The organism is Amorphoplanes friuliensis DSM 7358, from assembly GCF_000494755.1.
Taxonomy (GTDB): Bacteria; Actinomycetota; Actinomycetes; order Mycobacteriales; family Micromonosporaceae; genus Actinoplanes; species Actinoplanes friuliensis.
Genome location: NC_022657.1, coordinates 3,475,756 through 3,532,111, shown reverse-complemented (window position 1 = coordinate 3,532,111; position 56,356 = coordinate 3,475,756). Strand labels below are relative to the sequence as shown.

Here is a 56,356-nt window from a genome sequence, read left to right as displayed (position 1 = left end):
CCTGGTCCAACGTCGCCGACCGGCCGGACTTCGGCTCCGGCCCGGCACCCGCCCGTTTTTCGCGCAACCTGCGCCGGATGGCGGCCGGCTACCGCTTCTACTTCATGATCGCGCTGCCGGTGCTGCCACTGGCGGTGATCGGTCTCTTCTGGACCGGGTACATCGGCGAGCGGGGCCAGGTCTGGCTCGATCCCTGGGCGTACCGGTGGGGAGCGGGGTGTGCGCCCGTGCCGCAGGCCGGGGCGGGCGGCGCGGCGCTGCTGCCCGAGAACGTCATCGCCTGTCAGCGGTCGCTGCTGGCCGACACCGAGAGTCAGCGGTCCCAGGTGGCCGCGGCGTTGTCGGCCGTGGCGGACGGCGGGCTCTGGGGGCACGGGCTGGCCGACACCGCGTCGGGTCGTGTGCCCGCCGGCGCGACCGACTTCGTCCTCGCCGTCATGTGGAACAAGCTCGGCGGCCTGGCCGTGCTCGCCTGCGCCGGGCTGACCATCCTGCTCGGCGTCGCGGTCGTCCGGGCCGTGCGCAGCGCCCGGCCCGGGGTCAACGCGGCCACGCTGTTCGCGGCCGGCATGGCCACGATGCTGGTCGGTCAGTTCCTGTTCGTGCTGTCCGCGACGGTCAACCTGGTGCCGCACTCCGGCGTGCCCGCGCCGCTGCTTTCCCGGGGCGGGCAGTCCACGCTGGCCTTCCTGATCGGCATCATCGTGGTGCTGGCGCTGGCGGCGAACGCGCCCCGGGCGGCGGGGGTGGCGCCGGTCGCGGTCCAGGGCCGGCTGTGGGGGCCCGCGGCGATGGCCTGGTGCGTCCTGCTGACGATCGCGGTGACCCTGGTCCCCTACCCCGCCCCCGCCATGATCGGGATGGGCCACGACCAGAAGCGGCCCCCGTGCCCGGCCCGCGAGGCGACCGTGGAGGGCCTGACCTCCCCGCCGCCCGATGCCGCCCGCTGTTCGACCGACGAGATCGCCGTGCTGCGGACGCGGGTGGACATCCGGCTCGGCGGGGAGCCCGCCTTCCGCCAGGAGCGCCCGGCCGGGACGTGGCACCGCCTCGACGGTGGCGCCGCCGGCGACCTCACCGAGGCGGACATGGCCGGCCTGCTGCGCGTCGGCACCGGCGAGTCCGGCGTGCTCGACCAGGCGTACGCCCGGGTCCTGAACGGTTCGGCCGGGACCGACCTGCGCCGCCGCCTGCTGCCGCCACCGCGTACCGGTGACGCGGACGGGTGGCTCGACCTGACCATCGATCCCCGGCTCCAGCACCTCGCCGCTGCGGCTCTGCGGGATCCTGGCACGGACGGCCCGCTCGCCGGTGGCCTCGTGGTGCTCGAAGCGCGGACCGGGCGGATCCTGGCGGCGGCCACCGCACCCGCCGAACCCGCCACGGTGATCACGAAGACACCCGTGCCGGAGGAGGCGCGGCGCAGTTTCTCGGCCGAGCACCGGCACTACAACCGGCCGTCCGAGGGCGGCCGACTCACGGACAAACAGCACGACCCGAGCTGCACGAGCCGGACCACCGAGGTGGAACGTCAGCGCGGCTGCTGGCTCTGGAGTTACGCCGTCCCACCACCGGCGGCACCGGAGCGGGAAGCGGAGTTGCGCCGCTACGTGGACGGTGACACGGCGGTACGCCTGCCGGACCCGCACATCAACCGGGCCGTCGGCAAGCAGTACGGGCTCGGTTCCACCTTCAAGGTGATCACGGCTGCGGCGTACCTGGAGGAGAACCCGGACGCGGACGTCGACGCGCCGGTGCTGCCGGCGCCGCAGCAGCTCGCGCTGTCCGGCACCGTCCGGATCCGCAACGCCGGCGGGGGTCCCTGCACCGGCGCCGAGGCGGACATGATCAGCCTGACCTGGGCCCTCGCGGGTTCCTGCAACACCGCCTTCGTCGGTCTGGCCCAGCGCCTGGGCTGGCCGGCGATCGCCGCCCAGGCAGCCCGCTTCGGCCTCCGGGTCGGTTCCTGCCCGGCCACGGATCCCGTACGCCCGGACGGCGGCGTCCCCGGCGCCGCACCCACGTGTGTCCCGGCGACCAGCGACGACATCGCCATCGGCAACCGGGCGCTCGGCGGCCAGGACGTGTCGGGCACCCCGCTGGGCATGGCGTCGGTGTTCGCCGGAGTGGCCAACGGCGGCACCCTGGTGCGTCCGCGGCTGGTCGGTGAGGTCGTCGACCCGTCGTCCGGTCTGAGGTCCGGTACCCCGTCCGGTGCCGGCGAACGCGCGCTGAGCACCGCCGCCGACACCAAACTGCGCCACGCCCTGCGGCTGACCGCGACCACCGGCACCGCCGCGGGGCTGGCCACCGCCGCCGGTACGAAATTGTGGGTGAAGACCGGCACCCACGAGCTCGTACCGCAGGACCAGCCGCTGCCGGCCGGTGAGTTCGTCCGGCAGAACTCGTGGGTGGCCGGCTGGCTCGAGACGCCCCGGGGACCGGTCGCCTTCGCCGTGGTCATGGAGACCCGCGACCAGCAGGCCGGCGGCCGACGCGCCCGGCACGTCACCAGCACCCTGGCCAAGGCGATCGTGGAGAGCCGATGACACCAGCCCTGTCCGCCGACGACCAGCGGGCCTTCGAGTCCGAGGTGCTGGCGTACTTCCGGAGCGCCTTCCACGAATACTGCGAGCGGGCGCACCGCACCCCCGGGCTCGACCTGCGGGGAACGGTGATCGAGGCGCAGCTCGTCACCGCGTCCGCGCTGCAGCTCGTCACCGTGGAGATCCGCCGCCAGGCCGACATCTTCGCCGGCCGCCTGGTCCGCGCGCGGGCCGTGGACGTGCGGTTCCCCGTCCAGCCACGGCTCGGCGCACCCGGGTACCGCCTCGAGGTCACCCCGCCGATCCCCGGCAGCGAGCAGACACGGCCGCCGCAGCAGCGCCGGCCCGACTCCGGCCGGACGTTGCGGCTCTCGTACGGCAGCTCGCTGCGCTGGGATTTCCCGCTGGTGTCCGGCCCGGACTGGGTCCCGCTGGGGCGCAGCATCCCGGCCCAGCGCGGCAGCGGGTACCTCATCCCGGAAACCGTGCAGGCCGTGCCCCGCGGGGTGCTGCTGGAGGTCCGGCACCAGCTCGGTGACACGGAGGTGTGCCGGTCCGAGCAACGCCCGGAGTACATCGTGGAAGTGGACGGCCTCCGGCTGGAACCCGGGTACCTCGTGACGGCCGGCGAGACCGGCAGCATCGTCTTCTCGCGGGCGGACAGCGCCGTCTCCACCCGGCTGACCTACCGCGTCGATCGGAGGGTCTGAGCCGTGCCGTCGCTGGACACCGAACTGCCCATCGTGCTCCGGGGAACCGGCTGGTCGGCCGAGGTGACGATCGCTCCACCGGTCCACGAGCCCGGCGACCAGCTGGGCGAGTCCCGGCAGGTCTACTTCTCCCTGCCCGGCGACAAGGTGCATACCCACGGGCGCAAGGTCCTGGCGACGGTCGCGTACACGCGGGGCCGGACCGTGAAGTTCTCCGGCGAGGCCTCGGCACGCTGGGACGACTGGTTCGTCAAGATCTACCAGTGTCAGCAGGCCGACGTGGACGCGATGCGCGACTACCTGCACCGGCAGGCCGTCGCCCTGCAGGAGGCCAACGCGGCGGTCCCCGGACGCACCCGCATCCCGATCGAGCCACCGTGGGCGGTGACCCCGGTGCAGATCGTGCGGGGCAGCGGGGAGGAGGACCGGGCCGGTGACGTCGCCACCCGGCTGGGCGCCCCGGTGGATGCGCTGGTCGTCGCCGAGCGGCCGATGCGGACACTGCCGCTGTGGTTCCAGGACCATCCCTCGAACTCCGGCCTCTACCTGCTCGCCGTGTCCCCGCTGCTGATCCGTCCCCCGTGGGACCCGTGGTGCCCCACCCCGGCGATCGAGCACCTGAACCACTTCGCGTCGATGGCGGCCGGACTCGACAAACTGCACGACCTGGGCTGGGCGCACTGCGACATCCGCCCCGACAACGTGTGCGTCTACCTCATCCCGGGCGCCCGGGAATTTGTCCTGGTCGACACCGACTCCGGTACGCCCACCGGCCAGCCGCCACCGGAACTGCCGACACCCGACTTCTACCTGCGCCGGCCCCGCCTCGCCGACGGACTGCGGTACGACCCCGGTGAGCTGCGCGCCCAGGACAGGTTCGGTTTTGCGCTGGTCCTGCTCACCGCGCTCGCCGGGCGCGACTGCATGGAACGGCTGCTGCGCACCGACAACGGCGAACGACCCGTCGACTCCGCGGAGGCCGTCGCCGGGATCCTGCGGCAGCACTGGCGCGAGAGCCACTGGCAGGAGCTCATCACCGTGCTGGCCGAGCCGTTCGGACGTACCGGGGAGGCCGGGAGGTCCGTCGAGGACACCGGGCCGTGGGCTGTCGGCTGGCTCGGCCGTCTCCGGCAGGCGGTGCCGTCCGGTGCGGAGACCCCGGCGCCCCGGCCGCCCGGCTGGGTCGATCCGGACCCGTACGCCGACGACATCGCCCTCTTCCGGACCGCCCTGCGGCAGCGTCCCCATTCCCAGTTCGAGCTGCAGAACGAGGCGAACCGCCTGCTGGAGCGGCAGAGCCAGCGAGTGGCGGCACGCACCGCGGCCCGGTACGCGGGACTGGTCCTCCTGGGTTTTGCAGCCGTGTTGATCGTCGTGCTCTTCGACGTGACGGGATGGGGGATGTGAATGGACGTCTCGGAGATGGCCTACCCCGGGCGTGAAGCGATGCGCGCCCAGGTACGCCGGCAGTACGGCAATGGCGAGGCACTCGACGCGCTCCAATACCAGTTCAGCTACTGGCTCACCAACGGGGAGAACACCCCGGAGGCGGTCCGCGAACCGGTCGAGGGTGCCGTGGCCGGCTACTTCGCCAAGGCCGCGGCGGTCGGCAAGTGGTGGGGCATCGGCCTGGGTGCCGGCGCCGGTCTGAGCCTGTGGGCGGTCGCCGCGGTCGTCGTCCTCCTGGTGAAGGCGATCGCCTGATGTTCGGCCGCAGGACACGCCCGGCCGTGCCGGACCAGTCGGTGAACCGCTTCGGCAACACCTGCCCGGTGTGCGGGGCCGCCCTCGGCGCGGTCGACCTGGAGCTCGACCGGGCGACCGGACGGTTCAAGCTGCCACCGTCGATGCGTCTCGAGGTCGGACCGGCCGACGCCGAGAACCGCAACTCCTGGCGGGTCACCGTGCTGTCGGTCAACGCGTCGGGTCTGCCCTACGAACCTCTGACGTCGACCACACCACGGTTCATCGCCGAGGAGGTCGAGTACACGTACCTGCTCTGCGGCGGCGGGCACATCTTTCCCGACGTGGTGTCGGTCTTCGACCAGGCCGGCGGCGGCCACCTCCGGAACGCCCAGCGCATCGACGGCTGGAACATGGTGGCGGCCATCGGCGCCCCGGCCAGCGGCAAGACCTACCTGTTGGTCCGCATGCTCCACCAGAACCTCGACACCCCGGACGGGTTCGACCTGAGTTCCGGCGCGAGCGGCCGGGTCCGGCTGCGGCAGCTGACCCCCCTGGAGCGCATGCCGCTGGCGGTCCGCGCCGAACGGTACAAACGCACCGTGTCCGAGGGCCACCCGATCCCTCCGACGAACACCGAGCAGGAGGGCAAACCGGTCGGGATCCTCGACCGCGCCCTGCCGTCGGCGCTGGAGGACGGCATCCGCCAGCTGGTCTTCAAGACGGTGGTGGACGGTCAGCGCCGCGCCGAGGAATGGGGCCGCAACTTCCGGCAGCCGTTGGTCCTGCGGACGGACAGCCAGGGCCGGCGGTTCTGGACCGGCGTCGCCGACCTGCCGGGCGAGCTGTTCAACCCCGACGACACCCAGCCGCAGGAGGCCGGCAAGCTGCGCGGCTTCGACTCGCTGCTGTGGGTGGTGGACCCGGTCGTGGCGGCCAACGCCCTGGACTGGCTGGTGGCGGACAGCCTGCCGGACGTCACCGACTATCCGATGATGCTCGACGGCAGCCTGCGCCCGGGCGCCTCGGAGTCCTCGGGGCACAAGGTGGTCCGCGGCAACCGTGACCATTTCCAGATCGAGATCGGCCGGCAGCTCACCCTCATCGACGGCATCCTGACCCGCGGCCCCGAACAGAACCTCAACCTGTTCGTCGCCCTCAGCAAGTGCGACCTGATCCACGCGGCGCTGCGGAACAAGAAGCTGACCGACCTGGGCGCGCCCGACGTCGTACGCCGGGGTGTCGCCCGGTATCTCTTCACGACCGCGCGGAAGCTCGCCGAGCAACGCCTGACGGCCGACGAGGCCGCCACCGGGCTGCTGGTCTACCTGCACGGCGGCGCCGCCGGGTCGGCGGTCGCCCGCCAGGAACGGATCGAGCACATCGCGGACGGCCTGCTGCGGGTCTACTCCGACCCGACCCGTTTCTGGAACCTCGTGCACAGCGGCCGCGCCGAGGAGGTCGTCATCACCGACGGGCCCACGATGAACCTCCAGGGCTGGCACCTGTCCGTGCCGTCGTTGTCCGATCATCTGACGGCGGCGCTGGTCCCCGAGACGGGTCACCGGCTGCTGCTGCGTGACCTGGTGATGTCCGCCCTGGGCTGCGGGCTCATGTTCGGCCTCGGCCACCAGGACGCGATCGCCAGCCTGCTGCACGACAACTGGCTCACCCTCAAGTTCTTCCTGTGCTCGCCGCTCGGCACGGTACCGATGAGCACCAGCAATCAGCTGATCACCCCTCTGGTCGGCGGGGACCGCTTCCCGCAGGCCCACGAACGATCCGCCGCCCTCACCCAGCTGATGCTGGCGGTACTCGGAAAGGCCAGGTCATGACGGAGATGATCGTGGTGCGCTGGGCCGACCTGGCCGGCACCGGCTTCAGCCGGCACGAGCCGAAGTCGGCACCCCCGGCGTACTGGGCGGTCGCCGAGCGGCTGCTGCGCTCCGACCTCAGCCAGCCACCGGAAGCGTTCCTGACCACCATCCCCCATCCGATCTGGACCCTGCGCCACCTCGACGTGGAGGGCCGGGGCCACTGGTGTTTCGCGGTGCAGGGCCGCAAGGGCCCGTTCGGCGTCGCCGGTGGCTGCCGCTTCGGTTTTGTCCCGGACGAGGTCCTCCCGGCGGAGGCCTGGGAGCTCGGCCGCGAACAGGTCGCGCCGGAGGACTCCGCCGTGGCCCCACAGGCACCGTCCGACCTGATCGAGGGCGTGCTGGGCGGAGTCTGCCGGCGGCAATCACGGCTCCCCGTCGGCAACGACCCGGCCACGGCGGCGGCGGTGATCGGGGCGGCGCTGCGTGTCGTCCCCACCCGGATCGCCCGCCAGTGGACCTGGTCGACCTGCCTCCTCTTCCGGCCCGAAGCGGCCGACCGGTGGGTCATCGCCGGTCTGTGGCCCCCGGAGTTCGAGCACAGCGACCGCGTGATGGCCGGGCGCATGGCCCAGCACTTCCGCACCCCCGCACCCCGCCCGTCGGACCTGCACCACGAGCAGGACGGCGAGTTGCTGGCCCGCTGCCTGCCCGACCTCGCCCGGTACGCCCAAGCGGGTATCGCGCTGGATCCGGCGCTGCTGCTCACGGCCGAGGACATGCGTCCGGTGCTCGACCACGTCGCCCGCAACGAGCTCCCGATCACCGTCCACGACCTGCCCGCCGCCTTCTTCTGGCCCAACGGCCTGAAAAGGCTGCGCGACGACCCCCGCGTGCTCCACGAGTGGGTCGAGCTGGACTGGCGCGCCGCCCGCCGCGGCCTGACGATCCAGAACGACCCCAAGGTACGCACCGAGCTGTTCGAGGCGCTCCTGGAGCTGCAGGACACCACCTCGGAGAACGTGCTCGGCTTCCCCACACCGTCGGAGCCGCCCGATCCGGTCCTCGCAGACCTGCTGGCCGCCATGCTGCTGAAGGGAGCCCGGCAGGCCAAGGACCGCGCCCGCTATCTGGAGGAGCTCACCGAACCGGGCGGTCCCTTGGCGGACGTCCGCGACCTGCGCGCCCTCCACACCTGGTTCCAGGAGAAGCTCTCGCTGTCCCCCCGAACTTTTGGCCGGCTCTACCCTCCACGGCCGGATGCCGTCGTCGCTATGATCAACGAAGCCGGCACCCTCACCGAGGACGCCAAGGCGGAGCTGAAACGCAGCGAGGACCGTCTCCAGATCGTGTCCGAGGCCGCCTCACGATTGACCGCCATGGACGCCGGCGAGGCCGCCCACCTCATCGACTTCCTGGTCCCGAAGAGACGTCCCGAACTCTCCGCGGCACGCCGCGACCAGGTCGCCCGGCTGACCACCATCCTGGTCTCCCGAGCAGCGTCCCCCGCGGACTGGCTGGCCGACCTCCTCACCAAACTGAGCCACCTCAACCGCGGCGACCTGCAGGTGCCGGTGACCCACGGAGGACTCGCCGCCCTGCAGGCCCGGGGTGTGACCACCCTGTGGAACCACCCGGAACTGCACGCCATCGTCGAAGGGATACCGGTCACCGACGACATGCCCGCCGAGGTCCGCGCGCTGATGGTTCAGGCGCAGCAGGAACAGGTGCCGGTCGGTGAGGTGCGGCAGCGGGTGACCCACAGCCGGGGCCCCGCACGCTTGCGGGAAGACCTCTCACCAAGTGCCGAATTTCCTGAGAGCCGCGCGGCGATCTACCGGAGCTCACCCGACACGGACGACGACGAGGTCCCGCTGACGAGCCGCCACGGTGATCCCGAGTCGCGACCGTTCTTGCGACGCAGGTCCTTCGCCGTGGCGGTCGGCGCGACGCTGATCCTCGTAGCGGCCGGGATTCTGCTGGCCCTGCGCGACGACAAACCCGTCGCGCACAACGCCGTGGCCGCCTCTCAGGCACCGTCCCGGGTCGAGCCGGTGACCGATGCCCGACCGACCGGCGTCACCCTGCGGACCCTGAAACCACCGCTGAACCCCCAGGACCCGAGCGAACGCCACCGCCAGTTCATCCTGGACAAGCTCGGCACCGACCTCGAGCAGCGAAGGCTGGTCATCGCTGTGGTCCTGACCGGGCAGACCGCACCTGGAGCGGCGCTGGGCGAGGGTGAGGAGCAGGCGAGCCTCATCGCTGCCAGTCTGCGGCCCGTCTTCCCGGAGAACCCGCCCATACGGGTTCGCGAGGCTCAGGCCGAACCCGGAACAGTGCCCGGCACGGTCATCGCCACCGTCATCCTGATGGACCCCTGACAGCACGCGCGGCCCGGCACGGTCACCACGACCTCACCCTGAAGGCCCCCTCACAAACCGCGCGGCCCGGCACGGTCATCGCAACCCTCGGTCCTGAAGGACCCTGACGAACCGCGCGGCGCCAGGCACGACCTCATCCCGATGGACCCGTCTCGAATCGCGCGGCCCGGCGGGGTCATCGCGACCCTCATCCCGATGGCCCCCTCACGAACCGCGGCGCCGGGCGCGGTCATCACGACCGTCATCCCGATGGACCTTTTACGAACCGCGGCCCGGCGGGGTCATCGCGGCCCTCACCCTGAAAGACCCCACAAACCGCGGCGCCAGGCGCGGTCATCACGACCCTCACCCCGATGGACCCCCTCACGAACCGCGCGGCCCGACGTGGTCATCGCGACCCTCACCCTGAAAGACCCCACAAACCGCGGCGCCAGGCGCGGCCATCGCGACCCTCACCCTGAAAGACCCCACGAACCGCGCGGCCAGGCGCGGCCATCGCGACCCTCACCCTGAAAGACCCCACGAACCGCGCGGCCCGGCGCGGCCATCGCGACCCTCACCCTGAAGGAGCCTGCGGCGCGGGCCGCGCGCTCCGCGACTCAGCGCGGGGCTTCGGTGGTTTCCTCGGGCTCCGGGAACGGGCTGAAGTCGTCGGCCCGGCCGGGGTCGCGCGCCGCGCGGGGGCGGGTCTGACGCGGTAGCCCGGTCAGTCGCGCCAGCCGGTCGCGGACCGATGGCGCCCGCTCCTCGCCGGCCATGCGGCCGACCTGGTCGGCGTGCCAGCGGTCGATCGTGCGGCGGTACACGTCGGCCTCCAGCGTCACCATCCGGTCGCGGGTGTCGTCGATGACCTCCCGGTCCCGTTCGGCGCGGCTGTTGATGTAGTGCACGGCGGCCGTGTGTTCGTAATCGATCGCCGCCCGTGCGGTCTGCTCGTCCTTGGCGTCGGCCTGACCGACGATCTTGTCGTACAGACTCGGCGCGGCCAGGTTCATCAGCAGCTTCGCGAAGACCGGCAGGATCTCCAGCGCCGTGATGAAGAGGAAGAGCGCAACGTACGCCGACCGCAGCGTGCTGTTGTCCTTGGTGAAGTGGCTCAGCGCCTCCAGCCGCGCCAGCAGCCCGCGATTCTCGGCGCTGTCCGCGTCGTGCCTGGCCTTCAGCCTGTCCCGCTCAGCCACCAGGCCCGCCAGCTGCGCCTTGTCCGCGGCGAGATTGTCGGCTGCGGACCGCCGGGCACTCTGCGACGCGGTGGCGTCGGCCGCGGACGCCCGCTCGACGGCGGTGTCGAGCCGCTTCCCCACCTCGTCCCGGCGGTCCTTCAGCTCGTCGGCCACGTCCTGTTTGGTGCGGAAGGCCGTGCCGCTGCCGGGCTTGTCCGTCCCGCAGGTGCCGTCGAGCTCGCAGGTGGCGGCCTTCTGGGCGGCCTGGAACTCCTTGTCGAGCTTGTCGAACTGCTCCTGCAGCCGCCCCACCTCGGTGCCGGCGGCGGCGCTGGTCGCGGGGGCCGTGCCGTCGACAACACGCTGGTTCTCGGCGACGCTCTTCTCCAGACCGGGAATGATCTGGAATCGCGGATCCTGCGTCAGGGACACCTGGTAAGCGGCGTCCCGCTCCCGCTGCACGATGTTGAGCTCCGACTCGATCTCCTGGTTGAAGATCCAGAGCACCATCGGCGTGGAAACCACCGTCCCGATGATCAGCGCGAGCAGCAGCCGGGGCGTCGTCAGCATGAGGTTCAGGTACCAGCGCCGCTGCCGCTGAGCGGCTGAGATCAGCCAGCGGTCCATGTTCATGATGGCCAGACCCCACCCGAGGCCGACCAGCAACGCCACGACCACCGGCGCCCGCAGTCCGACGTACAACGCGAAGGTCGCGGACACCATGGCCAGGACGGCCGTGGTCAGCACGAGCCCGCCGAGCCCGACGTACTTCCGGGCCTCCCGCGGCACCTTGGCCAGCGTGTCGAGGTCGGCCCCGGACAGCCACAGCAACAACCGGTTGTGCCGCCGCGAACTCGGTACAGCAGGCTCCGCGGCCGGCGCGGAACGCGTAGCGGACGTGTCCACGAACAAGCCCTCCGATATGCAGTCGGCGTGCGACAGACGCTACCGGTGGCGCAGCTCAGGACCCGAATCATGACGCCCGAACGGGTGACACCCACCCGCACCGAAAGACACCGCCCCCGCCCCGGACTCACACCTTCGTCACCCGGGCATCTCCCTCACCCCAGCGCCTCCCTCACCCGGCACTTCCGCCAGTCGGTCACCTCCCTCATCGAAGTGAATCGCTCCCCCACCCCAGGAGGCCCGTTGACTCAGCGCACCCGGCCACATTGCTCGCCCCGGCGCATCCCCTTGTCCGGGCACCTCCCTAACCCCGGGCGCCTCCGCCGCTTGGGGCAGCGAGCAGTGCGGCGATCGCTGACGGTGATTCGGCGTGGGCGGCGAGGAGCTCGGCGACGGCGGTGCCCGGGTCCGGCCCGGTGGCGGCGACCGACCAGTCCCCTTCGCAGCCGAGGAGGGCCGCCACCGCATCCGTCGTCGCGGGGTGGCTCGCGAGCAGCACCGCGTTTGCCGGCGGTGGTGACGAGGCGCGAGCAGCCGGCTGCGGCGCCAGCCACGGGGGTGTCCAGGCATCGAGGGCGGTCAGGGTGCCCGGGAAGGTGCGGGCGGCTTCCCGGGTGAGGACCGGGACCAGCTCGGCGGCCTGGGATCTGAGGGTGGTGATGAGGGTGGGGAGCCAGGGCAGGAGGATCGGGTCCGGGAGGCGGGCGAAGGCGTTCGACAGCGTTTCGACGACAAACGGGGTGAGGCGCGGGACCGCTTCCAGGGACTGGACAAAACCGCTGACGTACTGCGGGAAGGCCGGGACCACGAGCGGATTGCCGAGGAGGTCGTCGACGCGGTGGCGGAGGTCGGCCAGGGGCAGGAGGCCGAGCTGGTGGCGGGCCGCCCAGAGGAGGGCGATCTTGGCGGGTGATTCGGGGTGGGCCTGGCGGACGGCCAGTTCGAGCTGCGTACGGTCACACCCCAGCGACAAGGCCAGGCTTTCCATGCTGAACAGGAACCCGAGCATCGCGCCGACCTGGCGTACGCCGGTCTCCTCCTCGACGAACGCGACGGGCAGCAGCGTGCAGTAGTGGGCGTAGCCCTCGGTGACGAACCGTTCCGACCAGGCCGGCAGCGCCGGTGTGGTGGCGCGGTAGAACGCCAGGAGGCGGCGGATGCGGCGCAGGACGGCCGGGGCCTCGTCGACGTCGCGTTCGGTGGACAGCAGCTCGACGGCGCGGGCGCCGAGGTCGTCGGTGAGGCGGGGGCTGGAGAGGAACAGCAGGGAGTGCTCGACGGCTTTCAGGGCCGTCGCCGCGGTGGCTTTCGGGTCCCAGGCGGCGCGGCGCAAGCGTTGTTCGAGGACCTGTTCGACGGTGACGCCTTCGTAGCCCAGTTCGATGATGGTGCGCTGGTGGCGGCCGAGGTCGAGGTCCCAGCTCTCCTGGATGGGTGTCTCGCCGAGGCGGCGCGAGCCCATGATGGGGCGTACGGCATGGTCCGGCAGCAGGTAGCGCAGCATCCACAGCAGCTGGGAGCACGCCGCCAGCTCCGGGCCGGACGCGAGGTCGAGCAGCGCCCGCTGGATGGTGCGCTGTTCGAGGTTGAGGCCGAGCGGCGCGAGCCGGTCGTAGACGTCGCGGGCGAGCGGGGGCATCGCGTCGTAGCCGACCTGGCCGGTGCGGTCGCCGCCGAGGAGGATCTCGCAGAGGCGGCGGACGTCGCGCCGGCCGGGGACCATGTCCTTCTCGATGCAGGTGACGGCGGCGTCCTGGAAGTCGTACGGGGTCGGCCGCGCCCGGCCTCGCATCCCGGCGAGCAGGATCGACGTCTCGAAAACGGCGATGGCGTCGGCGGTGCTCGCCAGGTATCCGTTGCGGCGGGCGAGCCGGACGATGTCGACGCACCAGCCGCGCAGTTCCTCCTCGTCGAGCCCGTCGAGCGCTGCGGGCGCGGAGAGATATCCGGTGAGCTGGTCGGTGACGGGACCGGCGTCGGCGGCGGGCGGCGGGAGCGCCTTGGCGGCACGTTTCCGGCCGCCCTTCTGTCCTTCCAGCCGGAACGGCGTGAGGCGGGTCCGGCCGAGGGTCTTCTCCCAGGTGGCGCCGGCGATGGAGACGGAGCCGGGTGCGAGTCCGAACTGCGCCTCGATCGCCGAGTGGCTGGACGGGATCAGGCCGTAGAGCCACTTGCTGCCGGTGCGGGGAGTGATGGTGAAGTCGGGTGTCGACGGGTCCGAGCCGGCCTCGGGGACACGGCTCGCGGCATGGAAAGCGCCGCAGATGAAGAGGCAGTCGGCGCGGTCGGTGCCGGTGACGGCGAGGTGCTCGCGGATGCGCGTCCACATGTAGCGTTCGCGGTCCTCGTCGCTGTCGTACCGCTGGGAGTCGTGCGGGGCGAGGCGCCGGAAGAGGCTTCCGATCAGCACCATCACCTGCCGGTAGGTCTCGTGGTCGGCACCGGCCAGTGGCTGCTCGACGAACTGGTCCCACCATTCCGACCAGTGCCGGACGCGGCCGTGGTGCAGGAGGTGTTCCTCGAGCTCGGCGAAGCGGGGCCGCAGGTCGCCGAGCTCGACACCGATGGCGTCGCCGTGCAGCTCCTCCGCATCGGCCGCGGTCGCGCCGGGCACCGGTTGCCACTGGAACACGTGGTCGGTGGACCGGTCGACGAGGACGAGTTCCACGCCGGGCGTCTCCAGGGCGTACGCGATGGCCTGGTATTCGGCGGAGGCCTCGGTGATGGGCGCGATGACGCTCAGCGGCGCCGACTCCGGCGGGAAGCCCTCGATGTCGGAGGCGAACGCCTGCAACGCCACTGGCAGGCGGCAGTTGCGCAGCTCGGTGAGCAGCGGTCCGAGGTCCTCGCAGAGCTCCAGATAAACGACTTTGGGCTGTTTCTCGCGGAGCCGCCGCACCATGGCGAGCGCCGACGCCGGTGAGTGGTGACAGACCGGGAAGATCTCCAGGGGCTCGGCCAGGACGAGACCGACGTCGTCGACGAGGCCGGCGAGGATCTCCGGGAGGGCGGCCGGCCCACCGGCGAGCGCCTCGGCCGCGCCGAGCAGCTGCTCGCGGAGCGCGTCGAAGGGACCGGCGCTCATGACAGGGTGGCGATCGCCTCGCGACCACCCTCCAGGAAGTCGTTCCAGTCGCCGCCACGGTCCTTGCTGCGCGGCTCGACGACACCGTGCAGGTATTTGTTGAGGATCGCCAGGTCCTCGGGGCTGCGCCGGGCGAGCGACCCCACGAGGGAACCGGCCAGGGTCCCGGCGTCGAGCGCCTTGGCGCCGAAGAAGGTGCTGTGCAGGATCGCGTCCTCCAGCACACCGATCTGCTCGGCGGTGGAGAGCGCCGACTCCAGGCGTTCGTCGTCGCTGGTCGCCGAGGCCGAGGCGGCCCGCAGGTCGGCGAAGCTCTGCAGCAGCACGTCGAGCAGCGTGGGCGGGACCTCCAGCTCGATGTTGTGGCGGCGCAGCAGTTCTTCGGTGCGGAAGCGGACGATCTCCGCCTCGCTCTTCTTGTTGGTCACGACGGGGATGCGGACGAAGTTGAAGCGGCGCTTGAGCGCGGACGAGAGGTCGTTGACACCGCGGTCGCGGCTGTTCGCGGTGGCGATGATGGAGAAGCCGGGCCTGGCGAAGACGATGTTGTCCTCGTCGAGCTCGGGGATGGAGACGTACTTCTCGGAGAGGATCGAGATCAGCGCGTCCTGGACGTCGCTGGTCGACCGGGTCAGCTCCTCGAAGCGGCCGATCACCCCGCCCTCCATCGCGGTCATGATCGGCGACGGGATCATCGAGGCGCGCGACTGACCCTTGGCGATGACCATCGAGACGTTCCACGAATATTTGATGTGGTCCTCGGTGGTGCCGGCGGTGCCCTGCACGACCAGGGTGGAGTTGCGGCTGATCGCGGCGGCGAGCAGCTCGGCCAGCCAGCTCTTGCCGGTGCCGGGGTCACCGATGAGCAGCAGGCCGCGGTCGGAGGCGAGCGTGACGATGGCCCGCTCGACGAAGCTGCGGTCGCCGAACCACTTCTGCGGGATGTCCCGGTCGAGGCCGTCGGCGCGTTCGGAGCCGAGGACGAAGAGGCGCACCATCTTGGGGCTGAGCCGCCAGGAGAACGGTTTCGGCCCGTCGTCGACCGACTCGAGCCAGTCGAGCTCGTCGGCGTACTTGGTCTCGGCGGGGGCGCGCAGCATCTCGGACATCAGGTGGGTTCTCCTCGGGAGGTGTCAGGCGACGAAGTTCTTGAGCTCGGTGACGAGCTTGCGGATGTGACCGGAGATGACGGGTGTGCCGAGGTCCTTGAGACGCTGGCGGAACCACGGGTTGACGCTCTGGGCGCCGGAGCTGGTGACCGAGCCGACCGGGATGAAGCGCACACCGGAGCGGTGCACGGCCTCGATGCCGTCGAAGAGCGGTTGCGACCGGTCGAACTCGTAGAAGTCCGAGATCCAGACCAGCACCGTGTTGCGCGGATCGGTGATCTTGGGCTGGGCCATGGCCATCGCGACCGGGCCGTCGTTGCCACCACCGAGATTGGTCCGCAGCAACACCTCGAACGGGTCGTGCACCCACGGCGTCAGGTCGATCGCCCGGGTGTCGTACGCGATCAGGTGCACGTCGACCTTGGGCAGCCCCGCGAAGATCGAGGCGAGGATCGTGCAGTTGACCATGGAGTCGACCATCGAGCCGGACTGGTCGACCACGACGATCAGCCGCGCCGGGGTGACCCGCTTGGCGGTCTGCTTGTAGAAGAGCTTGTCGACGTAGAGGCGTTCGTCGGCGGGGCTCCAGTTGGGGAGGTTCTTCCAGATGGTCCGGTCGAGGTCGAGGTTGCGGTAGACGCGTTTCGGCGGGACGCTCCGGTCGATCGTGCCGCTGCTCGCCTGGGCGACCTGGGTGCGCAGCACCTCGGCCACCTCGTCGACGAAGCGCCGGATGAGCGACTTGGCGTTGGCGAGCGCGACCCCGTCGAGGTTGTGCTTGTCGCGCAGCAGTTGCTCGATCAGCGACATGCTGGGTGTGAGCTGCGCGGCGAGCCGGGGATCGGCGAGCACCTCCCGCAGCTGCATGCGTTTCACCAGGTCGCCCTCGATGCCGGAGAGCACCGGGAACAGGTCGGCGGGTCCGCCGGAACGGCCCCGTAGCTGCCCGGGCTCGCAGCCCAGGGCCCGCTCGAACCAGCCCGCGTCGGCCTGCCACCGGCCGAGCTGCGCGGCGGTGACGTTCCCCGAGCCGGTGGCGAAGATGTTGAGCAGGATCTTGGAAGCGAGCGCGGCCCGGCGCACCTCGCCCTCGCGGTCGTCGTCGGTGGTGACCATGAGGCCGTCGAGCTCGGCCTCGAGATGGGGGAACCGTTGCACGACGGTGTCGATCGAGACCGCCGGGTCGAGCAGCGCGGCCGGCAGGCCGAGGTCGTCGACGATCGCCACGCTGGCCGACTCCAGGGCGGGCTGCTCCTCGGGGTCGAAGAGCCGTGCCAGAAGCCGCCAGTAGAGCGCCTGCCGCCGATTTTCGGTTGAGCTCATTTCCGCAGCAGCCTTCCCGCGCGCTCGCGCAGCACCTCGACAGCCGTGCCCGCAACGGCCTCGGCCTTGGCCGCCTTGGCCTCGGTGGGCCCGAGCGCCCAGTCGCCGGTGTGCACGGCGACCGGTTTCCGCTTGACCACGGACTGCACGGCGAGCGGTTGCACCGACCACCGGCCGCCGTCCCAGCGCAGCAGACCCAGACAGGCCGTGGACGCGGCGACCAGCGCCGGGGTGAGAGGGCCGGCCGCGGGCAACCGGTCCAGGGCGACGGCCAGGGTGCCGCCCCCGGCGAGGTCGAACGACTCCTCCCCCGCGGCGTATCCCTCCAGCAGAACCGGTTCGGCGATCACCGCCGGGTGCCGGTCGAGCGGCGGGGTGGGCGCGGCCGTCGCCGCGGCGAGCCGCACCCGGGCGCTCGCGAACGGGTCGGCCGGCTCCCCCGCCGCTGCGCGGGACTCCTCCCAGATCAGATCCCCGCCCGGGGTGAGCGCCAGACCCGACACCTCAACCGTGCGGTGCTCGGCCACCACAGTGCGGAAGATAGGGAAGGCGGAGAGCAGCCGCCAGGCGGATGGGCCACTGATCGTGTCGACCTTTGCGCCCGCCACGCTCGTGCGGACCAGGCGGACCCGGCCGTCGGTGGTCTCGAGCAGGCCGTGCAGCTGGGCCCGGAACACCGTCGGGTGCTCGTGCAGGTCGACGCCGAGGGGCAGCAACCGGCCGTCGACCGGCGAGGTGTCGTGGGCGGTGGAAACCTCCTGTGCGAGCAGCACGGCACGGGCCCAGAGGTCGGCCCAGCGACGCACCGGAACGCGGTCCAGCGTGGCCACGGGCGCGGACGCTCGCAGCTCGGCCGCAAACCCGTCCAGCAGCACCGCCAGGCGGCGCGTGGACGGGTCGGCGATCAGCGTCTGCACAGTCTGCGCGCCACCGCTCGCGACCTCGTGGTCGACGCCGCGCCAGCCCGTGATGGCCAGCTCCCGCAGCCAGGAACGGCCCCCGGCCAGCAATCCGCCCGGTAGTGCCGGAACTGCCACCGCGGACCACGGGTCGCGTGACCGGCCGAGGGCGTCGTCGAGCCCGGTGAGCAGCGCGTCGTGCGTGGCCCCGAGCAGGGCGGTCCGCGCGCCGGCCAGGGCGGCCAGGTGCTCGTCGGTGACCGTACCGGCGATGATTTTGCCGACGGAGTCGGTGACGCGGCCGCCCAGCGGTGATCCGCTGAACGCCGCGGCCAGGGCCTCGAGGGCGGCGGCGCGTGTCTCGTCGATGCGGGCCAGACCGTGCACGAGGGCGTCGTCCAGACCGTCGACCAGGGCGAACGCGTCGTCGACCCCGGCGGGCCGGGTGTGCAGGACCTCGTCGAGCATCAGCGCACCGCCCCGGCCGCCGGGAACCAGTGCAGCTCGGGCAGCGGGTCGGTGGTCGGTGGCAGCTCCAGATAGGCCAGGTGGCGCAGGAAGCTGCTGAACACCTCCGGCGCGCGGGTGGGCGCCGCGGTGGGATGCAGGGCGGCCCGGACGTTCTCGTCGCCCTCGGAAAGCTCGACCTTGAGGTAGCGGGTCACCCGATCGAGACCGTACTGCGCGACCGCGGCGTCGATCAGCGCGCCGATGTGGTTGCACGGGTGCGCGCCGCTGAGGCCACCGCACGGCCGGTTGTTGTTGGTGTTGCAGCTCAGCCCGTGCTCCCGGGCGGTGATCGACGAGACGTAGACCCGGGAGGGGTCCGAACCGCTCGACACCACCCCCTGCAGGCGCCCCTCGGCCAGCTCGACGAACGGCACTTTGGCCAGCTTGCGCGGCCACACCGGCGCGATGACGGGTGCAGCGCTGCGCCGCTCGTAGGCGACACCGTCCCTGGTCACAACCAGTCCTCCCTCGGCAACGATCGACCGTATTTGTATCGGACGGGTACGACAGAAACCGCCCGGCCCGAAGCGGTGAACAACCTGAGAGCCGACGCAGCCACCTGAACCCCGGAGCCGGACATGAAGAACGCCCACCTCGGCGCTCTGGAGGTCTCTGGGAGCCACGACCGCGGCAAGGAGGGCGGCACGCTGATCGGCCGGTTGCTAACCTCCTCCGCCATGTGGGCAGAAGAGATCGTGGCGGGACGCCCGGCGTGGGTGCACGAGGCGTCGGGGGTCGTCTTCCGGGAGGTGCCGGCGGGCACGTTCCTGATGGGCCTGTCGGACGCCGAGGCGAAGGTGCTCCGGAAGATCGAGAAGAAGGGTGGCGTCGAGAGCACGCTCGAGCCGCTCCTGGATGCTGCCCGCGCGTGGGGCCCGGCTCGCCGGGTGAGCGTCGGGTCGTTCCTGATCGCGCGGCATCCGCTGACCGTGGCGCAGGTCCGCCATTTTGTGCCGGACTACGAGGACGGCCTCATCGAGGACGACAACACCGCCGCCCGGGTCGACGAGGACCTCGTCGACGACGTGCTGGAGGCGCTGCCGTTCCGGCTGCCCACCGAGGCCGAGTGGGAGTTCGCCGCCCGCGCGGGCACGGCGACGCTGACGCACCGGGGCAATGACAAGCCCGGCGAGGACATGCTGATCGACGAGTTCGGCGACGAGGAGCGGACCGCGGCGGCGGAGAACCCGTTCGGCGTGGCCGGTTTCGGCTCCGCGGCCGAGATCTGCGCCGAACGGTGGTCACCGGACGAGACGCGCGTGGTCCGCGGCGGTGCCGCCGACTGCCACCCCTGGCAAGGGTGCGACGAGTGGACGCTGCTGCTGCCGGCGAGCCGGGCCGAGCTCAGCTACTTCGCCGGGATCCGCCCCGCCACGAGCGTGCCGCCCCAGACCTGACCAGGCCGACCAGGACGACGATGACGGCAATCAGCCGGTGACGACGACTGCCCGGGCGACTTCCTTCTTGCCGTCGCCCGGCTTCACCGCACCGCCGTACAGAAGCTTGATCAGTCTTTTGTCGAGCGCCGAATACTTGGTGGGGGCCGGGGTGTAGCGGCCGTAGAAGACGCTGTCGGTGTGTTCGGTGGAGTCGCTCATCAGGCCCATGGTCTGCGTGAGCTCTTCCCGGATCAGGTGGCAGCGGATGCTGCTGGAGATGCCCGTCGTCCGGATCAGGACGGTCGACGAGGAGATGGTGTGGTCACCACGCCAGGTGACGTAGAAGAAGCCGTCGTTGCCCGGGACGTACTCCGGTTCGAGCTTCTTGAACCGTGAGACCGGCGCGAAGTGGAACTTGATGTCGGCGCCGGGGTTGCCGGTGATCCGCAGGTCCGTGGTCTCGGTGAGCGCGTTGAAGTCGCTGATGACGCGGTTGAGGCATTTGCGGCTGGACCCGCTGACCGAGCCGTCGACCTTGATGGTCACCACGGGCTGCGCCCACTTGATCACGACGTTGACCTTGTCGCCGTACTCGGCGCCGAGCGCGATCTTGTAGAAGTAGTTCAGCGTGTCCTTGCTGACCTTCGGCTTGACCACCGGCGGTGGCACGGACGGCGACGGTGAGGGTGACGGCGCGGGCCGGGCCGACGTGGCGGTCGAGCCACCGGCGGTGGGTGAGTCAGGTGCGTCGCAGCCCGTGACGGCCAGCGCGAGCACCAGCAGCACCGGGCCGGCAGCCCGCCATGATCGTTTCACGGATGCATCCTAACGACCGCGCGCTGGTGGCCCGCCCGTCCTGATCAGCCCGCTTCGCCGTAGGCGGCGAACTGGTCGATCAGGCTCTGCGGTGCGTCGTCCGCGAAAATGATCTCCAGGTTGGCCGCCGCCTCCCCTGCGGCCTCGGCGCTGCGGGGGAAGAGCTCTTTTTCGTACGCCGTCAGCGCCGCCTCCACGTCATCCGGGTGCGCGGCGAGAGCCTGCCCCAGCTCGGCACCGTCGAGCATGGCGAGGTTGGCGCCCTCACCGGCGAACGGTGACATCAGGTGCGCGGCGTCACCGAGCAGTGTCACCCCGGGCACCCGTTCCCAGCGGTGCTCGACGGGCAGAGCGTTGATGGTGCGAGGGATCAGCTCGCCGTCCGCCTCAGTGATCAACGCGCGCAGCTCGGGCGCCCATCCGGCGAACTGCTCGAGCACCTGCTCCCGCGCCTTGTCGTGGTCGGCGAAGTCGAGGCCGGTGATCCACTCCTCCGGCGCGCGGACCGCGGCGTAGATGTGCAGGCTGCCGTCGGTCTCCTTGTGGGCGAGGAAACCCCGGCCCCCGCCGAGCGCGAACAGCATGCCACCACCGACCACAGCGGCCGGGCCGGGATGACGCCGGTCCGCCTCCGCCAGGTCAACCTCCACGAACGACACCCCGGTGTACGCCGGCCGCGCCGCGGACAGCAACGGTCGGATGCGCGACCAGGCGCCGTCCGCACCGACCAGCACGTCGACCGTTTCCGTGGACCCGTCGGCGAAGCTCAGCTCGTGGCGCCCGTCGCCGAGCGGCCGGGCCTCCGTGACCCGCATGCCCCAGCGGATCGTACCGGCGGGCAGCGAGTCCAGCAGCAGCTGCCGCAGCTGTCCCCGGTCGACCTCGGGCCGGCCGCCCTCACCGTCGTCCTCCTCCTCGAGGTGCACGGTGTTGTGGCGGTCCAGGATCCGCATGGCCTGGCCGCCGGGATGGATGATGCTCCGGAACCCCTCGGTGAGCCCGGCCGCCCGCAGTGCGACCTGCCCGTTGGTCTCGTGGATGTCGAGCATCCCGCCCTGCGTCCGCGCGGACGGTGAGTCGTCCAGCTCGTAGATGGTCGAGGGGATGCCGTGGACGTGCAGGACGCGGGCCAGGGTCAATCCGCCCAGGCCGCCTCCCACGATGGCGATCGTCGGTGTGGTCATGCTTTCCTCGTCTCGGTAGTGGTGCTCAGTCCGCTGATGAGTGCGGAGAAGGCCCAGCGCAGGCGCTGCTCGCCCGTACCGGAAAAAAGCTCGTCGCGGGCCCGGTCCAGGTGGGGGTAGGTGTCCGGGCGGGCTTCCCGGACGACCACCGCGAGGTCCGCCTCCTCGCCGTCGGCCTCGACGGACTGCTGCCGGGTGCCCTGCTCGGCGGCCGTCGCGGTCGCGTGCTGCAGCAGCAGGTCGACACCCCACGCGGCCTGGCGCAGCGGCACCTTCCCCGCGTCCAGCAGGCCCAGCATCGTGTCGATCAGCCGCAGATAGTTCGGCCCGGACGGCCGCAAGGTCAGCACCGACCGCGCCAGGCTCGGATAACCGATCAACAGCACCGTGTACGCCCACAGCAGCTCGATCAGCCGCTCCCGCCAGTCCCGCCCGGCCACACCGGCGCCGTCCAGGTCCGCCAGCAACTCGTCGAGCAGGGCGCCGTGCAGCTCAGCGGTGTTGCGGACGTAGACGTAGAGCGACGCCGGCCCCGTGTCGAGCTCGGTGGCGAGCCGGCGCATCGTCACCCGCTCGAGCCCCTCCTCGCGCATGATCCGCAGGGCCGCCCCGACCAGAACGGCCCGGCTGAGCGGCGGTTTGGCCGGCCGGTCCCGGCGACTGACAGGTTCGCGACGTGGTGTCATGAACACGATCGTAACGAACATGTTCGTCAACGACAAGGAGGGGTGCGGCACAATGCGCTGATGTCAGATCCCACGGAGCGCCTCCGCTACCGGCTCATCACCGGGCCCGACGACGCCGAGTTCTGTGCCCGTGTCAGCAAGCTGCTGGACAGTGGCTACCGGTTGCACGGCTCGCCGGCCCTGACGTTCGACGGTGAGCGTGTCATCGCAGCTCAGGCACTGGTGCTCGCCGGATAGCCGGGGTTCAGGCGCGGAGGAACGTCAGGACGGCGAGGACGCGGCGGTGCTCGCGGTCGTGCTGGACGAGACCCAGCTTGGTGAAGATCGACCCGACGTGGGCCTCGACGGTTTTCACGGCCAGGTGCAGGTCACCGGCCACGGCGGTGTTGGAGAGCCCCTGGGCCATCAGCGCCAGAACCCGGCGTTCGCGCTCGGTGAGGCCTTCGAGCGGGTCCCGGGCGCGGCGGCGGGCGACGAGCCGTGTCACCAGCTCGGGGTCGATGACGGTCTCGCCGCCGGCCACCTTGCGGACGTCCGCGCCGAACGACCCGAGGTCCGACACCCGGTCCTTGAGCAGGTAGCCCACGCCGCCGTCGAACTCGGTCATCAGGCGGAGGGCGTGGTGGACCTCGACGTACTGCGACAGCAGCATCAGGCCGACACCGGGTGCGATCGCCCGGATGGCCGCGGCGGCCTCCAGGCCTTCGGCGGCGTGACCGGGGGGCATCCGCAGGTCGATCACCGCGGCGTCCGGCGGGTCGGCGCGGACGAGGTCGATCAGCGTCGGACCGTCGCCGGCCTGCCCGGTGACCGTGAAGCCCCCGTCGGTGAGGATGCGGGCGAGTCCCTCCCGGAACAGCACCGCGTCGTCGGCCAGCATCACGCGCACGGGATCACCGTCGTCAGCCGGGTGCCCGAGGGGCCGCTGTCCATCGTCAGCCGTGCGCCGAGGGCGGCGAGACGGTCGGCCAGCCCTTCCAGGCCGCTGCCCGGCGGCATCGTGGCGCCACCGATGCCGTCGTCGGCCACCTCCACGATCAAAAAGGTGTCGGCGAGTTCGGCGCGGACCGACGCCGATCCGGCGCTCGCGTGTTTGGCGGTGTTGGTCAGTCCCTCGCTCACCATGAAGTACGCCGTCGCCTCCACCTCGGGGCGCAGGCGGCGGTCGACCGTCACACCCAGGCGTACCGGCACCGGGGAACGGTCGGCCAGGAAACCCAGGGCGGCCTCCAGACCGTCCTGGGTCAGCACGGCCGGGTGCAGCCCACGGGCCATCTCGCGGAGGTCGGCGGTGGCTTCGAGCAGCTGCGCGCGTACCGAGTCGGCCCGGTCGGCGAGCTGCGCCGCGCCGGAATCCCGGGCCAGCCGCACGACCGCGCCCAGCTCCATCGCCACGGTCACCAGGCGTTGCTGGGCGCCGTCGTGCAGGTCGCGTTCGAGGCGCCGGCGGGCGGCGTCGGCGGAGGTCACCAGGCGCTGGGCCGTCGCTCGCAGCTCCAGGACCAACCCGGCCTGGGCGGCCAGGTCACCGACCAGCTTGCGTTCGGTGCCGGACAGCGCCTCCCCCGACACCTTGCGGACGGTCAGGGTGCCGAGCGCTCGTCCGTCGTGACGCACGGGCACGGTGACGACCTCGCCGGGCCGCCGGGGCGCCGGGGTGTCCGGCCAGCGCGAGACCACCTGCGGCTGGTCCGGCGGGCCGGTGCTGAGCACAACCTCGCGGGCGCCGACGCCGTCCGCGACGGTCCGGCAGATGCCGTCGAGGAGCAGACCCGCGTCCGGCGCGGCCAGGTGCGCCGACAGCCGGGCGAGCGATTCGTACGGGCTCACCCGGTGCCCGTACACGATGCGGTCGGCAAGGCGTTGCACCCGGCGCCGCAGGGGTTCGAAGGCGACCGCCACGATCGCGGTGGCGACGACGGAGAGCACCGTACGGTTGCCGCCGACGAGACGGCCGACACCGGTCACCACGGCCACGTAGCCCAGCGTCACGATGGTCGCCATCGCCCCGAGGACCAGCGACTTGTTGATCACGAGGTCGATGTCGTAGAGCCGGTACTTGAGGATCGCCGCACCCGCGACGACGGCCACCGCGGGCATCGCCAGCGCGCCGGGGACGGGTGAGCCCCACACCGCCAGGCCCACCACCATGATCGCGGCGGTCAGCGTCACGGCGTAGACGAACCAGCGCAGCTGCCGGGCCTCGTCCCCGCGTGCCCGGCGCAGGCGGACGACCACACACGCGGCCCAGGTGAGCTGGAAGAGCAGGTATCCGGCCGGACGGGCGACGCTGTAGAAGGCGTCAGCGGCGGCGAAGCCCGGCAGGTCCAGCGGATGACCCGCCACCAGGCCCGTGCGGGCGTACTCGACCGGCCACAGCGCCGACACCGCGGAGAGGGCGACGCCGACGACGGCCAGGACAGCGGCGACGGGCCGCCACCCGCGCGACGGCAGCCGCCCGTCCGGGAAACACATCAGCGTCAGACCGGCGGCGAACAGCACGAGCGGCAGCGGCCAGACCCCGAGCCAGCCCGCCCACGAGGCACCCGGCAGCGGGCCGTCGTGCAGGGCGTACTGGCGTCCGGCGAACATGACCGCGTGGGCGGTGCCGGTCACGAGGAACAGCAGGCCCTCGCGGTTGCCGGGGCGCCGGCTCAGCACGAAGAGCCCGACCGCGGTGAACGACGCCGCGATGAGGCCGTTGTGCAGGTTCCCCACGTGGAGGCCCAGCGCGAACCCACCCGCGACCAGCACCGCCGTGGCGGCGCCGGCCACGGAGCTGAGCATCGCGGTCCGGGTCACAGCCGTATCGTGCCAGCGCCGGGCGTTCCTGTGACCAGGGTTGACCCTCGACTTCCGGCGGGTCTGCCCCGATGACGACGATCGCTCCGGGGACGAGCGTGATCGGTGTCCCGTCACCGGAGCCCCGGAGTTGTCATGAGATCAGTGCCCGGATCACCCCTCGACCGTCTGCTCACCGCGTTCCTGATCGTCGGGCCGGTGACCTACCTGCTGGCCGACGTCCTCTACGCCCTCCGCGGCTGGGACGACCCCACCGCCGCCGTGGTGCACGTCCTCGGCGCGGTCGCGTACGCGTTCACCCTGCTCCGCGTCGTCACCTGGACCGAGGGCGTGCAGGCGGCGATCCTGCTGGTCGTCAGCGTGCTGGGTGTGGCCGGGAACGTCGCCTACGGCTTCAACACCATCCACGTGTCGCTGGGTGACACCGATCTGGTCGACGCGACCGGAGCCGCCGTCCTGATCAAGCCGCTCGGGTTGTTCTTCCCGCTCGCGCTGCTGCTGGCCGCCGTGGCCCTGCGCCGCGACCGGCCCGTGTGGGTCGTCGCGACGCTGGCCGTGGCCGCCGTCGTCTGGCCGGTGGCACACATCGCGAACATCGCCTGGCTGGCGGTGCTGGTCAACGTGGCCCTGATTGTGGCGTTCCGGGCCCTGGCCGTGCCGGCGGGCCGCCACGAGCTGCTACCGCAGGACGCGGCAGGACGTGGTGGCGTTCACTGACGGGTCACTCTCGGAGGTGACGGTGACCGGGATCTTCGCCGTCCGGGCCGCGCCGCCGGTGTGCTGGACGTAGACGTCGACCAGCTTGGTCCGCCCGGCGGCGACATCGATCACGGCCCGGGGCAGGGTGGACGTCCAGCCCTCCACGGCACCGGTGGCGATCCGGAGCACGTCCGGGCCGCCGCCGGTGTTGCGTACCGGGATCCGGCAGCGGGACCACCCGGACGAGCCGGCCGCGGCCAGGGCCGGGAGAGCCGTCACGTCGCGGGCCTGCGGTCCGGCGCCGTCGAGGGAGCGCACCGCCACCGTGTACGACAGCACACCGCGGCGGTCGCGCTGCAGGTCCAGCACGTAGAAGTGCAGGCGGTTGGCGGTGTCGACGTACTCGTACTCGCTGCCGGAGTCGGTACCGGCGTGGAAGAGGGCGTCCGACAGCTGCCGGTAGTCGCCGATGGTCATCTTCTGCGGTGTGCCGTCCGGCCGGACGAAGTCGACCTTGTCGATGTCCTGCGGGTTCGCGTCGACGGTCCAGATGAACGGCGCCGCGTCCTCGTCCTTGGTCTTCGCCAGCAGCACCCCGGCGTCCGGGGTGAACGAGTCGAAGCCCATCCGGTCGACGACCTCGACGGTGTAGTTGTCGTATCCGCCGCCGTCGCAGAACGGGTCGGTGGCGGTGGTGCAGGCCGGGCTGCGATCACCGCCGTCGAGGGTCACGTTGATGCCGGAGAGACCACGTGCGCCCGGCTCGACCGCCCGTGCCGTCAGCCGCGCCACCACCACGCCGGAGGTGGCGAGGTCCTCGCGGGACAGTCGCAGGACCTTGTCGTCGGCGATGATGCCGAGCTTCATCTTGTTGCGGAGCATGTGCTGGGCGCCCATGGACGAGCCGGCCGTGCCGGGGATCAGCCAGCGGCTGTGCGGTCCGCCGGGCCCGTTGAAGGTGCCGCGGCTGAGCATCTCCCAGGGACCGCTGTAGTCGCGGCGGGCGGGCACGGAGTACGGGTTGTTGTAGTTGTCGCCCACACCCAGGATGTGGCTGAACTCGTGGGCGTACGTCGACATGCCCGAGCTCTCGGCCTGCAGGGAGCTGCCGTTGGTGGCGTTGGGCCAGATGGCCGACGACGCCGCCCACGAGGTCCAGTCGACGTAGCGGGTGTTGTTCCAGTTCGGCAGCAGCTCGTCCGGCGGCCCGAACGCGTCGCTCACGTCCTCCTTCGTCGTGAACTTCATCTGGCCGAACTCCTGCCAGGTGGCCGACTCGTCCTGCCCGGCCGCGAGGAAGAAGATGAAGTCGTAACCGGCCGCGACGTCCTCACCGACGTCGGCGATCCAGGCCGCACGGGCGTCGCGCCGCAGGTCACGGCCGCAGGTGTGACCGGCCGGGCAGCCCATGCCGCGCTGCATCGAACTCTCGATGCCGTACTCGTAGCCCTCGGCCGGCATCTGGTAGACCCCGAAGGAGCCCAGCTCGATGCCGTAGCGGCCACCGGAGTCCTCCATCCAGTACTCGTGGATGGTGTGGCCGCGGTTGAGCTCGCCGGGCTTGTTGAGGAAGTCGCGGTAGAACCCGGGGACGTCGGCCCGGGCCAGGTCGTGCACACCGGACGGATTGCCGTAGATCGTGGATGCCGCGGGCTGCGTCACGACGAACGGCTGCGTCGGGAAGTCGACGAGCACCAGCGCGCCCTTGAAGTTCTCCACCGAGCCGGGCACCGACGGGTCGGACCAGTCGGTGCCCGGTGTCGGCCGGTAGTCCTCCCAGGTCATCGTGTCCGGGAGCTCGTAGTTCTGCGGGTCGACCGCGCGGGGTCCACCGGCCGCGAACGTCCGGGCCGCGGGCTGCGCCTGCTGCCAGGGCTGCGTCTGCGGCCAGTGCCGCACCTGCCAGGGGTTGGCCGGCCCGTCACCGGACGGCGGGGCGGCACCGGCCGGCGTGGCGGCGAGCGCCAGCAGCAGCACCGGAAGGACAGCGGTCACACGGCGTCTCACCACCCGGTCATCCTGGCACCTTCAGCGATGCCTATCAATCTTTTCGGGTACGCCCCCGCCGGGCCAGGTGTACGCCGTAGCCACCCGCGACCGCCGCGACCAGCAGTCCCGTCCACCCGCCCAGCGCGATGACGAACGGGATGCTGATCCACAACAGCAGGGCCAGCACCGGGCGCGGGCGTACCTCCCGCGGTGGCCCGGCCTGCCGGTCCGTGAAGGAGGGATCTTCGGCGAGCAGACCCGCGACGATCTCGTTGAACCGTCGGCGATCGTAGGAGCTGAGCACAGTGCCTCCGCAGCAGCCGTGGCCGGCGGGACTCCCCCGCCTACATCCGCTGATACGGAGGACGCATACCCGGCGGACGACAGAACACGTCCGAATCGGCGGGATGTTCGTCACAGGGCACGAGCGGTGAGGACAGTCAGCGGGTCGTCCAGCAGACGGGCGAAGGCGAGCTCGGCCGCGCCGATCAGGACGGCGTCCGGCCCCAGACCCGGCGTGCGCAGGCGGATGTGCTCACGGCAGGCCGGGAGGGCGACGGCGTTCATCCGGCTGCGGATCTGCGCCGCCGCCACCAGGTAGACGTCGCGCAGCGTGCCGCCGAAGATGACGGCTTCCGGGTTGAAGATGTTCGCCAGGTTGCCGACGCCGAAACCGATCCACTCCCCGACCCGGCGTACGGCGTACTGGGCCTGGCGGTCGCCGTGCATGGCCGACCGGATGACCGACAGCACCGCCTCACGGCCCCGCTCACCGGCGCGGCCCGCGTGCCTCAGCAGCGCCGACTCGCCGATCTCGGTCTCCCAGCAGCCGCGTGAGCCGCACCCGCACTCGCGGCCGTACGGGTTCACGACCATGTGGCCGAGCTCGCCGCCGTAACCGCCGTACCCGGCCAGTCTGCGGTCGGCGGCGATGATGCCGGCGCCGATCCCCGCGTCGCCGTGCAGGTAGACGACGTTGCCGCAGCCGACCGCGGCCCCGCGGCTGTGCTCGACCAGGGCCGCGACGTCGGCGTGGTTGCCGACGGTCAGCCGCCCCACGCTGCCGAGGGCGGCGCCGAGCTCAGCGCCCCAGCCGTCCGTGGGTACGAGCCGGACCGTGCCGTCGTCGCCGCGGTACCGCCCGGCGACGGCCACACCGGTGCCGACGTAACGGGCATCGTCGTCGACCTCGCGATGCATCTCGTGGATCAGGCGGGCCAGGGGTGCGACCGTGCCGGGCAGGGGCAGGCCGCGGGGCCGGTCGCACACCCGGCGATCGAGGACGGTGCCGCCCAGTCCGACCCGCGCCGCGCGGAGCTGATCCACTTCGATGCTCAGCGCGTACGCGTAGACCCGCGCCGACTCCGGGCGCACCACCAGCGACGGCCGGCCCGCCCGGCGGATCCCGCGGGGCACCGCCTCGCTCACCAGCCCCGCGGTGGCCAGCTCGGCCGTCAGGGTGCCGATGGTGCTGCGGTTGAGCCCGAGCCGGGTGGTGAGCTCGGCCCGCGAGGTCGCGCCGTGCAGGTGCACGTACTGCAGCAGGGTTCCGAGGTTGGTCCGGCGGATCTCCTCCGGACCGGGGGCGGCGCGCATCAACGCGCCGCCCCCGGTGCCCGCGGTGGTCATCGCGTGCCGGCGCCCGCTGCCCGGCGCCGCGCGAGGGCGTCGACGCTGGCCGCGACCAGCAGGATCAGGCCGGTGAAGATGAACTTCTGGCCGGACGAGAAGCCCATCAGGCCCATGCCGTTGTCGATCACCGCGATCACCGCGCCACCGATGACGGCGTTGATCACCTTGCCCTTGCCGCCGAAGAGGCTGGTGCCGCCGATGACGGCCGCGCCGACCGAGTAGAGCAGGATGTTGCTGCCGCCGGTGTTGGGGTCGACCGAGCTGGCCCGGCTGACGGCCATGATGCCGCCGATCGCCGCCATGAACGAGCCGATCGCGAAGACGGAGATGCGGATCCGGTCCACCGGGATGCCCGCGCGGCGGGCCGCCTCCTGGTTGCCGCCGACCGCGTAGACGTGCCGCCCGTACGTGGTGCGGCCGAGCACGAAGGTCCAGAAGATCAGGAAGGCCGCGATGATCGGGACGACGATCGGCACGCCCTTGAGCGAGTTGATCGCCGGGTTGACCGCGCGTTCCTGGGTCAGCACGGCCGTGGTGGCCAGGACCAGCACGGCCAGGCCGCCGATGCGCAGCGCCACGACACCGAGCGGGTCGGTCACCAGCCCGCGTGCGGCCCGCGCCCGGATCCGGGAGAACTGCAGGAAGGCGTACCCGGCCACGGAACCGATCGCGAGGATCCAGCTCCACAGCACCGGGATGTTGTTGTTGTTCAGCGAGATGACGAACTCGTCGCGGATGGAGATGTTGATGCCCCCGCCGAGCAGCACCAGCAGCAGGCCCTGGAAGCCGAGGAAGGCGGCCAGCGTGACCACGAAGGACGGGATGCCGACCTTGGCGATCAGGACACCGAGCGCGAGCCCGATGACCACACCCGTGAGCAGGGCGACCGGGATGGCGACGTACCAGGCCACACCGTGGTTGGTCAGCAGGATCGCCATGACCGCGCCGCAGACACCGCTGGCGAAGCCCGCCGACAGGTCGATCTCGCCCAGCAGCAGGACGAAGATCAGCCCCATCGCGATGAAGATGACCTGGGCGCCCTGGGTGAACAGGTTGGCGAAGTTGAGCGGGCTGAAGAACGTCTCCCGGGCCACACCGAAGATCAGGGACAGCACGACCAGCCCCAGCACGGCCGGAAGGCTGCCGAGATCACCGCCGCGCACCCGTCCCCAGTAGTCGTGCAGGTGCCCGGCGAGGGTCGGCTTGACGACCGTGACGCCGCCGGCCGTGGTCGTCGTCTGGGTGGTCACTGGACGCCTCCGGGCGTGAGATCGATGACGCCGCCGTTGAGGTCGGAGGGCTTCTCGGGTGGCAGGCCGAGGTTGCCGCTGCGCCCTGAGGTGATGAGTTCGACGATCTGGGAGTGGGTGACGTCGCTGGTTTTGACCTGGGCGGCGGTGCGGCCGAGGTAGAGGGCGGCGACGCGGTCGGAGACGGCGAAGACGTCGTTCATGTTGTGGGAGATCAGGACGACGCCGAGGCCGTTGTCGGCGAGGCGGCGGACGAGTTCGAGGACTTGGGCTGTTTGGGCGACGCCGAGGGCTGCGGTGGGTTCGTCGAGGATGACGACGCGGCTGTTCCAGAGGACGGCTTTGGCGATGGCGACGGTTTGTCGTTGTCCGCCGGAGAGGCTGGCGACGAGTTGGCGCAGGGATTTGACGGTGCGGACGGAGAGGCTGGCGAGGGTGTCGCCGGCCATTTGTTCCATGGTGGGTTCGTCGAGGACCAGGCCGCGGACTTTTTCGCGGCCGAGGAACATGTTCTGGACGATGTCGAGGTTGTCGCAGAGGGCGAGGTCCTGGTAGACGACTTCGATGCCGAGGGCGGCGGCGTCGCGGGGGGTGTGGATGGCGACCTGGTTGCCGTCGAAGGTGACGGAGCCGGAGTCGATGGTGTAGATGCCGCTGACGCATTTGACCAGGGTGGATTTGCCGGCGCCGTTGTCGCCGACCAGCGCGGTGACCTCGCCGGGATAGACGCTCAGTCCGACATCGTGCAGGACCTGAACGGGACCGAAGCTCTTGTCGACCCCGTTGATCTCCAGTAGGGGTGTTGCGGGCACAGGGTGGTTCTCCTTCATCGGAGCCGGCGCCGCCCACTCCCCGGCAGGGAGTGGGCGGCGTACGGAGACAAGATCAGCTGATGCCCGCGTCCGCGCAGAGCTTGGCGAACTCGGCCTTGCAGAGCTCTTCCTTGGTGACGTAGTTGTCGGCGATGACGTCCTTGACGTTCGCCTTGGTGATCGACACCGGGGTCAGCAGCACCGAGGGGATGTCCTTGCCGGACTCCGGGTCCTTGGTGGTGCCGGTGGCCGTCGTCGGCTTCTGCTCCTTGGCCAGCGCGATCGCCAGCTGGGAAGCCGCGTCGGCCTCCTTCTTGATGGCCTTGTAGACCGTCATGCACTGGTCACCCGCGAGGATGTTCTGCAGGCCCTGCACGGTGGCGTCCTGGCCGGTGACCGGGACCTGACCGTTCAGCTTGTTCTTGCGCAGCACCCCGATGGCCGCGTTGCCGAGACCGTCGTTCGCGGCGAGCACACCCTTGATCTCCTTGTTGGAGGTCAGCATCTGCTCGAAGATCGTTCCGGCCTGGGTGTTGTCCCAGTCCGGCACGTCCTGGTTCGGGCCCTTGAGATAGGTGCCGTCGGTGTATTTCGGATCGAGCACCGAGTCGTATCCCTGGGCGAACAGCGTCGCGTTGTTGTCGGTCGGCGATCCGTTCAGCTCGGCGACGACCGGCTTGGTGTACTTCTTCTCCGCGAGACAGTCGACCAGACCCTGGCCCTGCAGTTCGCCGACCTTGACGTTGTCGAAACTGACGTAGTAGTCGGCGTTGCCCGACAGCGTCAGCCGGTCGTAGTCGATCGTGGCGATGCCGGCCTTCCTGGCCTTGTCGAGGACCGCTTTGCCCGTACCGGAGTCGAGGTTGACGATCATCAGGACCTTGACGCCGGCGGAGATCATGCCGTCCGCGATGGTCTGGAACGCGGTCTTGTCACCCTGCGCGTTCTGGATGTCGGCCTCGACACCGGCCGCCGCGAACGCCTCCTTGAGGTAGGTGAGGTCCGCGGTGGCCCAGCGCGCCGAGCTCTTGGTGTCGGGCAGGATCACGCCGACCTTGCCCGCGCCCGAGGTGCCGCTGCCGCTGCCGCTGTCATCGCCGGAGCTGTCCCCGCAGGCGCTGAGACCGACGGTCGCCAAGAGACCGGCTGTCGTGAGTGCGACCATTCCTTTTCGCATTCCTGGCCCTTTCGCCGAAAGTGACTTTCGATAATGTTTCGTAAATTCGCGGTCGAAAGTTTCGAACCCCCGACCATTCAAGGAAACATTTTCTTATTGCTCGCGGCAGCACAAGCGGTAATGCGGTGATCTTGCGGAAAAAGACATTCTTGTATCCACTGTGTAACGTCGAGCGCATCGTGCGTGACTACCATGGGGGTTTTACGGTGAAAGCTCGATTTGTGATACCCGCCCTGACCGTCGTCGTGACCGCCGCGCTGACCGTGCCCGGACCGGCCCTGGCCGCGGCGGTGCAGCGAACCGAGCGGGTGAGTGTTTCGAGCACCGGTGTCGCGGGCGACGACTGGACGATCGTCGGCGACCTCAGCGCGAACGGTCGTTACGTGGTGTTCGGGACCCGGGCGGCCAATCTTGTCGCCGGTGACACCAACAACGCCGACGACGTCTTCCTGCGCGACCGGCGGACCGGGACGACGACCCGGATCAGCCTGGCCGCGGACGGCGGCGAGGCCGACGGCGACAGCAGCGAACCGGCGATCAGCGACGACGGGCGCTTCGTCGCGTTCCGGTCGGCCGCGACCGACCTCGTCCCCGGCGACACGAACGGCGTCGCCGACATCTTCCTGCTCGACCGCAGGAGCGGCGCCACGACGCGGATCAGCGTGACGGCGGACGGCACCCAGGCCGACGGTGACAGCGGCGGCGTCTCGATCAGCAGCGACGGCCGCTCCGTCGCCTTCGAGACGGTGGCGTCCAACCTGGCGCCCGGTGCGGGTACCGGCAACGTCCTGCTGCACGACCGGACGACCGGCGGGCTCAGCCTGGTCAGCGTCGAGGACGGCGGTGACGGCTGGGCGTCCGCCGGCGGCAGTTACTGGGCGTCGATCAGCGGCAACGGCCGCTACGTCGCCTTCGTCTCCTACGAGGCCGACATGGTCCCCGGCGACACCAACGACAGCCGCGACGTCTTCGTCCGCGACCTGGTCGCCGGCACGACCACCCGCGCCAGCCTGACGCACGACAACCAGCAGGCGGCCGACTTCGTCGGCGGGCCGGACGTCAGCGACGACGGCCGCTACGTGACCTTCTGGTCCGAGGACCCCACCCTGGTCGAGGGCGACACCAACGGCTCCGCCGACGTCTACCTGCGGGACATGCAGACCCGGACGACCCGCGCGATCAGCTCGTCACCGCAGGGTGTGATCGGTGACCAGCCCAGCGCCGACCCGCGGATCACACCGGACGGCCGCTACGTCACGTTCTCGGGCGGGGCGACGAACCTGGTCGCGGGTGACACGAACAACGCCGACGACGTGTTCGTGACCGACCTGCGGGCTGGCAGCACCAGGATCGCCAGCCGCGCCTCGAACGGCCGGCAGGGCAACGACCACAGCTTCAACGGCCGCTCGACCCCCGACGGCAGGACTGTCGTCTACGGCTCGTTCGCCACGAACCTGGTGCGCGGCGGCAACGACCAGACCCACCTGTACCTCACCCGCTGACCGGCCGTCAGAGCGTGCCGTTGCGGGCGTCCTTCCACAGGTCGATGCCCTCCGGCGCCGCGCCGCCCAGGATCTCGTCGATCGAGGCGAGCTCCTGGGCGGTGAACGCCAGGTTCTCCAGCGCGGCGACGTTCTGGTCGAGCTGGTGCACGCTGCTCGCCCCGACGACCAGCGAGGTCACCCTAGGGTCGCGCAGCGCCCAGGCCAGTGCCAGCTGCGCCAGGCTCTGCCCGCGTGCCCCGGCGACCTCGTTCAGCGCGTTCAGGCGCTCGACCATCGTGTCGTCGACCGTCTCGAGATCCAGCGACTTGCCCTGCGTGGCCCGCGAACCCTCGGGGACACCACCGAGATACTTGCCCGTGAGCAGGCCCTGGGCCAGGGCGGTGAAGCCGATGACACCCGCGCCGGCCTCCGCGGCCGCGTCGAGCAGGCCCTCGGTCTCGATCCAGCGGTTCAGCATCGAGTACGACGGCTGGTGGATGAGCAGCGGAGTGCCGAGCTCACGCAGCAGCCCCGCCATCGTCCGCGTGTGCCCGGCGTCGTAGGACGAGATGCCGACGTAGAGGGCCTTGCCCTGGCGTACCGCCGCGTCGAGCGCCGCGGCGGTCTCCTCCAGCGGCGTCGTCGGGTCGAAGCGGTGCGAGTAGAAGATGTCCACGTAGTCGAGCTTCAGGCGGCTCAGCGACTGGTCGAGGCTGGCCAGCACGTACTTGCGGCCGCCACCACCCTGACCGTACGGGCCGGGCCACATGTCCCAGCCGGCCTTGGTCGACACGACGAGCTCGTCCCGGTACGCCCGGAAGTCCTCGCTCAGCAGCCGCCCGACGTTGACCTCGGCAGCGCCGTACGGCGGCCCGTAGTTGTTGGCCAGGTCGAAGTGCGTGATGCCGAGGTCGAACGCCCGCCGGGCGATCCCCCGCTGCGTCTCGAACGGCACGTCGTCACCGAAGTTGTGCCAGAAGCCCAGCGAGAGCACCGGCAGATCGAGGCCGGAGAGCCCGGTGCGGCGGTACTGCATGCCACTGCTATAACGGTCGGAGGCGGCTACGAAGGTCATCTTGTCACTATAGGGAGCCCGCGGCCGACACGAAGCAGGCCCGGGCAAGTGCCCGGGCCTGCAGCTCAGCCGTTCACCAGGGCGCCCAGGCCCAGCCGTACGGGCGCTGGAAGTAGCCGATCGGCGCGGTACCGATCTTCGCCCCCGGCGCGCTGGAACTCAGCACCGTGCCGTTGCCGACGCTGATTGCCACGTGCCCGTCGATGCTGGTGTTGTAGAAGACCAGCGAACCGCGCGGCGCATCGGTGTAGGGGGTGCGCTGCGCCCGGTTGTTCCAGTTCGCGTGGTCCCTGCGGTCCTTGGCCGCTCCCGCCGCGGCCGCGGCGGTCCGGTACCGGCCGGAGGTGCCGAAGGCGTGCTCGACGGCCAGCTCGCACTTGTGCTCGTAGTTCGTCGCGCCGAGGTGGTTGTAGAACCACTGGATGGCGGCCTCCGACGAGCTCTTGCTGGCCCACAGGGTGGAGCTGCCGTAGAGCACCAGGTTGCCGTCGTCCTGCATGACCAGCCGGTTGCTTCCGGTCCGGGCTTTCCCGGTGGAGAACAGCACACCCTGGTTGGAGTACATGACGAGGTTGCTGTCGCTCTGCAACACGAGCCGGGCTCCGCTGCCGCGGGTGTTGCTGGACCAGATCGCCCCGCCCGGCCCGTAGACGACCAGATTGCCGTCGGACTGCATCCGAGCCTCGTACGTGTGACGGGCCGACCACAGCGACTGGCCGGTCCCGAGCGTCTGGTCGACGCCTAGGGAGTCACGGGTGTCCGCGGCGTAGGCGCCGGTCGGCTGCAGTGCGGCCAGCGCGGCGCAGACGAGTGCGACGGCAAGACCGGTCCGTTTGAAGGTCTTCCTCATGAGATTGTCCTTTCCGGAGGGTCGGTCAGAGCTGGGTGACGGCGGCGTTGGCCTTGGCGGGGATCCCGTTCCTGGTGTGGGCACCGGAGGTGTAGGCAACCCAGGGCCGCCAGTTGCCACCGCGTCCGGAGATGCTCCAGGCGGCGTTGGCGTTGGTCTGCGGGTCGAGCAGCTGGGAGGGCGTCCACTGCGGGTGGGCCCGGTTGTTGACCTGCCAGAGCCCGTAGTCGACGGAGTTGTTGGTGTTGCGGTTGGTGGCGGCCGGGTTGCACCCGGACTCCGCCAGAGCGACCTGGACGGCGAGCTGCAGCCCCTGCTCGCGGAAGCCCGCGTAGTAACCGACCCGGGCGCAGAGGCGGGCGCCCGTCGGTGCCGGCGCCTTGGCGCCACCGCTGGTGTTGGTCGACCACCAGGGACGGCCGTCCGAGGTGTAGACCACCAGGTTCCCGTCGTCCTGCAGGACGAGTGACGCGCTCTGACGCCCTGCGGTGCCGGAGGCCTTCAAGGCGACGTGACCGCTCTTGTAGAGCACCAGATTGCCGTCGTTCTGCATCTCCAGAGCGGCCCCGCCGTACCCGGGGGTGTCGCTGGACCAGAGCGGCGTTCCTCCGGCCGTCATGACCACGGCGTTCCCGTCGGTCTGCATGACCAGGCGGTACCGCTGGTTGGCCGACCGGAGTTCCGCACCGGGGGTCAGCGTCCGGCCGGGGGTGAGGCGGTCGGCCGACGCGGCCTGGGCGGGTCCGGCCGTCACGACCGCCGTACCGGTCAGCAGCGCCGTGACGACGCCGGCCGCGGCCAACCATCCTGCTCGCCTGTTGCCCATGATTCTGCTCCGTCCACTCGGGTTTCGCGGCGATCGGTGCCGCGCTGGGAACAGAGAACGCGACCGGCGCCGGGGGCCGGCAGAGCAGGGGTGCCCGGGTGTCCGAACGGCCTAATCCGGGGGCGGTCGGCGAAACGGCTGGGTGCGCTTCGGGGGCCGTTTGCCCTGTTAAGGTCGCGTTTCCACGAGGTTGGGAGACAGCGATGAGCAGGTTCACAGGCCCGGTCCGGGGCGCGGCTGTGGCGGCAACGGTGATGTTCGCGGTGGCCGTCGTCGGCGTCGCACCGGCCCAGGCGGGCTCGACCCCGCCCAACACCGTTCCGCCGAAGAGCAGCGGCTCCGGTGGTGGTGGCGGCAGCTCCCACTGCGTGAAGGTGTTCGGCAAGAAGATCTGTTTCTGACGCACCGACGTGAACACGCGTGTGAGTGAGCCGGCCGCGGTGGCCGTCGTCCGCCACGGCACCCGGACCTGGGTGCTGCACGACGGCGGGCACCTGCGGTTCGGTCGCAGCACGGGCGTCGACATCCCGGTGGCGACACAGCCGGCCGATCTGACCATCTCGCGATCGGCCGGCTGCCTCGACGCCACCGGGCGCGGCGTCCTGGTCACCAACGAATCCGTCCGCCGCACGATGTACCTGCAGGCGGTACCCGGACCGGAGATCGAGGTGAAACCGGGGATGACGGTCGGGACGGCACCGCACGAGCGCAGCCGCATCGTGCTGCTGGGCGGGCACGAGGCGCGGTACGTGCTCGACATCCGGTCGGCGGCCCGCGGGCCGTCCACCGGTGCTGCCCGGCCGCAGGCGGTGATCGCCGGCGACCCGACCTCACCGGCATTCGCCCGGCGCGACCTCACACCGGTGCAGCGCCGCTACCTGGCCGCACTGTGCGAGCCCTTGCTGACCCCGGTGGCCGGTGTGTCCTCGGCGACCTACCTGCAGATCGCGAACCGGTGCGGGGTGTCGGACCGTACGGTGCGCAACTGCCTGGACGGCCTGCGCCAGAGCCTCGCCGCTGATCACGGGGTGCCGGGGCTCGTCCGCCAGGACCGTCCCGCCCCCGGGGGTCAGGGGGACAACTTCCTGCGCGCCCTGGCCGGCTGGGCCATCGACTCGGGCAACATCACCCCGGACGACCTGAGCCGGCTGGACCGATGAACGACCCCGGCGCCTCGGTCACCTCGGTCACCTCGGCGACTCTCGACTCGTCCGGGGCCTCGGACCAGCCCGGGGTCATGCCGGTGGTCGCGGCCGCAGATGTTGTCGGGCACGGGGCGCCCGGCCCGGGCGCGGCGGAACCCAACGGGTGGTGGGTGGGGACGAACGAGGATCCCGACCGCTACGAGCTGCTCGGGGCCGGCCTCTCCGGCGGCGAGGGCACCACCTTCGCGGCCCTCTACCACGGCGAACAGGGCACAACGCCGATCCGGGTGGCGGTGAAACAACTGCACCGGCCCGCCGGCGCCCCCTCGACGTGGCCGCAGCCGGCGGACTGGACACGGTGGCAGGACCAGATCCAGATCATCCACCAGGTCAGCAGCCCGCACCTGGTCCAGGTGCGCACGATCCTCACGGGTGCACCGCCGCATCGCCGGGGTGCCCTGGCCGACACCGCCGGGCAGGCACGGTACGAGATCCCGTATCTGATCATGGAGTGGGTGAGCGGCTCGACCCTGCAACGGCGGGTCCGGGCGGTGACCGGCACCAGGGACGCCCGGGCCCGGATCGGCTGGATCGCCCAGCTCGGCGAGGCGGTCTCGGCACTGCACTCGGCGACCCGGACGGCCGGCAATCCGATGGTCCACCGCGACATCAAGCCCGCGAACTGCATGATCGACGACAACGGCCGCCTGGTGCTCGTCGATGTCGGGGCGATGCGCCGGACCGACTCCTCCTACGACGCCCGGGGCCTGCACAGCCGTCGCTACACCGCGCCCGAGGTGCTGGCCGACCTGCACGGCCCACGCTCGGCGGCCTCGGACGTCTACTCCATGGCCGCGGTGGCCTACTTCTGCCTCACCCGGCAGGACCCGCCTGAGCACGGGCACCTCACGCCGCGCCGGATCCGGGCCGCGATCGACGCTCCCCGCCGGTGGCGCCGGCAGCTGGCCGTCCACCTCGCACCTGCCCTGTCACCCCGGCCCGAGGAACGGGCGTCGATCGGGCCGGACGCCTGGGCCCGGCAGCTGCTGCGGATCACCGCCCGGCGCCGCAAATGGCCCGCTGCGCTCGGCCTCACGCTGGCTGTCCTGGTCGCGGCCGTGGTCTCCCTGTACGCCACCGGCACTCTCACGATCGAGTCCGTGGCGACCGCCCCGGGTGGCAGCACGCAGAGCGCGGCGGGCATGCGGGCGTTCGGCGGGTCGTACCAGGACTTCGCGTTCACCGCGGGCGACAGCTCGCTGTTCATCGAGCCACCGGCCGACTATCGGCACCTGTGGGGTGGTTACCTTCCGGCACAGCGTTGCGCCACCACCGTCGAGTTCGACGTGGTTCTGACGGGGACGCCACGGCTTCCCGCGTACGGGCTGGCGGTCGCGCCCCGGTCGGCCCTGGTCGACGATCAGCCGCAGGGCGCGTCGATCCAGTTCGAGTACGAGACGCCGGAGCTGACCAGCCGCCCGGGGTCGTACGTCAGACCCGCCACGCTGCCCGGCGGCGCCTGGAGCATCGCGGTGCGACCGACTCCTGCCCCCGATCTGCGGCTGGCCCGGCACGTGCGGATCTACGCCGTCGGCTCCACCATGGCCATCGACATCGACGGTCGCCAGATCGCCGAGTACGACCTGAGCGACGTCGAATGTGGTGGCGCGGCCATCAGGGTCTGGGGTGCCGCGTTCACCTTCACCGGCCTGTCGGTCCGCGGCACATGACAAACCGCCCCTCGCGTGGGCGTGAGGGGCGGTTGAGGTCCGGGACCTACAGGTGCTGGGTCTCGGTGGTCGCCGGGTGGAGCTCGGCGGTCGTCTCCTTGACGAAGCGACCGGTGCTCGTGCTCCGGTTGACCTCCTGGTCGCCGCCGCTCTTGTCACCACCGACGTGTTCGGTCGTGGTGCTCTTGGGGTCGCGCTGGGCGGTCGTCTCCTTGACGAACCGGCCACTGCGGGCGCTGCGGTTGACCTCGTGCTCGGTGCCTGCCATCGGAAAGCCTCCTCGTCGTCTGCTGAGGAATTGATGCCCGATGTGTTCCCGGGGCAAACCGCTTGAGTGACCGTGGCACGGCCTGGCTAGGTTGTTGCGTGTGATCACTGACAAGCTCGTGCCGCGGGTGGTGGCCGTTCTCGCGGTCGGCCTGGCCGCGGCCGGCTGCGCCAACGGCGGCGCCGCCGACACGTCCACCGACGGCAGGCAGGCGCTCACGCAGTCCTTGCAGGGCCTGCAGACCGGCAACTACACCTTCACCCGTACGGGTGGACGCGCAGCGGAGGGCTCGGTGCACCTCCCGGAGAGTTCGATGATCTCCGACGCGTACGGCCCGACGGTTCTGCGCACGGGCCGGGACTTCTTCATGAAGTACCGCATCCACGGCGAGGGCCACGAGCAGTACGGCAAGCTCTACGACCAGTACGCGGGCAAGGCCACCACCAAGAAGGAAGCCGCCGAGCTCCGCAAGGCCAAGGAGATTCTGCGTGTTCTCGACGGCACGCGCTGGGTCCGTGCCGACGAGAAGCGCCTGGTCACCGCGGCGGCCGAGGACGACCTGAGTGGCATGGAAAATCTGCCGCCCACCCCGACCGCCGCCAAGGCCGACATCACCGGGGCCACCGCGCTGATCGACGCCGCGGTCACGGCGAAGCTCTCCGGCAGCACCATCACCGGCACGCTCGACGCGACGAAGGTCGACCCGGAGCTGGGCATCCTCACGAACGACCCGTACTACGTCTACGGCCCGCGGGCGAAGTCCATGACGTTCAAGGCGACCGTCGACGACGGCGGGCGCCTCACGCAGCTGACCGTCGACCTGCCGGGCCCGCTGCAGGACGCCGCCTCCCAGCCGCCCGAGGGCTTCCCGTCGGACGCCCCGACCACCGCCGCCGAGCCACCCCTCACGATCACGGTCTCCGCGTACGGCGAGACGGCCGTCCAGGGTCCGCCCGAGGGTGCGACGGACCTGGACCCGGCCGCGTACGAGATGCTCACGAACGACGTCGACTGAGGAAACTCTGCAGTCCGGCGAGGTCGTCGGTGTTGAGGTGGTCGACACCGGCGGCCACGAGCTCCCGCCACACGGCTTCCCGCTCGGGGCCGGGCGCGTCCGGCGTGGCCCAGAAGCGCACGCGCTGCCGGTGCTGGTGTGCGGTGGCGACGAGGTCCCGCAGCCGGGTGCGCTCGGCGGCGGGCATCGGGCCGACGCCGGTCCAGGTGAAGGTGTTCGTCCAGTTATCGCTGATCAGGGGCATGAAGGACGCCTTCGCCGCGCCGCCCAGGTCGGCCAGGCGCCCGTCGTAGAACGCGTACCGCACCGGCTGCGCGGCCATCAGGTCCCGCGGCCGGTCACCACTGATCACCACGGTCACGGCGCCCTCGGTGACGCGGCCGTGGGCGTACCGGGTGAGGATCCGGCGGTAACCGCGCAGGACCTGGTCGAGCTCGGTGTAGGTGGCCGCCCCGGTGTTCTTGAGGTCGACCAGGAGTTGCATCGGCGGGATGCGGTCGCCGCGGGCGGTGGCGTGGGCGAGCAGCGGGTCGAGGTAGAGCTTCTGCAGGGTGCGGCCCGGCACGACGTCCTCGGGGTCGTGGCCGACGAGCAGTTCACCGCCGACCAGGTAGACGTCGGCCTCGACGCTGGTGAAGCCGTGCTCCCACGCGTCGAAGAGCGGGTTCGTGTGCTCGTAGTCGTTGTGCGCGTGCGCCTGCTCGAGCGGCCGCGCCAGGACGGCGTACGGGGGTGGGAGCCGGAAGCCGCGGTCGGCGAGCACCTGACGGAGACGGTCGGGGTAGTCCGTGATCAGGCCGTCGATCCCGTCGCTGATCAGCTTGTTCATCGTCGCCGGGTCGTCGACGGTCCAGGGCACGACCTTGATGCCGGCGCGGTGTGCGCGGGCGACCAGCGCTTTCGTCACGTACGGCTGATAACCCGGATCGCCGACCTTGCCGTTCTGGGGCGTGCCGTGCACCGGTGAGAACGTCGTGGCGCCGAAGGACTTGATCGCGGCGATGGGGTCGCCGCCGAAGTCGTCGATGTCGAGGCCGCCGAGCCACGGCGAGGCGCCCGGCTGCCCGGTCTGCAGGAAGTCGATGTTGGTCAGGGCGACCACCGGCAGCCGCGGCTCGACCTGGCGCATGCGCATCAGCGAGCCCCAGTCGAAGCTCTGGATCGTGACCCGGCGCAGGAAGCCGGCGGCCCGCACCTCGCGGGCGACCACCTGCACGAACTGCTCGCGCGGCGCGGTCTCCGATGGTGCGCCGGCCTCGACCTTCGTTTCGACGTTGAGCTTGACGCCGTCGGCCCGGAAGCGCTTGACCAGGTCGAAGACCTCACCGAGCACGGGCATCCGCGCACCCGGGTCGGCCTGCTGCTCCGGGAAGTCCGGCAGGGTCCGCGTGCCGCAGTCCAGCGTCTTCACCTGGGCCAGGGTCAGAGTGTTGACGTACTTACCGACGTAGGGGAACTCCGGGTCACCGGCGCTGACGGGTGCCGTGTCGAGGCACTTGCGCCCGTCGACCTTGCGGTCGTGGGTGACCACGGGCCGGCCGTCCTCGGTGATCTGCACGTCGAGCTCCAGCGTGCTCACACCGACGTGCAGGGCGTTGGTGAACGCGCTCAGGGTGCTCTCGGGGCGCAGCCCCAGCCCACCGCGGTGCGCCTGAAGGTCGAAGGACCGGTGCCCGGCCGACGCGGGAACGGGAGCCGCCAGAGCGAGCCCGGCCGCCACAGCCGCCGCGGCGACGCCCGCAAGCCATCGATGAAATGCCATGCGGGCATCGTCGCAGGGTGAGAAGACCGGCCGGTACGTTCAGGCGGCCGGCGGGTGAAGAAGCCGTCACCAGTCCTCGGGCGGCGCGAACTGGCTGACGGTGAACTCGGCACCCTGGGGGTCGCGGACCAGGGCCTTCTTCGCCCACATCTCGTCGGCGGAGCCGAGGATCGTGGCGCCGAGACGTTCGGCGGTGGCGGCGCTGCCGTCGCGGTCGGCCACGGTGAACGTCACGTGCCAGTGGGGCGTCTCGCCGGGTTCCGTGGTGGTGAGCCCGCCGATCACGTCGGCGAATCCCGGCGGCGCACCGGCCTGCCGCTCGTAAATGCCGGGGTCGACGGTGGACGCGAGGTGGTCGCCGTAACCCGGCACCTGCAGCATCGTCCCGGCGCCCGGCATCGCGACGGCTTTCCAGCCGAACACCGCCGGATAGAACTTCAGCGCCGCGTCGGGGTCGCCGGTGTGCAGGTCGCTGAAGTTCCACGTACCCGGGACGTTGGTGACCTGGGCGCCGAGCCGGCGCCGGGCCTGCCAGAGCCGGAACTCCGCACCGCCCGGGTCCCGGCAGACGGCGGCCCGCCCGGCCGGTCCGGGGTCCGCGGGCGGCGAGACCACCGTGCCACCCGCCGCCGTGACGGCCTCGGCCGACGCGTCGGCGCTGTCGACCGCGACGTAGGTGTTCCACACCGCCTGGCCGTCCCCGCCCGGCGCCAGGCCACCCACGTCCTTGCCGTCGAGCGTGGCGATCAAGTAGGTGGGTCCGGCCGCCGTCAGGGTCCACCCGAACAGAGCGCCGTAGAACTCCGCGGCCGCCCGCGGGTCCGGCTGCTCGGTGTCGATCCAGCTGGTCACGCCGTGCGGATAAGTGCGCTGCCCGGTCATCCTGCACCCTCCCTCGCCCTGATCGCCACGCTACGTCACACCCGCTCCCCCACCGGTACGGGCACACGCCGGCGCGACGGGAACCACCAGTTCGAGCGGCCGAGCAGGGTGATCAGGGCGGGCGTGAGGACACCGCGGACCACCGTGGCGTCGATGATGATGCCCGCCGCCAGCGCCGTGGCGAACATCCGCACGTCGGTGACCGGCACACTCGCCAGCGCGGTGAAGGCCAGGAAGAGGATGAGCGCGGCCGAGGTCACCAGGCGCCCGGTGCGGCTGATGCCGGTGACCACGGACGGCACCAGGGTGTCCTCGACGCCGCGCGCTGTCAGCTCGAGGTGCGTCTCGCGGACCCGGTGCAGGATGAACACCTCGTAGTCCATGGACAGCCCGAAGAGGAACGCGAAGACCGCCATCGGGATCCAGATGGTGATCGCGCCGACCGCCGGTGTGTCGAAGAGCAGCCCGCTCCCGTGACCCCACTGCCAGATCACGACCACCACCCCGTACGCCGCACAGGTCGACAACGCGTTCAGCAGCAGGGCTTTCAGCGGCAGCACGATCGAGCGCAGCGTCCAGGCCAGGACAACGAAGGTGGCCACCGCGACCAGCAGCAGGATCAGCCCGAGCGAGCCGTAGACCGCGTCGATGAAGTCGACGTCGAAGGCCGGCGTCCCACCGGCGAGGGCACCCGGGGTCTGCCGCGCGGTCTGAAGAACCTCCGTCACGGTGTCACGGCCCGCCGAGCTGGACGGGTCGGCGGTCGTCCAGACGTCGATCACGCGGTTGCCCTCGGCGACCCAGTCCCCGGGTGCCACGGCACCGGCGACCCCGTCGAGCCCGCCCAGCCGACCGGCCAGGGTCTCGGCGGCCGCGGCGGGAACGAGCACCTCGACCGGGCGGGCGACGCCCTCACCGAAGCCGGCCTCGACGATCCGGGCGAAGGACTGCGCCGGTGCTCCGCCCTGGGCCAGGGTCGCGGTGGCGGGCTGCCCCAGCCGCAGTCCCAGCACCGGGGCCGCGAGCGCGAGGAGAACAACACCGCTGAGCACCGCGGACAGGGCGGGACGGCGGGTCGTGAACCCCGCGATGCGCGTCCACATCGGGCTGTCCGGGCGGTGCCGGCGGCGGGGACGGTCCAGCCGGTCGCCCCACGTGTAGAGCAGCACCGGCAGCAGGGTGACCGCAACAGCGACGCTGACCAGCGGGATCAGCAGACCGGCGTACCCCACGCTGCGCAGGAACGGCACAGGCAGCGCCACCAGCGCGGCGAGGGAGATCGCCACCGTGGCACCGCTGAGCACCACGGCCCGGCCGGCACTGCCCAGTGCCGCGATCACCGCGTTCCGGCGGGCTTCCGGGCCGGCCCCGAGCTTTGCGCGTTCTTCACGCCAGCGGGTGACGACCAGCAGCGCGTAGTCGATGGCCACGCCGAGACCGATCAGCGCCACCAGGAACTGCACGATGAACGAGACGTCGGTGGCCGTGGTGATCCCGCGGACCAGCAGGAACGTCGTCGGGATGGCCACGGCGGCCATGAGCAGCGGCACCACGGCCAGGCCGCTCGCGAAGACCAGGACGAGCACGAGCAGCGCGCCCGCGGCACCGAGCAGGGTCTCGTAGATCGGGCTCGGCTCGGCGCCGCTGTTGCGCCCGGACAGCACCGGCTGCCCGGTCAGCTCGACCGGGGCGCCCCCGATCCGGGCCTGCGCCACCGTCGCTCCGATCCGGGGCAGCGACCGCTGGTAGGGCGCGTTCGACGCATCGGCGCGGGGGTAGACCAGGGCGACCGTGGTCCGCCCGTCCGCCGACAACAGCGCGGCGCCGCCGGGGTCGTCGAAGGACACACTGCGACCGCCCGACGGGGTGACCGTGCCGACGAGGGTCCGCCACTGGTCGCGTACCCGGGGATCGGTGACGGTCTTGCCCTCGGGGAGGGTGACGGTCAGCAGCAGGGGTGAATTGCGGCCGCCGGTCTGGGCGAAGCGCTGGGCCAGAGCGTCGTTGGCCGCCTGACCCGGGCGGTCGGGCAGGCGGGTCTCGTAGCTGAGGCGGTCGACGGTGCCGGCGGCCAGCGCGCCGCCGGCCAGCGCGAACGCCACCCAGACGAGCACCACCGGCAGGCGGTGCGCGAGCACCCAGCGGGTCAAGCGTTCCATGGCAGCGGCCTTCCGCTCACGACAGTCATCGGTACGGGCATGGCGGAGACGATGCCGCCCGGGGTGGGTCGCCGTCGTCAGGCCGGTGCGGTCACTTGCGCTACGGCGGGCAGCGCAGGACGGCACGATCTACGTCCGCTGCGGTAGTCACGACTGCATCCTGAGGAGGACGTGCCGACGGGCCCCGGTCCCCTATCGTTTCGTGGCATGGAAGCCGACAGTCGCGTACGGGGGTGGCGGCTCCTCGCCGCCACGGCCGGGCTGACCGTGCTCGTCGTCGTCGCCGCGGTCACCTCACCGCCCGGCCGCGTCCGGCTCGACCTGCTCAGCTCGGTCGTGCTGGTGCTCCCGGCGCTGGCCACGGCCGCCCGCGCCCGCTTCCCGGTCGCCGTGCTCGCCGTGGCGACGCTCGGACTGGTCGTCTATCAGGTGCGCGGTTATCCGGGCGTCGCCCCGGCGCTGACCGTCATGGTCGCGCTCTTCGCCACCGTCAGGGCCGGGCACCGCTGGGCGGCGGGAGTGGCCGTCGCCGTGAGCCTGCTGGGCGGCTTCGCCGGTGAGCTGGCCGCCCCGGGTGATCCGGACCAAGGTGTGTTCCAGCGCTGGCTGCTGCTGGTCGGCTGGTTGCTCGCCTCGTGTGTCGCCGCCGAGCTGTCCCGCCAGCGCCGCCACCAGCTCGGCCTCGTCGAGGAACGTGCGGCCACGGCCGAACGCACCCGCGAGGAGACCGCCCGCCGCCGGGCCGACGAGGAACGGCTGCGGATCGCCCGCGACCTGCACGACGCGCTGACACACAGCATCTCGCTGATCAACGTCCAGGCCGGTGTGGCCGTCCACCTGGCCCGCAAGAACGGCGAGTCTGTCCCCGAGGCGCTGGTGACCATCCAGGAGACGGGCCGCGAGGCGATGCGGGAGCTGCGGGCGACCCTCGAGGTGCTCCGCGCCGACGACACCGCCGGCGGCGCCGGCCTGGACCGTCTCGACCGGCTGGTCGAGGGCGCCCGCAAGGCCGGGCTGCCGGTCACCGTCACCGTGAACGGGCTGCCGCGTGACCTGCCGGCGCCGGTCGACCGCACCGCGTACCGCATCGTCCAGGAGGCGCTCACCAACGTCACCCGGCACGCCGGTCCGGCCAGTGCGGCGGTCCGGCTCGACTACGGCGAGTGTGAGCTGAGCGTCCGTGTCGACGACGACGGCACCGGCAGTGGTGCGCCGGGCGGGACCGGTGTCGGGCTGGTCGGCATGCGGGAACGCGTCGCCGCCCTCGGTGGTTCGCTGCACGCCGGTCCACGCTCCGGCACCGGGTTCAGCGTCCGGGCCACCCTGCCGATGGAGGCGCCGTCGTGATCCGGGTGCTGCTGGTCGACGACCAGGCGCTGATCCGGGCGGGCTTCCGCGCGCTGATCAGCGCCGAGGACGACCTCGAGGTGGTCGCCGAGGCCGCCGACGGCCGTGAGGCGGTGGCCCTGGCCGCCCGGCACCTGCCCGACGTCGCCCTGATCGACATCCAGATGCCGGTCCTCGACGGCATCGAGGCCACCCGCCGGATCGCCGACGACCCGGCCCTGGCCGGCGTCCACGTGGTGATCCTGACCAACTACGGCCTCGACGAGTACGTCTACCGGGCGCTGCGGGCCGGAGCGGCCGGCTTCCTCGTCAAGGACACCGAACCGGTCGACCTGCTGCACGGCATCCGGGTCGCGGCCCGCGGGGACGCGCTGCTCTCGCCCGCGATCACCCGCCGGCTGATCGGCGAGTACGTCTCACGGCCGCCGCGCGGCGACCGCGCCACCGCTCTGGAGGTCCTCACCAACCGGGAACGCGAGGTCGTGGCGCTCGCCGCGCGGGGACTGTCCAACGACGAGATCGCGGCGGGCATGGTCATCAGCGTGGCCACGGCGAAGACCCACATCAGCCGGGCGATGACCAAGCTCCGCGCCCGCGACCGGGCTCAGCTGGTCGTCCTCGCGTACGAGAGCGGTCTGGTCACGCCCGCGGTTTAGTGCGGCGGGACGGTGGGCGGACGATCAGGAAGATCAGCCCGGCGGCGGCCACCAGGAGCAGCGGCACCAGCCAGACCCAGATGCTGGTGTCATCGGACGCCTGCCGGGTCTGCGGTGCGGCCTGGGCCTGAGCCTGGGCCGGGGCCGACTCGTGAGCGGCGGCGGCGAGGAGCTCCGGTTTCGGCTGGTCGGCCGGGGCCTGCCAGCCGGCGGGCGCGGGTGTGGACCGGCCGCTGTAGGAGAACTTGACGTCGCCCTTGACCACGTCGCCGTCCGAGGCCACCGTGTGGTAGCGCACCACGTACTCACCCAGGGCCGGCCAGTGGCTCACGCCGACCTTCACCGGGAAGCCCGTGGAGTAGAGCAGCGGCTTCCACTCGCCGTCGGTGAGCTGGTATTCCTGCACCGGCTTGGCCAGCTTGACCGGCTCGGCGTTCGACCAGCCGGCGTCCACCCGCTCCCCGGTCGGCGAGGTGACCGTGAAGTACGCAAAGGGCGACGGCTTCTCGGTGAACGTCAGCGAAACCGTCTCGACCGGGTCGGCGAGCGTGCTGCCACCGGCCGGTGCGGTCACGGCCAGCCCGCCGTGCGCCAGTGCGGGACCCGGTGCGAGCACCGCTCCCGCGAGCAGTCCGGCCAGCACCGCAACGAACACCCGACCCATCGACGACCTCCCCTGTCCTGGCCGAAAGATTAGCTTCTCCGGCGCACTGTGGACAGGGACCCGGCGGCACCCGGTGCGGGTGCCGCCGGGCGTGGCTCAGGCGGGTACGGCCGGCAGGCTCGCCATGGCCGCGGCGACCGCGTCGGCGGACAGCTCGTGGTCGACCATCTCCCCGGCGAGGAACCGCCCGTACGCGGGGAGGTCGAGGTGACCGTGGCCGCACAGCGCCGTCAGGATGACCTTCGGCTCACCGGTCTCCTTGCACCGCAACGCCTCCTCGATGCAGGCGGCAAGGGCGTGGGTCGGCTCCGGCGCCGGGATGATGCCCTCGCTGCGGGCGAACGTCACGCCGGCCTCGAAACACTCCCGCTGGTTCTTGGCGACCGCCTCGATCAGGCCCAGCTCGTAGACGTGGGAGATCAGCGGGGACATGCCGTGGTAGCGCAGGCCACCGGCGTGGATGGGGTCGGGGATGAAGTCGTGGCCCAGGGTGTGCATCTTCATCAGCGGGGTCATGCCTGCGGTGTCGCCGAAGTCGTAGGCGTACACGCCCTTGGTCAGGGAGGGGCAGGAGCTGGGCTCGACCGCGCGGATGACCGGCGCCATCCGGCCGGCCAGCTTCTCGCGGAGGAACGGGAACGCGAGCCCGGCGAAGTTGGACCCGCCACCGGTGCAGCCCACGATGACGTCCGGCACGGCGCCGACCTTGGCCAGCTGCGCCAGCGCCTCCTCGCCGATCACGGTCTGGTGGAGCAGCACGTGGTTGAGGACGCTGCCGAGGGCGTAGTTGGTGTCCGGTGACTGCGCGGCGACCTCGACCGCCTCGCTGATGGCGATGCCCAGTGAGCCGGGCGAGTCCGGGTCGGCGGCGAGGATCCGGCGGCCCGCCTCGGTCAGCTCGGACGGTGACGGGTGGATGGTGCCGCCGAACGTCTCGATCATCATCTTCCGGTACGGCTTCTGGTCGTACGAGGCCCGCACCTGCCAGATCTCGCACTCGAGCCCGAACTGCGCACTGGCGAAGGCGAGCGCGGTGCCCCACTGCCCGGCACCGGTCTCGGTGGTCAGGCGCCGGATGCCGGCCGCGGCGTTGTAGTACGCCTGCGGCACCGCGGTGTTCGGCTTGTGCGAGCCGGCCGGCGACACACCCTCGTACTTGTAGTAGATCTTCGCGGGTGTGCCGAGCAGGCGTTCGAGGCGGTGGGCCCGGAACAGCGGCGAGGGGCGCCAGAGGCGGTAGACCTCCTGCACCTCCTCGGGGATCTCGACGTAGCGCTCGGTCGTGACCTCCTGCTCGATCAGGGCCTGCGGGAACAGCGGCGCAAGATCGTCCGGGCCGATCGGCTGCAGGGTCCCGGGGTGCAGCACCGGCGGTGGCGGGCTCGGCAGGTCCGGCACGATGTTGTACCAGTGGCTCGGCATCTCGGACTCGGAGAGCAGGATCTTGGTGGCGGCGGCGTCCGCTGCGATGGTCATGGCCCGATCATCAGCCATCGCGGGGGTCATCCCCGGTCATTTCCCCCGTTGGTGCGGTCAGTCGGACCCGTCGAGAATTTCTCGCACTCCGGCCAGCATCCGGAAGATCTCGATGCGCCCGTCGAGGAAGCCCATCCGGTAGTCCGCACCGGTGGCCGGATGCGCCGCGTGGTCCGCGTTGCGCTCTCCCGCGAGAGCGTCCGCACGCCCGGTGCTGTACGCCAGCAGCACGTCGTCCATGAGCCCTCCCCGTTTCGCCAGCGCCCATGGTGCCCGTCACCCGCCGGGCCGGACATGGGCTGTCCATCCGAGCCCGGCCCAGCCGATCCGCCAGCTTCTCCACGGAGAGTCATCGATCGACTGCGGTGAGCTGCTCCGACCGTGGGCAGTCGACAAATGGATGAACGCTCGGTGCCGGTACGCATCTTCGCGCCGTTCCGGGACGTCGATATGCCACCCTGGGGCCCCACAATCACGGAGGCACCATGGCCAGGCGCGTTTTTGTGCACATCGGTGCGCCGAAAACGGGCAGCACCTATGTGCAGAACGTCCTCTGGAGCAACCGCAAGGCCCTGAAAGGCGCCGGCCTTCTGCTGCCCGGGAGCCCGTCGGCACAGGACCAGGCGATGACCGATCTGCGCCAGGTCTCCTGGCGGGACGCCGACGCCACCTGGACCTGGGACCGGCTCGCGGCGGAGGCCGCCGCCTGGTCCGGCGACGTGGTCATCAGCAACGAGGCGCTGGGCGGAGCCACCGACGCACAGGCCGCCCGCGCGGTGGAGAGCCTGCGACCGGCCGAGGTGCACATCGTCGTGGCCGGACGCGACCTGTGGCGGACCTTCCCGTCGATGTGGCAGCAGGGCATCCGCGCCCGGAACGTCGGCAGCTTCGAGTCCTTCCTGCGCAGCGTCGAGCAGGGGAAGTTCGACACCTTCTGGGAGCTGCACACCGCGAACCGGATGCTGCGGCGCTGGGGTGACCTCGTTCCGGCCACCCAGCGGCACCTGGTGACCGTGCCGCCGCCCGGCACACCGCACGAGACCCTCTGGCTGCGTTTTGCCGGCATCCTGGGCATTCCCGAGGGCCTGTGCGAGCTGACCGCTCCGGCCGCGAACCCGTCGCTGGGCGCCGCCGAGATCGAGGTGCTCCGGCGGGTCAACGCGGCGCTGGGCGACCGGTACCCGCACCGGACGCCGTACCAGCGGGTCGTCCAGCGGCACCTGGTCGACGCGGTGCTCAAGCAGGCCCCGAACAAGCTGAGGTTCGGTGTCGGGCTGGACCGCGCCGACTGGGTCGCGGAGCAGGCCGAGCAGCAGATCAAGGAGCTCGCGGACTACCCGTGCGAGATCGCCGGTGACCTCGACGAGCTGCGCCCGGCCGCGATGGCGGCGACGTTCTCCCCCGACGACCTCGACGAGAAGCAGGTGCTCGACGCCGCCATCGAGACCATCATCGGCATGCTCGCGCACGCCGACTCCCGCACCGAGCCCCCGCAGCCCACCCGGACGCTGTCGCGGCTCAAGCGCCGTCTGCTGCGCTGACCGGATCGACGGCCAGCCGTCGTTTGTGGGTGTAGACGATCGACGTCCGGAAGCCGATCACCTCCTTGCGCTTGCTGAACCGGTCGACCAGCATCGCGTGCATGTCGGCGATGGTGGGTGTCGCGACGTGCACCAGGAAGTCGTCGCTGCCGCCGAGCACGAACACGGCGAGCACCTCGGGCTGCTGCAGCGCGAAGGTCTCGAACCCCCGGATGACGTCGCGGCCGAGCGGCCGGATGGTGAAGGCGATCAGCGCCTGCACCCCGCGCCCGATCTTGGCCAGGTCGACCTCGGCGTGGAAACCCTTGAGGACACCCTGCTCCCGCAGCGCCCGGGTGCGGACCAGGCAGCTCGACGGCGCCAGCCCGAGGCGGGCGGCCAGCTCCCGGTTGGTCAGCCGTGCGTCCGCCTGCAGTTCCCGCAGGATCGCCGAATCCAGTTCGTCCATGACCACCGATCCTGCCACCTCACCGAACATCGTTCGGTCAGACTCCCGCATCATGCGCAGGAGACCCACGATCACGGCATGACCCTGAATTCACGACCCGAGACGGTACGCGTGCAGCGCGGCACCCGCACCGGTCAGATGATCATCGTGAGCGTGGACTCGACCGTGCTGGGCCCGGCGCTCGGCGGGTGCCGGATCCGGACCTACCCGGCCTGGCGCGACGGCCTCGACGACGCGCTGCGCCTGTCGTCGGCGATGACCGAGAAGGCTGCGCTGGCCGGACTGCCCTACGGCGGCGGCAAGACGGTCGTGGCGCTCGAAGGGCCGGAACCGCGTCGCGCCGACCTGCTCGCCGACGTGGGCGACCTGGTGGAGAGCTTCGGCGGGCGGTATCTCACCGGCCCCGACGTCGGCACCTCCCCCGACGACATGACCGTGCTCCGGCGGACCACCGAGCACGTGCTGTGCCGCCCCGAGTCCGAGGGCGGCAGCGGCGACTCCTCCGGGCCCACCGCCGCCGGTGTGCTCGCGTCGATCGAGGCAGTCCGGGCACACCGCTTCCCGGGCCGCCCGCTGGAGTCGCTCAGCTTTGCCGTGCTCGGCCTCGGACACGTCGGCACGCTGGTCGCCTCGCACCTCGCGGCGGCCGGTGCCCGGCTCACTGTCACGGACATCGACGCTTCCCGGCGTACCGTGGCTCGCGGGTGGGGAGCGACCTGGATCGACCCGGACCGGGCGCTGGGAGCGGAGGCCGACGTGCTCGTCCCGTCCGCCGTCGGCGGGATCCTGTGCCCGGACACGATCGGCACGCTGCGCTGCGGCGCGATCGTCGGCGCGGCCAACAATCAGCTCGACGCCGACACGACGGCGGATCTGCTGCACGCCCGCGGCATCTGCTGGGCTCCGGACACTGTGGTCAGCGCGGGCGGGATCGTCTCGGCCATCGCGCGGGAGCGGGATCTCGTGTCGCCGGACGAGGCCGCGCGCCGGGTCGGCGACATCGGCCGACGCCTCGGGGAGATCCTGGCGGCGGCCGCCCGCGACGACGTCGCGCCGCTGCGGGAGGCCCGTCGGCAGGTGCAGGACCTGCTCACACCGCCGATGGTGTGAGCGGCGGCTTATCGATAGAAGAACGTCTCTGGACGGACCGCACCCGCAGGAAGTATGGTCCAGGACGGCTATGGGAGCGCTCCCAGCACCCGCCGTCCCCCACCCCGAACCGCAGGAGGTTCCGATGCGCCGGGCCGTCCAGGCACTACTGATCAGTGGCGTGCTGTTCCCCGCAGCCGCCTGCGGCACCGCCGCCAGCACCCCCAGCGCCAGCGTGTCGGAGGCCCCCGCCGTGGTCACGGCCGCGGACCTCTCGACCCGCGCCGCGTGCGAGTCGCTCAGCCAGGTCTACAGCAGAAACCTGGCGCCGCTCGCCCAGTCACTGAACGAGATGGTCGCCGCCCGCACGAGCGCGGGCGCCGACAAGGAGCAGGAGCGGAAGGTCAAGCAGTCACTGACCAACTTCGCCACCGCCCTGGAACTGGCCACCCACGACAGCAACGACACCGCGGTGCGCACGGACGGCGAGAAGACCGCCGACCAGCTGCGCGCCCGGGCCGGGGACGCCAAGTTCCTCCGTACGATCAAGACCGCCGAGGACGCGCAGAAGGTCATGGGCCCCACCCTCAAGGAGTGGCTCGCCCCGATGGCCAAGCACTGCAGCTAAGCCTTCCAGTAGGGGTCTCGGCCGATGAAGCCCAGGAGGCGGGTCTGGACGTCGGCGTCCGCGGGCACCTCGACGCGGGCGCCGTACTGGCCCGAGGAGCGGATGACGTCCTCCATCGACTCCATCCCGGCCAGCAGCTGGGCGCAGAAGGCGGCGTCCAGGCTGTCGTCCTGGCCGGTGGCGCGGGACAGGTCCCAGGTGTGCATGAACACGTCGGCGGTGTAGAACCGGTCGATCGCGGCCGGCACCGGCACGCTGCCGAGGTGCGGGTTGGTGAGCTCCCGCTGCGCCGACCCCGGATCGTCCAGCACCGCCTGCACACCGTCACTGTGCACCCGCCACGCGGCGACCGGGTCCTCGTCGACCGACGGCCCGCGGGGCAGCTCGATGCCGGAGCCGGCGGCGAGAAACCCCGGGAACCAGTCGGTCAGGTGCCGCACCACGTCGCGGGCGGTCCAGCCGGCGACCGGGGACGGCACGTCCCAGGACCCGGTGCCTTCGACGCGGTCCGTGAAGTCCCCGGCGATCCGGCGGTGCCGGTCGTCCGGGCGGTCAGACAAGGTCATCGGTGGTCATCCTCTCGAGCTTCGTGTACCCCTGATCGAGGCCGGTCCTCATGCCGCTGCGCAACCAGCCGTCGCGGCCCTCAAAACTGTCCAGGAGCGACTGGGTCCGCAGCCGCGCGCGGCCGTCACCCAGGTCGTCGATCCACAACGTCGTCAGTGCGACCCCGTCGGGCTCGCCCTCGAAGGTGAACGTCTGCACGATCCGGTCCGGCCTGACGTCGTGGAAGCAGCCCCGGAACGCGTACTCGGTGCCGTCGCGTTCCGAGACGTACCGCCAGCTGCCGCCGGTGGACGCGTCCCAGTGGTCGATCCGGGTGGTCATGCCGTCCGGACCGATCCACCGCGCGAACACGACCGGATCGGTGTGGGCGCGGAAGAGCTGGGCCGGTGTCGCCGCGAAGCACGGGTCGTCCGGACGACCGGCAGGGCCGGATCCGCCTCGACGAGCGTCTCACTCATCCTGGGCATCGCCGCTCTCCTCCATCTCCGCCAGCACGGCGTCCAGCCGGCGGTAGCGCTGCTCGGCGCGGACCCGGTAACGCTCGATCCAGGCGTTCATCAGGTCGAACACCTCCACCTCCAGGCGCACCGGCCGGGGCTGTGGCCCGGGCGGACGGCTGACGAGCCCGGCCTCCTCCAGCACACGCAGGTGTTTGTAGACAGCCTGCAACGTCATCCGGTAGGGCTCGGCCAGCTGACTCGCCGTGGCGTCACCCTCGGACAGCCGGGCCACCATGTCGAGGCGGGTCGGGTCTGCGAGGGCTGCAAACACGCGGGGCAGCACGTCCGTGGTCACTTTCAACTCCCTGGTTTAAAGAGGACCGTAGACCGCTTTCGCGTACGGTGTCAACCGCCTGGTTGAAAGGGCCGCTTCCCGTGGGGCCGGAACGCTGCGAGGATGCTGGGATGGACGACACCAGGAGTGACTTGCGGGACGACCAGGGCACCGGGGCCGCGATCGGGCGGCGGGCCTTCTTCAGCCGGACGCTGCTGGCGGCCGGCGCGGTGACGGGCTTGCTGATGCTGACGGGCTGCCCGGGCAGCGACGGGGACGATGACGACGACGATGACGGCGGGGACGACGACTGAGGCGGAGCCTCACCCGCGGCGGCGGGCCCAGCTCAGCATCCAGGCGGGGCCTCACCCGCGGCGGCGGGCCCAGCTCGGCATCCAGGCGCCGGCCGGGCCCGCCGGCCGCGTCGCCGCCAGATGCCGGCGCAGGGCTGTGAGCGTCGGGTGCGGGTTGCCCGCCCGGCGCACGAAGGAGTGCGGATAGACCGGTGCCGGGTCCCGCAACGGGATGCGGCGCAGATCCTGACTGGCCGGCCAGAGATATCTGTCCCGTGACCCCACGAGCGTCGTCAGGCCGTCGGACCCGGCGATCGCGTCCTGCAGCGCTTCCGTGCCGAAGTTCGGCCCGATGGCGTCGATCCGCAGGTCGAACGTCTCGGCCAGCTCCTCGTAGAAGGCGGCCCACTCGGTGCCCGGCCGGATGCCCGGGATCCAGATGCGATGCCCGGACAGGTCCGCGGGTGTGAGCGAACGCGCGCCGGCCAGGGGATGCAACGGGCCGGCGAGCAGCTGCAACGGGTCGTCCAGCACCCGTTCGACACGAATGTCACCGGGCAGATCCTTCACCCGTACGGGAAGTGCCCGGAAGGTCGCGTCGATCTCCCCCGTGCGGACGGCCTCGATCGCGATCTCGAAATTCGCATCCGAGAGCGTCACGACGTCGAGCTCGATCCCCGGGTGCGCCTGATAGAAGTTCTGCAACGCGACGGCCGGGGCGATGCGCCGGTTGATGACGTCGACACGCAACGCCCGCTCCCCCGGCCGGACCGAGGCCGCCGCCCGCTCGGCCGCCCGGAGCAACTCGCGGGCGTGCGGCAGGAAAGCCTGCCCGTCGAGCGTGACCTGCGCCCCCCGAGCCGTCCGCGCGAAGAGCGTGACACCGAGGCTGCGCTCGAGGTTCGCCACCCGCTTGGAGACCGCCTGCTGCGTGACCCCCAGCTCGACGGCGGCCTCCTGGAACTGCCCCGCATCGGCGACGGCGACAAACGTACGCACAGCCTCGATCTCCACGCCGTAACGGTACAACCCATGGTTGTGGCTCGCTGCCTCCCTTGTTGTTGGACTGCCGGTAAGTGCTCCTGATCGAATGCTCGGGGTCAACGATCGGTTGTAACG

Annotated in this window: 51 protein-coding genes and 2 pseudogenes (1 of these 53 cut by a window edge); 20 read left to right on the top strand and 33 right to left on the bottom strand. The window is 71.3% G+C overall.

Annotated features, from left to right (window positions below):
* The 6 genes in view from AFR_RS16430 to AFR_RS16405 are tightly spaced (at most 3 nt apart) and all read left to right on the top strand, a layout consistent with a single transcriptional unit that may run on beyond the window.
* Positions 1-2,549 carry the 3' portion of a penicillin-binding transpeptidase domain-containing protein gene (locus AFR_RS16430; RefSeq protein ID WP_023361626.1) on the top strand. 808 nt of this gene lie to the left of the window's left edge, so 2,549 of the gene's 3,357 nt are visible here — the last part of the coding sequence; its start codon lies off the left edge, out of view; its stop codon occupies positions 2,547-2,549.
* Positions 2,546-3,256 (top strand): hypothetical protein, encoded by a 711-nt coding sequence (locus tag AFR_RS16425; RefSeq protein WP_023361625.1) that lies wholly within the window; start codon positions 2,546-2,548, stop codon positions 3,254-3,256. Before AFR_RS16430 ends, AFR_RS16425 begins: the two co-directional genes overlap by 4 nt.
* Positions 3,257-3,259: 3 nt before the next feature.
* Entirely contained in the window at positions 3,260-4,663 is a 1,404-nt protein-coding gene (locus AFR_RS16420; protein WP_023361624.1) for a protein kinase family protein, read from the top strand.
* Entirely contained in the window at positions 4,664-4,960 is a 297-nt protein-coding gene (locus AFR_RS16415) for a hypothetical protein (protein WP_023361623.1), read from the top strand.
* Positions 4,960-6,774: a hypothetical protein gene (locus tag AFR_RS16410; RefSeq protein ID WP_023361622.1), complete on the top strand. Its 1,815-nt coding sequence runs from the start codon at positions 4,960-4,962 to the stop codon at positions 6,772-6,774. The genes AFR_RS16415 and AFR_RS16410 overlap by 1 nt, the downstream gene beginning before the upstream one ends.
* Positions 6,771-9,137: a hypothetical protein gene (locus tag AFR_RS16405; RefSeq protein WP_023361621.1), complete on the top strand. Its 2,367-nt coding sequence runs from the start codon at positions 6,771-6,773 to the stop codon at positions 9,135-9,137. Before AFR_RS16410 ends, AFR_RS16405 begins: the two co-directional genes overlap by 4 nt.
* A gap of 599 nt (positions 9,138-9,736) precedes the next feature.
* Here AFR_RS16405 and AFR_RS16395 read toward each other — a convergent pair.
* The 6 genes from AFR_RS16395 to AFR_RS16370 all read right to left on the bottom strand — a co-directional run bounded on the left by AFR_RS16395 (position 9,737) and on the right by AFR_RS16370 (position 18,587).
* Positions 9,737-11,206, bottom strand: coding sequence for a DUF4407 domain-containing protein (locus tag AFR_RS16395; RefSeq protein WP_158510551.1), 1,470 nt, complete (start codon positions 11,204-11,206; stop codon positions 9,737-9,739).
* 304 nt (positions 11,207-11,510) lie between these two features.
* Positions 11,511-14,291 (bottom strand): DUF5682 family protein, encoded by a 2,781-nt coding sequence (locus AFR_RS16390; protein ID WP_023361618.1) that lies wholly within the window; start codon positions 14,289-14,291, stop codon positions 11,511-11,513.
* Entirely contained in the window at positions 14,288-15,400 is a 1,113-nt protein-coding gene (locus AFR_RS16385; RefSeq protein ID WP_023361617.1) for an ATP-binding protein, read from the bottom strand. Before AFR_RS16385 ends, AFR_RS16390 begins: the two co-directional genes overlap by 4 nt.
* Before the next feature lie 24 nt (positions 15,401-15,424).
* Entirely contained in the window at positions 15,425-16,723 is a 1,299-nt protein-coding gene (locus AFR_RS16380; protein WP_023361616.1) for a vWA domain-containing protein, read from the bottom strand.
* A complete protein-coding gene (locus AFR_RS16375; protein ID WP_023361615.1) occupies positions 16,720-18,090 on the bottom strand; it encodes a hypothetical protein in 1,371 nt (456 codons plus the stop codon). The genes AFR_RS16380 and AFR_RS16375 overlap by 4 nt, the downstream gene beginning before the upstream one ends.
* Positions 18,090-18,587 (bottom strand): hypothetical protein, encoded by a 498-nt coding sequence (locus AFR_RS16370; protein WP_023361614.1) that lies wholly within the window; start codon positions 18,585-18,587, stop codon positions 18,090-18,092. Before AFR_RS16370 ends, AFR_RS16375 begins: the two co-directional genes overlap by 1 nt.
* Before the next feature lie 123 nt (positions 18,588-18,710).
* On the opposite strand from AFR_RS16370, the gene AFR_RS16365 reads away from it, so the two are divergent.
* Positions 18,711-19,529: a formylglycine-generating enzyme family protein gene (locus AFR_RS16365; protein ID WP_023361613.1), complete on the top strand. Its 819-nt coding sequence runs from the start codon at positions 18,711-18,713 to the stop codon at positions 19,527-19,529.
* A gap of 30 nt (positions 19,530-19,559) precedes the next feature.
* Here the strand turns inward: AFR_RS16365 and AFR_RS16360 are convergent, their stop codons facing one another.
* The 3 genes from AFR_RS16360 to AFR_RS16350 are packed head-to-tail and all read right to left on the bottom strand — an operon-like array spanning position 19,560 to position 22,197.
* Positions 19,560-20,327, bottom strand: a complete 768-nt coding sequence (locus AFR_RS16360) for a DUF2927 domain-containing protein (RefSeq protein WP_084298053.1) — start codon at positions 20,325-20,327, stop codon at positions 19,560-19,562.
* A 44-nt stretch (positions 20,328-20,371) separates the two neighbouring features.
* Positions 20,372-21,511 carry an FAD-dependent oxidoreductase gene (locus tag AFR_RS16355; protein ID WP_023361611.1) on the bottom strand — a complete coding sequence of 380 codons (1,140 nt, stop codon included), beginning with the start codon at positions 21,509-21,511 and terminating at the stop codon, positions 20,372-20,374.
* A complete protein-coding gene (locus tag AFR_RS16350) occupies positions 21,508-22,197 on the bottom strand; it encodes a TetR/AcrR family transcriptional regulator (protein ID WP_041842286.1) in 690 nt (229 codons plus the stop codon). Before AFR_RS16350 ends, AFR_RS16355 begins: the two co-directional genes overlap by 4 nt.
* Before the next feature lie 60 nt (positions 22,198-22,257).
* Between AFR_RS16350 and AFR_RS45100 the strand changes: the two genes are divergently transcribed.
* The gene (locus AFR_RS45100; protein WP_023361609.1) at positions 22,258-22,434 is read left to right on the top strand and encodes a DUF1737 domain-containing protein; all 177 of its coding nucleotides are present in this window, start codon (positions 22,258-22,260) and stop codon (positions 22,432-22,434) included.
* 7 nt (positions 22,435-22,441) lie between these two features.
* Here AFR_RS45100 and AFR_RS16345 read toward each other — a convergent pair whose 3' ends face one another.
* Complete coding sequence (locus tag AFR_RS16345; protein ID WP_023361608.1) at positions 22,442-23,086, bottom strand: response regulator transcription factor; 645 nt, start codon at positions 23,084-23,086, stop codon at positions 22,442-22,444.
* A complete protein-coding gene (locus AFR_RS16340; RefSeq protein WP_023361607.1) occupies positions 23,077-24,999 on the bottom strand; it encodes a GAF domain-containing sensor histidine kinase in 1,923 nt (640 codons plus the stop codon). The genes AFR_RS16345 and AFR_RS16340 overlap by 10 nt, the downstream gene beginning before the upstream one ends.
* Before the next feature lie 135 nt (positions 25,000-25,134).
* On the opposite strand from AFR_RS16340, the gene AFR_RS16335 reads away from it, so the two are divergent.
* Positions 25,135-25,716, top strand: coding sequence for a hypothetical protein (locus tag AFR_RS16335; protein WP_148307979.1), 582 nt, complete (start codon positions 25,135-25,137; stop codon positions 25,714-25,716).
* Here the strand turns inward: AFR_RS16335 and AFR_RS16330 are convergent.
* The 6 genes from AFR_RS16330 to AFR_RS16305 form a co-directional block, all read right to left on the bottom strand.
* Positions 25,678-27,708 (bottom strand): M6 family metalloprotease domain-containing protein, encoded by a 2,031-nt coding sequence (locus tag AFR_RS16330; RefSeq protein ID WP_041840914.1) that lies wholly within the window; start codon positions 27,706-27,708, stop codon positions 25,678-25,680. The genes AFR_RS16335 and AFR_RS16330 overlap by 39 nt on opposite strands.
* Positions 27,709-27,739: 31 nt before the next feature.
* Positions 27,740-27,991: a DUF3040 domain-containing protein gene (locus AFR_RS16325; protein WP_023361604.1), complete on the bottom strand. Its 252-nt coding sequence runs from the start codon at positions 27,989-27,991 to the stop codon at positions 27,740-27,742.
* Between the two features lie 110 nt (positions 27,992-28,101).
* Positions 28,102-29,283, bottom strand: a complete 1,182-nt coding sequence (locus tag AFR_RS16320; RefSeq protein ID WP_041840913.1) for an ROK family protein — start codon at positions 29,281-29,283, stop codon at positions 28,102-28,104.
* Between the two features lie 29 nt (positions 29,284-29,312).
* A complete protein-coding gene (locus AFR_RS16315) occupies positions 29,313-30,569 on the bottom strand; it encodes a sugar ABC transporter permease (protein WP_023361602.1) in 1,257 nt (418 codons plus the stop codon).
* Positions 30,566-31,381 carry an ATP-binding cassette domain-containing protein gene (locus AFR_RS16310; RefSeq protein ID WP_041840912.1) on the bottom strand — a complete coding sequence of 272 codons (816 nt, stop codon included), beginning with the start codon at positions 31,379-31,381 and terminating at the stop codon, positions 30,566-30,568. Before AFR_RS16310 ends, AFR_RS16315 begins: the two co-directional genes overlap by 4 nt.
* A 73-nt stretch (positions 31,382-31,454) precedes the next feature.
* Positions 31,455-32,558, bottom strand: coding sequence for a sugar ABC transporter substrate-binding protein (locus tag AFR_RS16305; protein ID WP_041840911.1), 1,104 nt, complete (start codon positions 32,556-32,558; stop codon positions 31,455-31,457).
* A gap of 206 nt (positions 32,559-32,764) precedes the next feature.
* On the opposite strand from AFR_RS16305, the gene AFR_RS16300 reads away from it, so the two are divergent.
* On the top strand, positions 32,765-34,060 hold the full coding sequence (locus AFR_RS16300; protein ID WP_148307978.1) for a TolB family protein: 1,296 nt from the start codon (positions 32,765-32,767) through the stop codon (positions 34,058-34,060).
* A 7-nt stretch (positions 34,061-34,067) separates the two neighbouring features.
* Here AFR_RS16300 and mgrA read toward each other — a convergent pair whose 3' ends face one another.
* The 3 genes from mgrA to AFR_RS43675 all read right to left on the bottom strand — a co-directional run bounded on the left by mgrA (position 34,068) and on the right by AFR_RS43675 (position 36,793).
* Positions 34,068-35,117, bottom strand: a complete 1,050-nt coding sequence (gene mgrA, locus AFR_RS16295; protein WP_041840910.1) for an L-glyceraldehyde 3-phosphate reductase — start codon at positions 35,115-35,117, stop codon at positions 34,068-34,070.
* Positions 35,118-35,190: 73 nt separating this feature from the next.
* A complete protein-coding gene (locus AFR_RS43680; RefSeq protein ID WP_023361597.1) occupies positions 35,191-35,967 on the bottom strand; it encodes an NlpC/P60 family protein in 777 nt (258 codons plus the stop codon).
* Between the two features lie 25 nt (positions 35,968-35,992).
* Complete coding sequence (locus AFR_RS43675) at positions 35,993-36,793, bottom strand: transglycosylase SLT domain-containing protein (RefSeq protein WP_084298051.1); 801 nt, start codon at positions 36,791-36,793, stop codon at positions 35,993-35,995.
* A 203-nt stretch (positions 36,794-36,996) separates the two neighbouring features.
* On the opposite strand from AFR_RS43675, the gene AFR_RS46100 reads away from it, so the two are divergent.
* From AFR_RS46100 to AFR_RS16270, 3 genes are read left to right on the top strand one after another with little or no spacing between them, the layout of a single operon-like run.
* A complete protein-coding gene (locus AFR_RS46100) occupies positions 36,997-37,194 on the top strand; it encodes a hypothetical protein (protein ID WP_023361595.1) in 198 nt (65 codons plus the stop codon).
* Between the two features lie 21 nt (positions 37,195-37,215).
* Positions 37,216-37,953 (top strand): hypothetical protein, encoded by a 738-nt coding sequence (locus AFR_RS16275; protein ID WP_041840909.1) that lies wholly within the window; start codon positions 37,216-37,218, stop codon positions 37,951-37,953.
* Positions 37,950-39,668 (top strand): serine/threonine protein kinase, encoded by a 1,719-nt coding sequence (locus AFR_RS16270; RefSeq protein ID WP_023361593.1) that lies wholly within the window; start codon positions 37,950-37,952, stop codon positions 39,666-39,668. The genes AFR_RS16275 and AFR_RS16270 overlap by 4 nt, the downstream gene beginning before the upstream one ends.
* Before the next feature lie 46 nt (positions 39,669-39,714).
* Here the strand turns inward: AFR_RS16270 and AFR_RS16265 are convergent, their stop codons facing one another.
* On the bottom strand, positions 39,715-39,936 hold the full coding sequence (locus AFR_RS16265; RefSeq protein ID WP_023361592.1) for a hypothetical protein: 222 nt from the start codon (positions 39,934-39,936) through the stop codon (positions 39,715-39,717).
* Positions 39,937-40,036: 100 nt separating this feature from the next.
* Here AFR_RS16265 and AFR_RS16260 point away from each other — a divergent pair, with 100 nt between their 5' ends.
* Positions 40,037-40,951 carry a hypothetical protein gene (locus tag AFR_RS16260; protein ID WP_023361591.1) on the top strand — a complete coding sequence of 305 codons (915 nt, stop codon included), beginning with the start codon at positions 40,037-40,039 and terminating at the stop codon, positions 40,949-40,951.
* On the opposite strand, the pseudogene AFR_RS47835 reads toward AFR_RS16260, so the two are convergent.
* The 4 genes and pseudogenes from AFR_RS47835 to AFR_RS16245 form a co-directional block, all read right to left on the bottom strand.
* Positions 40,932-41,666: pseudogene (locus tag AFR_RS47835) on the bottom strand (phosphatidylinositol-specific phospholipase C/glycerophosphodiester phosphodiesterase family protein); the annotation flags it as partial. The gene AFR_RS16260 and the pseudogene AFR_RS47835 sit on opposite strands and share 20 nt — an antisense overlap.
* 84 nt (positions 41,667-41,750) lie before the next feature.
* Positions 41,751-42,713, bottom strand: a pseudogene (locus AFR_RS47440) (glycerophosphodiester phosphodiesterase family protein); the annotation flags it as partial.
* Between the two features lie 66 nt (positions 42,714-42,779).
* Entirely contained in the window at positions 42,780-43,595 is an 816-nt protein-coding gene (locus tag AFR_RS16250) for a VOC family protein (protein ID WP_023361589.1), read from the bottom strand.
* A gap of 35 nt (positions 43,596-43,630) precedes the next feature.
* Positions 43,631-45,754, bottom strand: coding sequence for an MMPL family transporter (locus tag AFR_RS16245; RefSeq protein WP_023361588.1), 2,124 nt, complete (start codon positions 45,752-45,754; stop codon positions 43,631-43,633).
* Between the two features lie 207 nt (positions 45,755-45,961).
* Between AFR_RS16245 and AFR_RS16240 the strand changes: the two genes are divergently transcribed.
* Positions 45,962-47,101: a sensor histidine kinase gene (locus AFR_RS16240; RefSeq protein WP_023361587.1), complete on the top strand. Its 1,140-nt coding sequence runs from the start codon at positions 45,962-45,964 to the stop codon at positions 47,099-47,101.
* A complete protein-coding gene (locus tag AFR_RS16235; protein WP_023361586.1) occupies positions 47,098-47,757 on the top strand; it encodes a response regulator in 660 nt (219 codons plus the stop codon). The genes AFR_RS16240 and AFR_RS16235 overlap by 4 nt, the downstream gene beginning before the upstream one ends.
* Here the strand turns inward: AFR_RS16235 and AFR_RS16230 are convergent.
* The 3 genes from AFR_RS16230 to AFR_RS16220 all read right to left on the bottom strand — a co-directional run bounded on the left by AFR_RS16230 (position 47,741) and on the right by AFR_RS16220 (position 50,137).
* Complete coding sequence (locus AFR_RS16230) at positions 47,741-48,421, bottom strand: copper resistance CopC family protein (RefSeq protein WP_023361585.1); 681 nt, start codon at positions 48,419-48,421, stop codon at positions 47,741-47,743. The genes AFR_RS16235 and AFR_RS16230 overlap by 17 nt on opposite strands.
* A gap of 96 nt (positions 48,422-48,517) precedes the next feature.
* A complete protein-coding gene (locus tag AFR_RS16225) occupies positions 48,518-49,897 on the bottom strand; it encodes a TrpB-like pyridoxal phosphate-dependent enzyme (protein WP_023361584.1) in 1,380 nt (459 codons plus the stop codon).
* A gap of 57 nt (positions 49,898-49,954) precedes the next feature.
* A complete protein-coding gene (locus tag AFR_RS16220) occupies positions 49,955-50,137 on the bottom strand; it encodes a hypothetical protein (RefSeq protein WP_023361583.1) in 183 nt (60 codons plus the stop codon).
* Between the two features lie 245 nt (positions 50,138-50,382).
* Here AFR_RS16220 and AFR_RS16215 point away from each other — a divergent pair, with 245 nt between their 5' ends.
* The gene (locus AFR_RS16215) at positions 50,383-51,438 is read left to right on the top strand and encodes a hypothetical protein (protein ID WP_023361582.1); all 1,056 of its coding nucleotides are present in this window, start codon (positions 50,383-50,385) and stop codon (positions 51,436-51,438) included.
* On the opposite strand, the gene AFR_RS16210 is transcribed toward AFR_RS16215, so the two are convergent.
* Positions 51,416-51,886 carry an Lrp/AsnC family transcriptional regulator gene (locus AFR_RS16210; RefSeq protein ID WP_041842280.1) on the bottom strand — a complete coding sequence of 157 codons (471 nt, stop codon included), beginning with the start codon at positions 51,884-51,886 and terminating at the stop codon, positions 51,416-51,418. The genes AFR_RS16215 and AFR_RS16210 overlap by 23 nt on opposite strands.
* Before the next feature lie 78 nt (positions 51,887-51,964).
* Here AFR_RS16210 and AFR_RS16205 point away from each other — a divergent pair, with 78 nt between their 5' ends.
* Positions 51,965-52,996 carry a Glu/Leu/Phe/Val dehydrogenase dimerization domain-containing protein gene (locus AFR_RS16205; protein ID WP_023361580.1) on the top strand — a complete coding sequence of 344 codons (1,032 nt, stop codon included), beginning with the start codon at positions 51,965-51,967 and terminating at the stop codon, positions 52,994-52,996.
* A gap of 124 nt (positions 52,997-53,120) precedes the next feature.
* Complete coding sequence (locus AFR_RS16200; protein ID WP_023361579.1) at positions 53,121-53,603, top strand: hypothetical protein; 483 nt, start codon at positions 53,121-53,123, stop codon at positions 53,601-53,603.
* On the opposite strand, the gene AFR_RS16195 is transcribed toward AFR_RS16200, so the two are convergent.
* The 3 genes from AFR_RS16195 to AFR_RS16185 form a co-directional block, all read right to left on the bottom strand.
* Positions 53,600-54,169 (bottom strand): TIGR03086 family metal-binding protein, encoded by a 570-nt coding sequence (locus tag AFR_RS16195; RefSeq protein WP_023361578.1) that lies wholly within the window; start codon positions 54,167-54,169, stop codon positions 53,600-53,602. The two genes, AFR_RS16200 and AFR_RS16195, sit on opposite strands and share 4 nt — an antisense overlap.
* Positions 54,156-54,521 carry an SRPBCC domain-containing protein gene (locus AFR_RS16190; RefSeq protein ID WP_023361577.1) on the bottom strand — a complete coding sequence of 122 codons (366 nt, stop codon included), beginning with the start codon at positions 54,519-54,521 and terminating at the stop codon, positions 54,156-54,158. The genes AFR_RS16195 and AFR_RS16190 overlap by 14 nt, the downstream gene beginning before the upstream one ends.
* A 99-nt stretch (positions 54,522-54,620) precedes the next feature.
* Positions 54,621-54,965, bottom strand: a complete 345-nt coding sequence (locus tag AFR_RS16185) for an ArsR/SmtB family transcription factor (protein ID WP_023361576.1) — start codon at positions 54,963-54,965, stop codon at positions 54,621-54,623.
* Positions 54,966-55,075: 110 nt separating this feature from the next.
* Here AFR_RS16185 and AFR_RS16180 point away from each other — a divergent pair, with 110 nt between their 5' ends.
* Positions 55,076-55,258 carry a hypothetical protein gene (locus AFR_RS16180; protein ID WP_023361575.1) on the top strand — a complete coding sequence of 61 codons (183 nt, stop codon included), beginning with the start codon at positions 55,076-55,078 and terminating at the stop codon, positions 55,256-55,258.
* Between the two features lie 51 nt (positions 55,259-55,309).
* Here AFR_RS16180 and AFR_RS16175 read toward each other — a convergent pair whose 3' ends face one another.
* The gene (locus AFR_RS16175) at positions 55,310-56,251 is read right to left on the bottom strand and encodes a LysR family transcriptional regulator (RefSeq protein WP_041842279.1); all 942 of its coding nucleotides are present in this window, start codon (positions 56,249-56,251) and stop codon (positions 55,310-55,312) included.
* Positions 56,252-56,356: the final 105 nt, after the last annotated feature.

Excerpts from the sequence above, each read along its gene's own strand:
- AFR_RS16425 (WP_023361625.1), top strand. The coding sequence starts at position 2,546 with ATGACACCAGCCCTGTCCGCCGACGACCAGCGGGCCTTCGAGTCCGAG.
- AFR_RS16415 (WP_023361623.1), top strand. The coding sequence starts at position 4,664 with ATGGACGTCTCGGAGATGGCCTACCCCGGGCGTGAAGCGATGCGCGCC.
- AFR_RS16410 (WP_023361622.1), top strand. The coding sequence starts at position 4,960 with ATGTTCGGCCGCAGGACACGCCCGGCCGTGCCGGACCAGTCGGTGAAC.
- AFR_RS16405 (WP_023361621.1), top strand. The coding sequence starts at position 6,771 with ATGACGGAGATGATCGTGGTGCGCTGGGCCGACCTGGCCGGCACCGGC.
- AFR_RS16390 (WP_023361618.1), bottom strand. The coding sequence starts at position 14,291 with ATGAGCGCCGGTCCCTTCGACGCGCTCCGCGAGCAGCTGCTCGGCGCG.
- AFR_RS16385 (WP_023361617.1), bottom strand. The coding sequence starts at position 15,400 with ATGTCCGAGATGCTGCGCGCCCCCGCCGAGACCAAGTACGCCGACGAG.
- AFR_RS16380 (WP_023361616.1), bottom strand. The coding sequence starts at position 16,723 with ATGAGCTCAACCGAAAATCGGCGGCAGGCGCTCTACTGGCGGCTTCTG.
- AFR_RS16375 (WP_023361615.1), bottom strand. The coding sequence starts at position 18,090 with ATGCTCGACGAGGTCCTGCACACCCGGCCCGCCGGGGTCGACGACGCG.
- AFR_RS16365 (WP_023361613.1), top strand. The coding sequence starts at position 18,711 with ATGAAGAACGCCCACCTCGGCGCTCTGGAGGTCTCTGGGAGCCACGAC.
- AFR_RS16355 (WP_023361611.1), bottom strand. The coding sequence starts at position 21,511 with ATGACCACACCGACGATCGCCATCGTGGGAGGCGGCCTGGGCGGATTG.
- AFR_RS16350 (WP_041842286.1), bottom strand. The coding sequence starts at position 22,197 with ATGACACCACGTCGCGAACCTGTCAGTCGCCGGGACCGGCCGGCCAAA.
- AFR_RS45100 (WP_023361609.1), top strand. The coding sequence starts at position 22,258 with ATGTCAGATCCCACGGAGCGCCTCCGCTACCGGCTCATCACCGGGCCC.
- AFR_RS16335 (WP_148307979.1), top strand. The coding sequence starts at position 25,135 with ATGAGATCAGTGCCCGGATCACCCCTCGACCGTCTGCTCACCGCGTTC.
- AFR_RS16320 (WP_041840913.1), bottom strand. The coding sequence starts at position 29,283 with ATGCGCGCCGCCCCCGGTCCGGAGGAGATCCGCCGGACCAACCTCGGA.
- AFR_RS16305 (WP_041840911.1), bottom strand. The coding sequence starts at position 32,558 with ATGCGAAAAGGAATGGTCGCACTCACGACAGCCGGTCTCTTGGCGACC.
- mgrA (WP_041840910.1), bottom strand. The coding sequence starts at position 35,117 with ATGACCTTCGTAGCCGCCTCCGACCGTTATAGCAGTGGCATGCAGTAC.
- AFR_RS43680 (WP_023361597.1), bottom strand. The coding sequence starts at position 35,967 with ATGAGGAAGACCTTCAAACGGACCGGTCTTGCCGTCGCACTCGTCTGC.
- AFR_RS43675 (WP_084298051.1), bottom strand. The coding sequence starts at position 36,793 with ATGGGCAACAGGCGAGCAGGATGGTTGGCCGCGGCCGGCGTCGTCACG.
- AFR_RS46100 (WP_023361595.1), top strand. The coding sequence starts at position 36,997 with ATGAGCAGGTTCACAGGCCCGGTCCGGGGCGCGGCTGTGGCGGCAACG.
- AFR_RS16270 (WP_023361593.1), top strand. The coding sequence starts at position 37,950 with ATGAACGACCCCGGCGCCTCGGTCACCTCGGTCACCTCGGCGACTCTC.
- AFR_RS16265 (WP_023361592.1), bottom strand. The coding sequence starts at position 39,936 with ATGGCAGGCACCGAGCACGAGGTCAACCGCAGCGCCCGCAGTGGCCGG.
- AFR_RS16250 (WP_023361589.1), bottom strand. The coding sequence starts at position 43,595 with ATGACCGGGCAGCGCACTTATCCGCACGGCGTGACCAGCTGGATCGAC.
- AFR_RS16245 (WP_023361588.1), bottom strand. The coding sequence starts at position 45,754 with ATGGAACGCTTGACCCGCTGGGTGCTCGCGCACCGCCTGCCGGTGGTG.
- AFR_RS16240 (WP_023361587.1), top strand. The coding sequence starts at position 45,962 with ATGGAAGCCGACAGTCGCGTACGGGGGTGGCGGCTCCTCGCCGCCACG.
- AFR_RS16230 (WP_023361585.1), bottom strand. The coding sequence starts at position 48,421 with ATGGGTCGGGTGTTCGTTGCGGTGCTGGCCGGACTGCTCGCGGGAGCG.
- AFR_RS16225 (WP_023361584.1), bottom strand. The coding sequence starts at position 49,897 with ATGACCATCGCAGCGGACGCCGCCGCCACCAAGATCCTGCTCTCCGAG.
- AFR_RS16220 (WP_023361583.1), bottom strand. The coding sequence starts at position 50,137 with ATGGACGACGTGCTGCTGGCGTACAGCACCGGGCGTGCGGACGCTCTC.
- AFR_RS16215 (WP_023361582.1), top strand. The coding sequence starts at position 50,383 with ATGGCCAGGCGCGTTTTTGTGCACATCGGTGCGCCGAAAACGGGCAGC.
- AFR_RS16210 (WP_041842280.1), bottom strand. The coding sequence starts at position 51,886 with ATGGACGAACTGGATTCGGCGATCCTGCGGGAACTGCAGGCGGACGCA.
- AFR_RS16205 (WP_023361580.1), top strand. The coding sequence starts at position 51,965 with ATGACCCTGAATTCACGACCCGAGACGGTACGCGTGCAGCGCGGCACC.
- AFR_RS16200 (WP_023361579.1), top strand. The coding sequence starts at position 53,121 with ATGCGCCGGGCCGTCCAGGCACTACTGATCAGTGGCGTGCTGTTCCCC.
- AFR_RS16195 (WP_023361578.1), bottom strand. The coding sequence starts at position 54,169 with ATGACCTTGTCTGACCGCCCGGACGACCGGCACCGCCGGATCGCCGGG.
- AFR_RS16180 (WP_023361575.1), top strand. The coding sequence starts at position 55,076 with ATGGACGACACCAGGAGTGACTTGCGGGACGACCAGGGCACCGGGGCC.